The 51523-nt window shown below is 64.5% G+C and carries 39 protein-coding genes and 6 pseudogenes; 28 read left to right on the forward strand and 17 right to left on the reverse strand.

Features of this window, described 5'->3' with window-relative positions; all coding sequences use genetic code 11:
- Window positions 1-190 precede the first annotated feature (190 nt).
- The 7 genes from M1B35_RS26105 to M1B35_RS26135 all read left to right on the forward strand — a co-directional run bounded on the left by M1B35_RS26105 (window position 191) and on the right by M1B35_RS26135 (window position 6336).
- Window positions 191-622 carry a hypothetical protein gene (locus M1B35_RS26105; RefSeq protein ID WP_185039260.1) on the forward strand — a complete coding sequence of 144 codons (432 nt, stop codon included), beginning with the start codon at window positions 191-193 and terminating at the stop codon, window positions 620-622.
- 156 nt (window positions 623-778) lie between these two features.
- A complete protein-coding gene (locus tag M1B35_RS26110) occupies window positions 779-1840 on the forward strand; it encodes a glycosyltransferase family 2 protein (RefSeq protein ID WP_268263485.1) in 1062 nt (353 codons plus the stop codon).
- A gap of 55 nt (window positions 1841-1895) precedes the next feature.
- Window positions 1896-2912 carry a hypothetical protein gene (locus M1B35_RS26115; protein WP_268263486.1) on the forward strand — a complete coding sequence of 339 codons (1017 nt, stop codon included), beginning with the start codon at window positions 1896-1898 and terminating at the stop codon, window positions 2910-2912.
- Window positions 2909-3658: a hypothetical protein gene (locus M1B35_RS26120; protein ID WP_123333843.1), complete on the forward strand. Its 750-nt coding sequence runs from the start codon at window positions 2909-2911 to the stop codon at window positions 3656-3658. Before M1B35_RS26115 ends, M1B35_RS26120 begins: the two co-directional genes overlap by 4 nt.
- Complete coding sequence (locus tag M1B35_RS26125; protein ID WP_123333845.1) at window positions 3655-4749, forward strand: glycosyltransferase family protein; 1095 nt, start codon at window positions 3655-3657, stop codon at window positions 4747-4749. Before M1B35_RS26120 ends, M1B35_RS26125 begins: the two co-directional genes overlap by 4 nt.
- A gap of 17 nt (window positions 4750-4766) precedes the next feature.
- Window positions 4767-5393, forward strand: a complete 627-nt coding sequence (locus tag M1B35_RS26130) for a phosphatase PAP2 family protein (RefSeq protein WP_268263487.1) — start codon at window positions 4767-4769, stop codon at window positions 5391-5393.
- Window positions 5380-6336, forward strand: coding sequence for a fatty acid desaturase family protein (locus M1B35_RS26135; protein WP_268263488.1), 957 nt, complete (start codon window positions 5380-5382; stop codon window positions 6334-6336). The genes M1B35_RS26130 and M1B35_RS26135 overlap by 14 nt, the downstream gene beginning before the upstream one ends.
- On the opposite strand, the gene M1B35_RS26140 is transcribed toward M1B35_RS26135, so the two are convergent.
- The 3 genes and pseudogenes from M1B35_RS26140 to M1B35_RS26150 all read right to left on the reverse strand — a co-directional run bounded on the left by M1B35_RS26140 (window position 6333) and on the right by M1B35_RS26150 (window position 9839).
- The gene (locus tag M1B35_RS26140; RefSeq protein ID WP_123333851.1) at window positions 6333-7517 is read right to left on the reverse strand and encodes a sugar transporter; all 1185 of its coding nucleotides are present in this window, start codon (window positions 7515-7517) and stop codon (window positions 6333-6335) included. The two genes, M1B35_RS26135 and M1B35_RS26140, sit on opposite strands and share 4 nt — an antisense overlap.
- A 301-nt stretch (window positions 7518-7818) precedes the next feature.
- A pseudogene (locus M1B35_RS26145) lies at window positions 7819-9158 on the reverse strand (ABC transporter substrate-binding protein).
- A 210-nt stretch (window positions 9159-9368) separates the two neighbouring features.
- Window positions 9369-9839, reverse strand: a complete 471-nt coding sequence (locus tag M1B35_RS26150) for an Lrp/AsnC family transcriptional regulator (RefSeq protein WP_123333855.1) — start codon at window positions 9837-9839, stop codon at window positions 9369-9371.
- A 124-nt stretch (window positions 9840-9963) separates the two neighbouring features.
- On the opposite strand from M1B35_RS26150, the pseudogene M1B35_RS26155 reads away from it, so the two are divergent.
- The 9 genes and pseudogenes from M1B35_RS26155 to alr all read left to right on the forward strand — a co-directional run bounded on the left by M1B35_RS26155 (window position 9964) and on the right by alr (window position 22730).
- Window positions 9964-11162: pseudogene (locus M1B35_RS26155) on the forward strand (methionine gamma-lyase).
- A gap of 162 nt (window positions 11163-11324) precedes the next feature.
- Window positions 11325-12457, forward strand: a pseudogene (locus M1B35_RS26160) (branched-chain amino acid ABC transporter substrate-binding protein).
- A gap of 858 nt (window positions 12458-13315) precedes the next feature.
- Entirely contained in the window at window positions 13316-13861 is a 546-nt protein-coding gene (locus tag M1B35_RS26165) for a phage tail protein (RefSeq protein ID WP_268263489.1), read from the forward strand.
- 36 nt (window positions 13862-13897) lie between these two features.
- Window positions 13898-14470: a phage tail protein gene (locus tag M1B35_RS26170; RefSeq protein ID WP_268263490.1), complete on the forward strand. Its 573-nt coding sequence runs from the start codon at window positions 13898-13900 to the stop codon at window positions 14468-14470.
- 31 nt (window positions 14471-14501) lie between these two features.
- A complete protein-coding gene (locus M1B35_RS26175; protein WP_268263491.1) occupies window positions 14502-15053 on the forward strand; it encodes a phage tail protein in 552 nt (183 codons plus the stop codon).
- Window positions 15053-15631, forward strand: a complete 579-nt coding sequence (locus M1B35_RS26180; protein WP_268263492.1) for a GNAT family N-acetyltransferase — start codon at window positions 15053-15055, stop codon at window positions 15629-15631. Before M1B35_RS26175 ends, M1B35_RS26180 begins: the two co-directional genes overlap by 1 nt.
- A gap of 140 nt (window positions 15632-15771) precedes the next feature.
- Window positions 15772-19689, forward strand: a complete 3918-nt coding sequence (locus tag M1B35_RS26185; RefSeq protein ID WP_268263493.1) for a putative Ig domain-containing protein — start codon at window positions 15772-15774, stop codon at window positions 19687-19689.
- A gap of 281 nt (window positions 19690-19970) precedes the next feature.
- On the forward strand, window positions 19971-21185 hold the full coding sequence (locus M1B35_RS26190) for a DUF3422 domain-containing protein (RefSeq protein WP_268263494.1): 1215 nt from the start codon (window positions 19971-19973) through the stop codon (window positions 21183-21185).
- A gap of 306 nt (window positions 21186-21491) precedes the next feature.
- Window positions 21492-22730 (forward strand): alanine racemase, encoded by a 1239-nt coding sequence (alr, locus tag M1B35_RS26195; protein WP_268263495.1) that lies wholly within the window; start codon window positions 21492-21494, stop codon window positions 22728-22730.
- A 60-nt stretch (window positions 22731-22790) separates the two neighbouring features.
- Here alr and M1B35_RS32420 read toward each other — a convergent pair.
- From M1B35_RS32420 to oxdA, 8 genes and pseudogenes are all read right to left on the reverse strand, one after another.
- A pseudogene (locus M1B35_RS32420) lies at window positions 22791-23075 on the reverse strand (methyl-accepting chemotaxis protein); the annotation flags it as partial.
- Window positions 23076-24068 (reverse strand): annotated as a pseudogene (locus M1B35_RS31980) (PAS domain-containing protein); the annotation flags it as partial.
- A gap of 85 nt (window positions 24069-24153) precedes the next feature.
- The gene (locus M1B35_RS26210) at window positions 24154-25359 is read right to left on the reverse strand and encodes a GTP-binding protein (protein WP_268263496.1); all 1206 of its coding nucleotides are present in this window, start codon (window positions 25357-25359) and stop codon (window positions 24154-24156) included.
- Complete coding sequence (gene nthB / locus M1B35_RS26215) at window positions 25356-26018, reverse strand: nitrile hydratase subunit beta (RefSeq protein WP_268263497.1); 663 nt, start codon at window positions 26016-26018, stop codon at window positions 25356-25358. Before nthB ends, M1B35_RS26210 begins: the two co-directional genes overlap by 4 nt.
- A gap of 41 nt (window positions 26019-26059) precedes the next feature.
- Window positions 26060-26659, reverse strand: a complete 600-nt coding sequence (gene nthA, locus M1B35_RS26220) for a nitrile hydratase subunit alpha (RefSeq protein WP_268263498.1) — start codon at window positions 26657-26659, stop codon at window positions 26060-26062.
- 82 nt (window positions 26660-26741) lie between these two features.
- Entirely contained in the window at window positions 26742-28256 is a 1515-nt protein-coding gene (locus tag M1B35_RS26225) for an amidase (RefSeq protein ID WP_268263499.1), read from the reverse strand.
- 118 nt (window positions 28257-28374) lie between these two features.
- Complete coding sequence (locus tag M1B35_RS26230; protein WP_123333885.1) at window positions 28375-29241, reverse strand: transporter; 867 nt, start codon at window positions 29239-29241, stop codon at window positions 28375-28377.
- 106 nt (window positions 29242-29347) lie between these two features.
- Window positions 29348-30406: an aliphatic aldoxime dehydratase gene (gene oxdA, locus M1B35_RS26235; RefSeq protein WP_123333887.1), complete on the reverse strand. Its 1059-nt coding sequence runs from the start codon at window positions 30404-30406 to the stop codon at window positions 29348-29350.
- Between the two features lie 950 nt (window positions 30407-31356).
- Here oxdA and M1B35_RS26240 point away from each other — a divergent pair.
- From M1B35_RS26240 to M1B35_RS26265, 6 genes are all read left to right on the forward strand, one after another.
- On the forward strand, window positions 31357-32286 hold the full coding sequence (locus tag M1B35_RS26240) for an AraC-like ligand-binding domain-containing protein (protein WP_123333889.1): 930 nt from the start codon (window positions 31357-31359) through the stop codon (window positions 32284-32286).
- Between the two features lie 210 nt (window positions 32287-32496).
- Window positions 32497-32997 carry a sigma-70 family RNA polymerase sigma factor gene (locus M1B35_RS26245; protein ID WP_123333891.1) on the forward strand — a complete coding sequence of 167 codons (501 nt, stop codon included), beginning with the start codon at window positions 32497-32499 and terminating at the stop codon, window positions 32995-32997.
- Between the two features lie 5 nt (window positions 32998-33002).
- Window positions 33003-33950, forward strand: a complete 948-nt coding sequence (locus M1B35_RS26250) for a FecR domain-containing protein (RefSeq protein ID WP_268263500.1) — start codon at window positions 33003-33005, stop codon at window positions 33948-33950.
- A gap of 248 nt (window positions 33951-34198) precedes the next feature.
- Window positions 34199-36631: a TonB-dependent siderophore receptor gene (locus tag M1B35_RS26255; protein WP_268263501.1), complete on the forward strand. Its 2433-nt coding sequence runs from the start codon at window positions 34199-34201 to the stop codon at window positions 36629-36631.
- Between the two features lie 326 nt (window positions 36632-36957).
- Entirely contained in the window at window positions 36958-37347 is a 390-nt protein-coding gene (locus tag M1B35_RS26260) for a DUF2946 family protein (protein WP_268263502.1), read from the forward strand.
- A gap of 93 nt (window positions 37348-37440) precedes the next feature.
- Window positions 37441-39525 (forward strand): TonB-dependent receptor, encoded by a 2085-nt coding sequence (locus tag M1B35_RS26265; protein WP_425273452.1) that lies wholly within the window; start codon window positions 37441-37443, stop codon window positions 39523-39525.
- 122 nt (window positions 39526-39647) lie between these two features.
- Here the strand turns inward: M1B35_RS26265 and M1B35_RS26270 are convergent, their stop codons facing one another.
- The 3 genes from M1B35_RS26270 to M1B35_RS26280 all read right to left on the reverse strand — a co-directional run bounded on the left by M1B35_RS26270 (window position 39648) and on the right by M1B35_RS26280 (window position 41494).
- A complete protein-coding gene (locus M1B35_RS26270; RefSeq protein WP_268263503.1) occupies window positions 39648-40241 on the reverse strand; it encodes a putative natural product biosynthesis protein in 594 nt (197 codons plus the stop codon).
- A 256-nt stretch (window positions 40242-40497) separates the two neighbouring features.
- Entirely contained in the window at window positions 40498-40881 is a 384-nt protein-coding gene (locus tag M1B35_RS26275; protein WP_268263504.1) for a DUF2946 domain-containing protein, read from the reverse strand.
- Window positions 40882-40990: 109 nt separating this feature from the next.
- Window positions 40991-41494: a GNAT family N-acetyltransferase gene (locus M1B35_RS26280; RefSeq protein WP_268263505.1), complete on the reverse strand. Its 504-nt coding sequence runs from the start codon at window positions 41492-41494 to the stop codon at window positions 40991-40993.
- A 411-nt stretch (window positions 41495-41905) separates the two neighbouring features.
- Here M1B35_RS26280 and M1B35_RS26285 point away from each other — a divergent pair, with 411 nt between their 5' ends.
- Window positions 41906-43621: an amidase gene (locus M1B35_RS26285; protein WP_268263506.1), complete on the forward strand. Its 1716-nt coding sequence runs from the start codon at window positions 41906-41908 to the stop codon at window positions 43619-43621.
- Window positions 43622-43696: 75 nt separating this feature from the next.
- Here the strand turns inward: M1B35_RS26285 and M1B35_RS26290 are convergent, their stop codons facing one another.
- The 3 genes from M1B35_RS26290 to M1B35_RS26300 form a co-directional block, all read right to left on the reverse strand.
- On the reverse strand, window positions 43697-44584 hold the full coding sequence (locus tag M1B35_RS26290; RefSeq protein WP_268263507.1) for a serine hydrolase domain-containing protein: 888 nt from the start codon (window positions 44582-44584) through the stop codon (window positions 43697-43699).
- A 116-nt stretch (window positions 44585-44700) separates the two neighbouring features.
- A complete protein-coding gene (locus M1B35_RS26295; protein ID WP_268263508.1) occupies window positions 44701-44889 on the reverse strand; it encodes a hypothetical protein in 189 nt (62 codons plus the stop codon).
- A 165-nt stretch (window positions 44890-45054) separates the two neighbouring features.
- A complete protein-coding gene (locus M1B35_RS26300; protein ID WP_123333911.1) occupies window positions 45055-45894 on the reverse strand; it encodes an alpha/beta fold hydrolase in 840 nt (279 codons plus the stop codon).
- A 126-nt stretch (window positions 45895-46020) separates the two neighbouring features.
- Between M1B35_RS26300 and M1B35_RS26305 the strand changes: the two genes are divergently transcribed.
- From M1B35_RS26305 to M1B35_RS32430, 5 genes and pseudogenes are all read left to right on the forward strand, one after another.
- A complete protein-coding gene (locus M1B35_RS26305; protein ID WP_268263509.1) occupies window positions 46021-46596 on the forward strand; it encodes a TetR/AcrR family transcriptional regulator in 576 nt (191 codons plus the stop codon).
- Window positions 46597-46871: 275 nt separating this feature from the next.
- Window positions 46872-47969 (forward strand): carboxynorspermidine decarboxylase, encoded by a 1098-nt coding sequence (locus tag M1B35_RS26310; RefSeq protein ID WP_268263510.1) that lies wholly within the window; start codon window positions 46872-46874, stop codon window positions 47967-47969.
- 28 nt (window positions 47970-47997) lie between these two features.
- Entirely contained in the window at window positions 47998-49242 is a 1245-nt protein-coding gene (locus M1B35_RS26315) for a saccharopine dehydrogenase family protein (RefSeq protein ID WP_123333917.1), read from the forward strand.
- Window positions 49243-49511: 269 nt separating this feature from the next.
- Window positions 49512-50597, forward strand: a pseudogene (locus M1B35_RS32425) (cache domain-containing sensor histidine kinase); the annotation flags it as partial.
- Between the two features lie 87 nt (window positions 50598-50684).
- Window positions 50685-51452: a methyl-accepting chemotaxis protein gene (locus tag M1B35_RS32430; RefSeq protein ID WP_425273453.1), complete on the forward strand. Its 768-nt coding sequence runs from the start codon at window positions 50685-50687 to the stop codon at window positions 51450-51452.
- Window positions 51453-51523: the final 71 nt, after the last annotated feature.

The raw sequence follows: 51523 nt of genomic DNA on the forward strand, positions 1-51523 counted from the left end.
AGCGATGCGCCCCAACGACCCACGCAAATGCTCACGGCTCATCGCCGGCAAGCCGGCGCCTACAGGATTGTGGGTGCCCAAGGGTCGATAAACGTAATGCCGCTCGGGGCTGAAAAGTACCCACGGGGCAATCCGGCTGTTATTGTGCGGCCCTGCAAAAATACACCGCGAGACTCTGAGGGCATTGACGTTGAGTAATGAAGCAAAACTGACCGGGGATCTGTTCGAAGTCGATAAACGCCTGGGGCTCAAGCCTGTGGTGGACTTCAACACCTATCTACTCAAGGCCTTCGGTGACGGCCCCTGCCGCTGCAGCCGTTGTGTCGCCGGCCAGGGTGACCAAAGCGGCTACGAGTACGCACACACCTTCGATTTTGCCGGGCAAGTGGCCAACCGCCGCTTCGCCTCGACCTCCGGCAGCGATGTCCTGCAGGCGCTGAAAAAAGCCTGGCTGTCGTATACCAAGCTGGAACTGGAAACCGGCACGCCGCTGATGCTGGACACCGTCAAGGAATTCGTCGAACCGCAATGGCACAAACGCCTGCTGCCGCTGTTCCTGGCCAGCGGCCTGGTCAAAGACATCGACGGCCAACTGCAACTGCAGGCCCAGGTCGCGGCGTGACCTCAGGCAGACGGGGCGCCGCCGTCCCCGGGCAAATCAGCATTTGAATAATCCCCAGGATAATGCTGTGATTGCGCCCGCTGCCTCCCACGCGGCCCGTCGCCCTTGACCGGGCCCGCGCCAGGGAATGGCCCACACTCGACAGTCAGGATGTCAATGAACCCTCACCCAGTGGAAACAGCCCGATCTCTGGCTGACGTGGCCGCCGTCTCGGCGCTGGTCCTGGAGACCAACAATCTGCGCGGCGGCAACCAGGCCCTCGCCGCCCTGACCAGCCTCAAGCGCCTGTTGCTCAAGCTGGGGCAACAGAGCGTGGCCCCGCAGACCCTGGCGCAGTGGGTGATCACCCATGACGGCCTGGATGCCCAGGCCCGCCAGGAACTGGTGGCGCTGGCCGGACGGCCGCTGGATTTCATCGAAATCGACCCACGCACCGGCTACTACGACGCGAAGAACATTGGCTTCGAAGCGGTGGACCCCAGTCGCTGCGACTACGTGGTGTTTGCCGACGCCGATTGCATCCCGGCCGATGATTGGCTGGAGCAACTGCTGGTGCCTTTCACTCAACCGGCCACCCAGGCACCGGCAGCAGTCGCCGGCCGTACCAGTTACGCCGCCAGCGTCGCCGGCAGTGCCCTGACCGCCATCGACTTCATGTATTTCCCCAGCCCGCTGGCCGACGGCGCCACGCGCAACTTCTATGCGAACAACGTGGTGTTCCGTCACTCGGTGTTCCTGCAACATCGCTATGAGCCGCTGGAGGGCGTCTACCGCGCCCATTGCCAGGTCATGGGCCTGCGCCTGCAGGCGGCCGGTGTCGCCGTGGCCTATGCGCCCCGCGCCCACACCGAGCACCGCCTGCCCGACAGCCGTGGCGAAGTGTTCAAGCTGCGCTGGCTGAGGGGCGGCGACAGCGTCGACCTGACCCCCTACCTGGTACGTGCCTACATGCCGGGCTGGCTGCAGTGGTTGGCGCGCAGTGGCCCCATCGGCCCGTTCTGCGTCATGGCCGGGCGCCTCGGTTACAGCCTGCGCGCCTTGAACCATCAGGATTTACCGCCGCTGCAAGGCGTTCGACGCCTGGCCGGCATGGCCATGGTGGTGGCCCTGTCGCTGCTGGACACGGCAGGTGCTGTGGTCCGTGGCCTGGGCATTTCGGCCGGTCGCGGCAGTGCTCGCCACAGCGAAGCCCTGTCCTACCACCGCCCCCTGGATTGATCCCGCGCCGCACGCTTTTGTGGCCCGTACCGTTGCCTGCCGACAGGACTTACGCATGAACCTCTACGCCCTTCGCTCCCTTGCTTGCTCCATGACCTGCCTGACCCTGCTGTCTGTGAGTGCCCAGGTGCATGCCACCCCCGCCGAATTCAGCGGCCGTGGGGTGTTTCACTTCGCCTCCGGCCAAGGCTGCCCCCTGAGCAACGGCCACGACAGCCCCAACAACGACTGCAACCGCATTGCCCTGGACCTTGCCGACGCCAAGGCTAGCGTTGACCCGGAGAGCCACCAGATCCTGATTGCCAGCGGCAGCGTGGCGGACAAAAAGACCGTGATCGGCGACGTGTTGCTGCACGGCAGTGGCCTGGCCGCCGATGGCCAACGCGTGCCCTTGAGCCTGCATGTGTTGCTGCGCCGTTCGGGTGAGGTGTGGAAAACCGACACCTACGTGCACGCCCCAGTGCGTGGCACGTTCAGCGACATCCAGCTCGACCCCTACCGCATCAGCGTGCGCCAGGGCGGCAGCGAGCGCGTGCTGTTCACCCCGGAACAGGCCCGTGATGTGCTCGCCCACCCGTCCCTCGCCGCCCGCCTGGCCAGCTATTTCATTGCCGTGCGCCCCAGCGACGCCAAGCAGCCCTCGGCCGACGACATCACCATCGCCCTGGGCGTGGGTCGCGTCTCCAAGTCGCTGATGCGCGCCAGCTTCAGCTCCGACCCGGCGAGCGCCAGCGACCTCCGCCAACTGACCCGCGATGGCACCTGGACCCTGAAACTGCAAGCCTTGAGCGGTCAGATTCCGTTGTGGGTGGTGCAACGCCAACTGTTTGTGTTTGCCCTCGACAACAGCCCGCTGCTAAAGGACGTGCGCCAGCGCGGCTTTAAGAAACACGACACCCTGGAACTGGGCGCGCGCAACGGCGTGGGCTTCCTGCGCTACAACGGTGTCGAGGAAGCTTTCCCTGGCGCCGCTGAGTCCGGCTACGCCTTTATGCGCGACAGCTTCATTGGCCTGATCCTCGCCTGGCCACGCAGCGCTGATGCGCCCAGCACCGCCCAGGCCGCGCAATGAGCGTGCAGCAACACGCCGCCGACGCCGTCGATTACCCCTGCCTGCAACCGCCTAAACAACAGGGCCTGAGCGCCGTGCAAGCGCGCCTGGTGGACCGCATCAAGCGTGCCGCCCTGCGCCGCCTGCACCGTAGCCCGCGGGGTGAACGCTTGCTGCTGCGCATGTACCTGGCCGGTGAGGACGCCACCGAACGGGCGCTGCTGGAACAGTTGCTGCCCCAGTCGCCGGACTGGCTCGAACGCCAGGTCGAACGCCACCTGGACGATGAGCGCCGCCATGTGGCGCTGTTCAGCGAGGCCTTGCGTGCCCTGGGTGACGAGCGCGAAGCCCGCCTGGAGCCGGACTGGCTAAGCCGACGCAAGATCCAGCGCTGGCAACGCCTGGCCCGTGACTACGCGCCCCACTTCAGCCACGGCCTGCTGGTGCCGGCCTACGCCACCGGGTTGTGCGCCGAGCAGATGGCGGAACGGGTGCTGGGCCGCCACTGCGCGGTGATCGGCCCGCAACACGGGCTCTACCCCTTGCTCTCGCGGGTGCTGGCCGATGAGCAACAGCACGTGCGCCTGTGCCAACAAACCTTGCGCCGCATCGTGACGCCCACTGAAGCGCCGCACCTGGCTCGGTTGCTGGAGGAGATTCGGCGGATTGACGCCGGCTTCGGCGTGACCGGGGCCCTAGCGATGTATGCCGCCGGCTGGATTTACGGCTCGCGGATCGGCGCGGCAGCGGTGAGCACGGCACCATGACCCGACGTATCCTCTACCTGGCCACCGCCGATGCCCGTGGCCACCTGATGCGTGCCCAATTGCTGGTGCACGCCCTGCGAGCTGCGGGGGCCGAGGTCGAGGTACTGACCACCTCGGATGAAGGCCAACGCTTCCTGGAGCGCTTCGGCATCCAGGCCGAGCTGCTGTCACGGCACTATGCGGTGCAGTTCGATGATCAACAGAACATGCTGCGCGACGCCACCAACCGCAACGTCGCCCATTACCTGTTCCACCCTGCCCGCATGCTGCGGGACATCCTGCAACTGCGGCGTCGCCTGCGCCACGCCGATCTGCTGATCAACGACTCCTTCCACCCGGCCCTGCTGTTTATCGGCTCGATCCCCGGCTGGCGACGCAAGGTGGTGCATGTCTACGGCGCCAGCCTCAAGGTGGCGCTGCTGAACAACTTCGAAGGCATGTGGCCGCGCCAGTTCGGCCGCCTGTTCGGCTGGATCGTCGGCCAGCAGATCGACGCCGCGCGGGCCTGCATCGAACATGATTTTGCCTACGCCATTGACGACACCCGGGCGCCCCGACTGTATCGCCTGCCCACTCCGGTGGCCCTGGCCGAGCCACCAGCGCTGGCAGTCGAGGCCGAAGTGGCGGTGTACCTGAACCCGCACTTTCGCGACGTCGCGCTGGCGGACGCCTTGTCCAGCGGCCTGATCGAGGCCGGGCTGAGCGCCCATCAGGTCGGTGAAGGCTATGCCGGGCGCAGTGGCTGGCTGGCGGTCGACCCGCACTGGGCCGGGCACGCCTCCCGGGCTCAGCTGCTGGTGTCGGCCCCAGGCATGGCGGCCTTGTCCATCGCCCTGGTGTATCAACGGCCGATCATCCTGGTGCTGACCGACCAGCCCGAGCAGGCCAGCAACGCCGCCCGGGCCGAGCAGTTGGGCCTGGTGCACCGTGTGGTGACCTGGCGCGGCAACACCGATGATTTTCGGCGCCAGGTCAGCGAGGCCGCACGGCAACTGACTGCTGCCGAGGCCAATGCCCCATCGCCGAAGGTCGGCCAGGACGCGGCACAGGCGCGGATCGACGCCTGGGTCAGCCGCTTGCTGGCCTTGTAATGACAGGGGATCAGCCCATGCGCCAGCGATCGTTGACCTATCTCGGCACAGGCCCCGACTGGCGACAGGCCTTGGTCGCCCTGCTGGGCCTGCTGCTGGGGTTGACGCTGTTCATTGCCCTGGAGCGTGCCGTCACCCCGCGTTACCAACTGGCCACTGCACTGGATCAGGCCATCCCGTTTATCCCCTTGTCGTGGTGGGCCTATGTGCTGTTCTTCCCCTTTGTGGTGGTGACCGCCGCTTACGCGCCAGCCCAGGCGTTCAGCGCGTTCAAGCGGGCGACCGCCCTGGCGTTCGTGATCGCCTGCGGCTGCTTTTTGCTGTTCCCGGAGTCGGTGCCACGGCCCGATCCACTGTTGATTGACGACGCCTTTCTGCGTGAGCGGTTTATCCGCCTGTGGCTGGTGGACATGGCGGCCAATGGTTTTCCCTGCTTGCACGTCGCCGTGACCTGCCTGGCCTGGCGGATGCTGTGGGGCCAACGCCTGTCATGGCTGGCAGGCACCCTGGGCCTGCTGATTTGCCTGTCCACCCTGACGGTCAAGCAACACACACTGATCGATGTGCTGGGCGGGCTGTTGCTGGCGCTGCTGTGCAGCTACTGGGCCCGAGCGTGTGGAGGTGCCGAGCGTGCCAAAGCCTAATTCCCGTGCGGGGGAAAATCCCCGGCTCAAGCACTTCGCCCCGGCACCCGCGTTGTTTCAACTGCAACCCTGGCGCAGCCTGCTGGCGTTGTTGGCGGACTGGGGGCTGATCGCGCTGGCATTAGTGTGCGCGGTGATCTGGCCCCATCCCCTGATCTACCTGGCGGCGGCGATCATCATTGCCCGCAGCCAACTGGCGCTGGCGGTGATCACGCATGAAAGCGCCCATGGCGTGCTGCTGCGCCACCAGGGCCTGAATGACGGCATCGGCCAGGCGCTGGCGGCCGGCCCGCTGTTTATTTCCCTGGAAACCTATCGGGTCGGGCACCTCAAGCACCATGTCGCGCCGATGCGCCATGACGACCCGGTGGTGGCGGTGTTCGGCTTGGGGGACTTTCCCATGGCCCGAGGCAAGCTGGCTGGCAAACTACTGGCCGACCTCTGTGGCCTGGGCTATTTCCTCAGCGCGTGGCGGATTGTCCGCGGCGATTACCGCGAGATCATGCCCAAGGCACAGAAGTCCCCCCGCCTGAAGGCCTGGGAGGTGCTGTCGATGCTGCTGAGCAACGGCCTGTTGTTCGGCCTGCTGGCTGCTTCCGGGCACCCGTGGCTGTACCTGGGCCTATGGTTGCTGCCGGCCATCACCCTGCTGCCGTTGATGGGGCGCATCCGCGCGATCATGGAGCACGCCGGCCTGCCCGAATGTGCGGACCAGAGCCAGAATGCGCGGAGCATCGTGCGCCCGAACTGGCAGACCTTTCTGTGTGGCCCCCACGCCATTCACTACCACATCGAACACCATCTGTTTGTGCGCCTGCCCTTCTACCATCTGCGCACCGTGCATGAGCAACTGGTGGCGCAACAGCGCGTGCCCGAGGCCAACCTGTATGGCGGCTACGTCGCGATACTGAAAGACGTCAGCCGCCCCGACAAGAACGCTTAGCCCGCCGCCTCGGCGCGGGCGAGACGGGCGATCGTCAAGGCGTAGAACAGCAGCGCCAGCCCCGCCAGCGAGCCACCCACCAGGCCGATGTAGGCAAACCCCAGCTGGCCGCCGACCCAACTGCCGAGCAAGGCTCCGCCGCCGATGCCGATGTTGTAGATCCCGGAAAACAGCGCCATCGCCACGTCGGTGGCATCCGGCGCCAGCACCAGCACCCGGGATTGCAGGGCCAGGCCAAAGCCCATGATCGCCATGCCCCAGACCACGCTGAGCACGCCCAGGTACTCCACGCCCAGGCTGGCCGGCCAGAGCAGCAGCAGGCACAGGGTAAGCAGGCCGACGGCGATCAGCAGGAAGCGCGTCGGGCCGTAGCGGTGAAAACGGCTGAAACACAGCGAACCGAGGATGCCCGCACCACCGAACAGCAGCAGGATCAGGGTCACCGCCTGGCCGCTGAGGCCGGCGACGCTCTGCACAAAAGGCTCGATGTAGCTGTAGGCGGTGAACTGGGCGGTCACCACCACCGCTGTCAGCACGTAGATCGCCAGCAACGCCGGGCGTTTGAACAGCAGCGGCAGGCTGCGCAGGGAACCGGAGTTCTGGCTTGGCAACAGCGGCAGGCTCTTGGTCAGCCAGAACACCAGCACCGCCGCCAACAGGGCAATCACGATAAAGGTGGTGCGCCAGCCCATGGCCTCGCCCAGCAGCCGGCCCAGGGGAATGCCCAGCACCATCGCCAGGGACGTGCCGGTGGCCAGCAAGCCCAGGGCCTGGACCTGCTTGCCCGGCGGCGCCAGGCGCACGGCCAGGGACGCTGTGATCGACCAGAACAGCGCATGGGCCAGCGCTACCCCGATGCGGCTGAACAACAGCAAGCCGAAGCTGTTGGCCAGGCTGGACACCACGTGGCTGGCGATAAACAGGCCGAACAACACCAGCAACAGCTTGCGCCGCTCGACGTTCCGCGTCAGCAGCATCACCGGCAGCGAAGTCAGCGACACCACCCAGGCGTAAATGGTCAGCATCAAGCCGACCTGGGCCGTGGGCAGGTTGAAGCTGTTGCCGATCGAACTCAGCAGCCCGACCGGGACGAATTCCGTGGTGTTGAACACAAAAGCGGCCAGCGCCAGTGCGATGACCGGCTGCCAATGGCCGTGGGTTGTTGCCGCAGGGTTGTTCATTTAAAGGTCGTATTACTCTATCGATGATCGAACAGGCATGGCCCCGTTCCCTGCGTCCCGTGTGAACAGGTGGCGGGCACGCGGGAGCCAGGGCACGCCGGAGCCGGCACGCGGGGCGTCATTCTATAGGCTTCTGGGGCGGCTGTTGCGGATGATCGACGGCCGTTGAGGAAATTTCAGCCGCCGTGACGGCTCGATAAAGGTGCAATGAACAGGCGGGTCGGTGCCTGCAGGCACTGACAAAAAAGAGGCCGAAGCCTCTCTCTTGCCACCCCTCGGCGCTGGTCGCTCGAAGGAGCGCTTACTCTGCCGAGCAGTTACGCGGGGTGATGCCCTTCTCCTTGGCGTAGGCCGCGGACTTGGCTTCGATCAGCGGGCGCAAGGTGTCACGGTCGGCTTGTACCCAGTCGGTCACCAGCACCCACTTCTGCCCGTCCCACTGCTGAACGCGAGCCGAGCCGCCGCCTTCATGGTCCGCGCAAGACAGTTTCAACGGTGCCAGCAGGCCCTCGAAGCCGATCGCCTTGAGGCGCGCTGCGTCGATGTCCAGGTGCTCGAAGGCCCAGCGGGTTTCCTCACCGTTGAGGGGACGGTTGCCGAACTTGGCCTGACCGGTGCGCAGCGCTTCCACGGCAATGGCGGCGTTGATCAGGCCAATGTTGTAGTAGACCTTGCCGAAGTAGCTCGGGTCCTTGAGGTTGCTCTTGCCGGCATCGAGGATGGCGCGCTTGAGCCGCTGGTGGATGTCAAAGCCGTCGCCACCCGGGAATGGCGCCAGGGCCTGGTAGCCCTTGGCGGCGGTGCCGGCGGGAATCACATCGGCCTCGGAACCGGCCCAGACGTCGCCGATGATGCGGTCCACGGGAATGCCGAAACGCACGGCCGTCTTGATCCCCACTGGGGTGGACACGCCCCAGGTACGCAGGAACACCCAGTCCGGGTTGATCTGGCGCACCTGGCGCCATTGGGTGGATTGCTCGTTGCCGGGATCGGCCACCGGGATCTGGATGTTCTCGAAACCGTATTTTTCCGCCAGTAGCTTCATCGGGCCCTGGGTTTCGCGACCGTAGGCCGAGTCGTGGTAGACGGTGACGATCTTCTTGCCCTTGAGCTTGTCGAAACCGCCCTCACGCTGGGCGATGTAGTTGATGCCCACCGAGGCCTGGCCGTAGTAGTTGAGCAACAGCGGGAAGGCATAGGGGAACACGCTGCCGTCGGTGGACTCGGTGCGCCCGCCGGCGCCGTCGATCAGGGGAATGCGATCCACCGCGGCGCGCTCGATCAGCGCGTAGGATGCCGGGGTGCTGTGGGTGAAGAAGAACGCAGTCGGCGCGCGTCGAGGCCCTTCTTGTAGCGCTCATAACATTCAATGACGCGGTCGGTGTTCCACTCGGTCTCACACTCCTGCCAGACCAGCTTGACCCCATTCACCCCACCCTCGACCTCGTTGATGTAGCGGAAGTAGTCGATCTCCCCGGCCCACCAGGGAATGCCACTGGAGGCGTAGGCGCCGACGCGGTAGGTGGCCAGGGGAATGAACTGCTCATTGTCCGCCGCCTGGGCGGGGGCCGGCGGCAAGCCGGTGAAAATGCCGAGGGCCAAGAGGCTGGCCAGTAGGGTGCGTTGCAAGGTCTTGTGCATGGGGGTGGCTTCTAGTGAGGTGGAGTGGCAGTCGTTTACTGATCTGCCCACCTACAACACAATCCATGCCAAGCCTATAAGCCAATAAAATCAAAAACTTGGGAGCCAATAAAAAGCGCCCTCCTGTCCCTGGCGTGACAGTCTATTGAACCGCTGTTGCTCCACCAACAGATCGCCGGCACCAGCCTGGGCCACCCGGCAGCGCGGCGCTCAACCCAGCACCGGAATCACCCGCGACGGCTTGACCGACTTGAAGGAAAAGCTCGAGTAGATCTCTTTGACCGCCGGCAAGGTCTGCAGCACTTCACGGGCGAATTCGCCGAAGGACTCCAGGTCCTTGGCCAGCACTTCCAGGAGGAAATCGTAGCGCCCGGAGACGTTGTGGCAGGCGACGATTTCCGGAATCTCCAGCAGCCGCTGCTCAAACGCCCTGGCGGTGTCCTGGCAATGGGATTCCATCATCACGCTGACAAAGGCGGTGACCCCGTAGCCGAGGGCCTTGGGCGAAAGGATCGCCTGGTAGCCGGTGATCACCCCGCTTTCTTCAAGAATTTTCACCCGGCGCCAGCAGGGCGAGGTGGTCAGGGCGACGCTGTCGGCCAGCTCGGCGACGGTCAGGCGGGCATTGCCTTGCAGGGCGTTCAGCAGGGCTTTGTCGGTGCGATCCAGGGCATTGGGCATTTTTTGCCTCTCCATTTTATTTTTATTTGATTTTGTTCCAATCCAGCCCTGATCAAGGGGCAAATTTGGAATTTTTGTCGCCGAATTTGAGCATAGCATTGGCACAAATACGGGAGCATTGAACATGGACAATAAAAACAATGAGCTGGGTTTTTCCACCCGTGCGATCCATCACGGCTACGACCCGCAGCAGCATCATGGCGCACTTATCCCGCCGATCTACCTGACCTCGACCTTCACCTTCGCCACCGCCGAATACGGCGCCGGTTGCTTTGCCGGGGAAGAAAGCGGCTACGTCTACACGCGGATCGCCAACCCGACCCTGGCCTTGCTGGAAGCCCGCATGGCCACCCTGGAAAACGGCGAAGCAGCGGTGGCCTTCAGTTCCGGCATGGGGGCGATTGCCGCAACCTTCTGGACCTTGCTGCGCCCCGGCGACGAGGTCATCGTCAGCCAGACTCTGTATGGCTGCACCTTCGCCCTGCTGCACCACGGCATCAGCGAATTCGGGGTCAAGGTGCGGCATGTCGACCTCAGTGACCTGGGCGAACTAAGAGCCGCCATCAGCCCGGCCACCCGCATGATCTATTGCGAATCCCCGGCCAACCCTACGCTGCAACTGGTGGACATCGCCGCGGTGGCCGAGGTCGCCCGCCAGCGCCAGGACTTGATCCTGGTGGTCGACAACACCTATTGCACCCCTTACCTGCAACGGCCCCTGGATTGGGGTGCGGATGTGGTGGTGCACTCCGCCACCAAATACCTCAGCGGCATGGCGACATCACCGCCGGCATCGTGGTGACCCGCCAGGCACTGGCGGATCGAATTCGCCTGCAAGGGCTGAAGGACCTGACCGGTGCGGTGCTCTCGCCCCAGGATGCCTTTCTGCTGATGCGCGGCCTGAAGACCCTGGCCCTGCGCATGGATCGCCATTGCAGCAATGCCCTGGAGATTGCCCGCTTGCTGCAGGACCACCCGGCGGTGGAATGGGTGACCTACCCGGGCCTGCCCTCCTTTCCCCAGCACGCCCTGGCCAGCCGGCAGATGAAATTGCCCGGCGGCATGATCGCCTTTGAACTCAAGGGCGGCCTGGTCACCGGCCGGCGCTTCATGAATGCCCTGGGACTGTTCAGCCGCGCCGTCAGCCTGGGGGATGCCGAATCCCTGGCCCAGCACCCGGCGAGCATGACCCACTCCACCTACACCCCGGAAGAACGTGCACACCACGGTATTTCCGAGGGGCTGGTGCGCCTGTCGGTGGGCCTGGAAGACCTGGCCGACTTGCTGGCCGACGTCGCCCAAGCCCTGGACACCTGCGCCTGAGGGCCGTTGTAGAGCGCCCGATGCAGCACACGGCGGCAGATCCCGGCATACTGCCCGACGTGATTCGTGGCGACCTGTACCTGCCTGCCGGCAACGCGCCGCCTTATCGTCGAATCACCCGCAACACCTTTTTGAATCGTTACCCACAGGAGTGGAACCCCAATGAGTCGCATCAATAACAAAGCCACCCAACTGCTCAGCGCCATGATCCTGGCCGGCCTGGCCGGCCATTCCCTGGCCGCCGACAGCATCAAGATCGGCATCGCCGGCCCGAAAACCGGGCCGGTGGCGCAGTACGGCGACATGCAGTTCAGCGGTGCGCGCATGGCTATCGAGCAGATCAACGCCAAGGGCGGCGTCGACGGCAAGCAACTGGTGGCCGTGGAATACGATGACGCCTGCGACCCCAAGCAAGCGGTGGCCGTGGCGAACAAAGTGGTCAACGACGGGGTTAAATTCGTGGTCGGGCACCTGTGCTCCAGCTCCACCCAGCCGGCTTCGGACATCTACGAAGACGAAGGCATCATCATGATCACCCCGGCCGCCACCAGCCCTGAACTGACCGCGCGCGGCTACAAGATGATCTTCCGCACCATCGGCCTGGATAACGCCCAGGGCCCGGCTGCCGCCCGCTACATCGCCAGCCTGAAACCGGCCAACGTCGCGGTACTGCACGACAAACAGCAGTACGGCGAAGGCATTGCCAGTTCGGTGAAAGAGATCCTCGGCAAGGAGGGCGTCAAAGTCGCGATGTTCGAAGGGATCAACGTCGGCGAGCGCGACTACTCCTCGATCCTGGCCAAACTCAAACAAGCCAATGTCGACTTCGTGTACTTCGGCGGCTACCACCCAGAGATGGGCCTGCTGCTGCGCCAAGCCCGGGAAAAAGGCCTGACAGCACGCTTCATGGGCCCTGAAGGCGTAGGCAACGACTCCATCTCGCAGATCGCCAAGGACGCCTCCGAAGGCATGCTGGTGACCCTGCCCAAGGCCTTCGACCAGGACCCGGCCAACAAGGCCTGGTAGAAGCCTTCGAAGCGAAGAAGGAAAGCTCCAGCGGCGCCTTTGTGTTACCGACCTACTCGGCGGTGCAGGTACTGGCCGACGCCATCGCCAGCACCCACAGCGAGGACCCGGAAAAAGTCGCCGAGGCGATCCACGCCGGCACCTTCAAGACCCCGACCGGGGATTTGAGCTTCGATGAGAAAGGCGACCTCAAGGACTTCAAGTTCGTGGTCTACGAGTGGCACTACGGCAAGCCGAAGACCGCCGCCCAGGACAGCGCCGGCCTCTGATGCATCGGGCAACCTGGGCCCCTGCGCGGGGCGCCAGGTTGCCAGCCGCTGAACGCCAAATCGCCTGCCCAGGCCTCTACGGCCACCCAAAGGGCCGAATCCCCCGCACCAAGCCCCTCATCGAGCGTCCGGTAATACAGCTGTTAAAACTGCGCCGAATACAATACCCGAGAGCGTTAGTTGGGAATCGTTGCTTGTCACGGTAACAACTTTAACGAGGCTGGGTAACAGTCATCAAAGTGCCTGACAACTGGCGACGCTTTATTGTTTTGAGTGATAGAACTACACAACCGGCTACATCGTTAGCGTGCTTTGTTTTATCTCGTGCAAGTTACACCCATCCGGCACGGCGCAGGTTATCGGCCAAGAGCCCACAACACTTTAATTCAGAAAAAAATCAAGCTTAGGTACTTAAGTACTGATTTAAATAACGTCGATCGACAACCCGCCTGAGCCAGCTACTCGCTCGGGCGAACAGGCACCCTCCCCCAGGGCCAGCCGTCCCGCCGTCAAAAGGCCTAAAGACCGACCCCTGCCGGGCAGAGCGTTGGTTGCACAGCGCTATAATTCCCGAGTAACCGCGTCGGTCTTTCGCCAAATAAAACAGCGACACAGACTGCCTAGCCCAATAAAAACATAATATTGACGCGCAACCCGATGGACTTCAGCGCTTTAATGACACACCGCTGAAATGGCAACTTTATGAGGCCCTACAAGCACTTGATCGCACCACTTTGCGGCACGTAAAAATAATATTTGCCTAATAAATTGGCTTTTGGTTATTGTGCGAGTCGCGCACTTCATGCCGTCAGGATGAACGACTTTTTGGCGCCAATTTATTTTCATGGAGGAAAGAACATGGATCCGTTTCTGGGTGAAATCCGCTTGTTTCCCTGGGGTTGGGCACCGTCCGGTTGGTTGCCCTGCGAAGGTCAGATTCTGCCCTTCAATACCTATGTCGCTTTAGCCTCCCTCCTTGGTACCCGTTTTGGCGGCAATGGCTCCACCACCTTCGGCCTGCCCGACCTGCGTGGTCGCACTGCCATCGGACAAAATGCCGTCGCGTCGACAAACCCGGTCCTCGGCGTCCATGCCTTAGGCTCTGCCGGTGGCAGCGAGACCGTCGCCCTCGGCGTCAACACCCTGGCCACTCATACCCACGGCACTCATGTTTCCAATGCCGCCGGCACCACCGGCCCGGCAGGCGCCATACCTGCCGTCAGCTCGAACTCGTCCGGCGCGGCGTCCCGAGCGACTTACGTGACCGCCGCTGGGTCGGATTTGGTGGCATTGAACAGCGCCACCGTAGCACCCACGCCAGGTACGCCGGTCGCCAACATGCAGCCCTCGATTGTCGGGGGCTTCTTCATTGCCACGAACGGCATCTACCCGCCGCGCCCATAGCCGCACGATTACAGACCCTCGAGTAAGGAAACTGACATGTCTGAAGCTTACCTCGGAGAAATCCGCATGTTCGCCGGTAACTATGCGCCGGTGAACTGGGCAATATGCGATGGCGCGGTCCTGCCAATCAGCGGCTATGACGCCTTGTTTAGCGTGCTCGGTACTACCTATGGCGGCAACGGCATCACCACCTTCGGCCTGCCCGATTACCGCGGTCGCCTGCCCATCGGGCAAGGTACCGGCCCCGGGCTCACCCCGAGGGTGCTGGCACAGACCCTGGGCACGGAAGCCGTGACGCTGACCTCGGCGAACACGCCCGCCCACAGCCATACCTTTACCGTCAGCACCAACCCGGCTACCTCGGCGACGCCCACGCCTCCCGCTCCCGCCGCGCCTTCCAGCCAGACCTTCGGTGAGTTCGTCCCGGCCGGCGTGATCAAAGGCCTGTATAGCGCAGGCACCGGCACCACAGCCCCCGTCAGCCTGAACCCCGGTTTTCTCGACCCGGCGCTGGGCACCGGCGCGGTGGCCCCCCACAGCAACCTGATGGGGACCTTGGCGATTAACTACATCATCTGCCTGGCGGGCATCTACCCGACTCGGCCGTAACCCTACTTTTATTGTTCAGGAGCGACCGATCATGGATGCTTTCACTGGCGAAATCAGGCTGTTCCCCTTCAACTTCGCACCAATGGACTGGGCTTACTGCGACGGTTCGACTTTGTCGATTCAACAGAACACCGCGCTGTATTCGATCATCGGCAACACCTATGGCGGCACGCCGGGGCAAACCTTCCAACTGCCCAACCTCAATGGGCGTGCCGCCATGGGCGCCGGCAATGGCCCCGGGCTGACACAACGGCCACTGGGCACCGCCGTAGGTGCCGACGTGGTCACACTGCTGCCTGGCAACATCGCACCCCATACCCATGCGTTGCAGGTCAAGGACGGCATTGACTCCACCTCCAGCCTGGACGAACCCAACACCAGCGCCTACCTGGCCCAGCCGCGCAACATACGCCTGTACAACAACACCGCGCCCGTCGCGGGCAGCCCGACCCTGGCCGCCAACACCATCGGTACAACCGGGCTACTGGCGCCCGGTAGCAGCGCACCGCGCAGCACGGTGCAGCCGTTCCTGACATTGGCCTACTGCATCTGCCTCAATGGCGAATACCCATCGAGGCCTTGATGACTGCTGCCAACGCCGCCCCCCAGTCGCTGCCGCCCTCCGGCAGCGACCCCGTTCTGCGCGAGCAGAACGGCGATGACCTGGCCTTCCTGCAGGCGCTGTTCGTGACCCGTCGCTGGGCCGAAGTCAGTGCCGTGCCGGGCTGGAGCGACGACCAGCGCCGAGCCTTCCTGCACTCCCAGGCGGAGTTGCAGCGCCGCCACTATGAGCAGCATTACCCCACCGCGGATTTCCTGATCATCCAGCAGGCAGGCCGCCCGATCGGCCGCCTCTGCGTGCACCGAGAGCCCAATGAGGTACGCATTGTCGATATCGCCCTGTTGCCGCAGTGGCAAGGCCGGGGAATCGGTAGCCGCTTGCTGCACGCGGTCCTGCACCTGGCCGACAGCCAGGGCCTGGCCTGCAACCTGAGCGTCGAGCAGGGCAGCCGGGCCCGGCGGTTGTATGAGCGCCTGGGCTTTCAGGTCTGTGGCGATGCCGGGCTGTATACGCCGATGCAGCGGCCTGCAGGCACGCACGACCAGCCGCTGAAGGATGCCAGATCCGAACACCCGGGCGACATGCCAGCGCCCCCCTGACGCAGCCTGGCTCATCACCCGCGACATGACATTCAAGCCCAGGCGCTACCGGCGCTGGCCTTTTGGTTCCATCCGTGTGCGGCCCTGCAATGGAGCAGGACACGCCCACAACAACAGTAGCCGTATGGCAGGAAGCCCCAATGAGAACACTGTTCACCCCCTCCGGCAGTTGGCTGACAAAAAGACTGGTCTCGCTGTTCCTGCTGTTCTGTGCGACGACCCTGTCCAGCCAGGCAATGGCCGTAGGCCCGGTCATCGCGTCTCCGGCCACGGGCACCACCCTGCCCCCGGTGGCGGTGAACCAGTTCATGAGTGTCACCATCACCGCCACAGGAGGCGCACTGCCTCTGGACGGCTGGTACGAATGCGACATCGACGACCCGAGCTATGACGGTACGCAGATCTGCCTGCCGCCGGGACTGACCCTCAACCCTTCGCCCAACAGCGCCACCACGACCCTGTCCGGCTCACCGACCACGGCCGGCTCCTACACCTTTGCCGTTTCACTCAATGACGGCCTGAACCAGGCCGGTGTCGCCACCTACATCCTGGTGGTAGGTGCCAGCAGCACGCCAACCCTGACCTCGGCAGCGCCCAACTCCGGTAGCACGGCCGGCGCCACCTCGGTGGTACTCACCGGCACCAACCTGACCGGCGCCACTGCGGTCAGTTTCGGCGGCACGGCGGCTTCCAGCTTCATCGTCAACAGCGCCACCAGCATCACCGCCATCACCCCGGCCCATGCCGCAGGCGTCGTGAGTGTGGCGGTGACCACCCCGTCCGGTACCACGCCCCCGAACACCGCCTACACCTATGCCGTGCCAGCGCCCACCGTCGGCCCGGTCAGCGCTACGGTTGCCGCCAACAGCAGCGCCAACCCGATCACCCTGAGCCTCAGCGGCGGCGCCTCTACCAGCGTCGCTGTGACCAGCGCAGCCAGCCATGGCACCGCCACTGCCAGCGGCAACGGCATCACTTACACCCCGACCGCTGGGTATTCCGGGCAAGACACATTCACCTACACCGCCACCAACGCCAGCGGCACCTCCAGCCCGGCCACCGTGACAGTGACCGTCAACGCCCCGGCGCTGGGGATCACCCCAACAACCATACCCAACGGCACGGTGAACAGCGCCTACAACCAAACCATTAGCGCCAACAACGGTGCCGCGCCCTACACCTATGCCATCACCGCCGGCAGCCTGCCGACCGGCCTGAGCCTGAACACATCGACCGGCACCCTGAGCGGCATACCGACAGCCTCCGGCACCTTCAACTTCACCGTGAGAGCCACCGATGCCAACAGCGCGACGGGCGCACGCGCCTATAGCGTTATCATCAGCGGCATCCCGCCCGTCGCCGGTGCCGTCAGTGTCACAGTCGCCGCCAACAGCAGCGCCAACCCGATCACCTTGAACCTCAGCGGCGGCGCCGCCACCAGCGTCGCGGTCAGCAGCGCAGCCAGCCATGGCAGCGCCATCGCCAGCGGCACCAGCATCACTTACACGCCAACTGCCGGCTATTCCGGGGCGGACAGTTTTACCTACACCGCCAGCAACGGCAGCGGCACCTCCAGCCCGGCCACCATCTCCATTACCGTGTCTGCACCGACCATCAGCGTCAGCCCGAGCGTCTTGTCCGCGTTCATCGCCGGCAGCGCTTACAGCCAGACCATCAGTGCCACCGGCGGTACCGCGCCCTACACCTACGCCATCACCGCCGGCAGCCTGCCGGCCGGTTTGAGCCTTAACACCTCAACCGGTGTGATCAGCGGCACCCCCACCAACCCCGGCGCCTACAATTTCACCGTGACCGCCACCGACGACAACAGCGTGACAAGCTCGCGCAGCTACAGTGGAACCGTCGCCGCAGCAACCATCATCGTCAGCCCTACCACCCTGAGTACCCTCACGGTAGGCACGGCCTTCAGTAACACCCTCAGTGCCAGCGGCGGCACTGCGCCCTATACCTTCGCGATCACCGGCGGCACCCTGCCCGTTGGCGTGTCTCTGAGCTTAGGCGGCGTCCTCAGCGGTACACCGACCAGCGGTGGCACCTACAATTTCACTGTCACCGGCACAGACGCCAACAACACAACGGGATCTCGGGCCTATAGCGTAACCGTCAGCAGCAACCCACCCGTCGCGGGCGCCGTCAGTACTACGGTCGCCGCCAACAGCAGCGCCAACCCGATCACCCTGAACCTCAGCGGTGGCGCCGCCACCAGCGTCGCCGTCAGCAGCGCACCTAGCCATGGCAGCGCCACGGCCAGCGGCACCAGCATCATTTACACGCCAACCGCCGGTTATTCCGGGGCGGACAGCTTTACCTACACCGCCACCAATGCCAGCGGCACCTCCAGCCCGGCCACCGTCAGCCTGACCGTCAGCGCTCCAACCCTGAGCGTGGCCCCGGCCACCCTGGGCGCCGGCACCTCCGGTAGCGCTTACAGCGCCACCCTCAGTGCCACCGGTGGCAGCGCGCCTTACAGCTACGCCATCACCAGCGGCAGCCTGCCGGCCGGCCTGAGCCTCAACACCTCGACCGGTGTGATCAGCGGCACCCCGACCATCGACGGCACCAGCAACCTGACCGTGACCGTCACCGACGCCAACGGTGCGACCGGCAGCCAGCCTTACTCGATCACCATCGCCGCCGTACCGATCACCGTGCCGGCCTCCAGCCAGATCATCGTGGCCGGGCAGGCCACCACGGTTGACCTGACCCAAGGCGCCACCGGTGGTCCCTTCATCGACGCGCTGCTGGTGTCGGTGAGCCCGGCATCGGCCGGTACCGCGACCATGGTCGGGCCTTACTCACTGCGCTTTGTACCTGCGGCCGCCTTCGCCGGCACCGCGGTCGTCACCTTCACCCTGCGCAGCAACAGCGGCGCCAGCGCCAACGGCACCTTTGCCTTCACCGTGCAGACACGTCCCGACCCATCCAAGGACGCGGAAGTACTCGGCTTGCTCAACGCCCAGTCGCGAGCTGCCGAACGCTTTGCCAGCACCCAGATGGATAACTTCAACCGGCGCCTGGAGCAGTTGCACCGGATGTCCTGCGACCGCAACTCGTTCAATGCCAGCATCAGCAAGGACGGCAAAGACGTGCCGCTGCAGGAGATCGGCAAAGCCGTGAAGAACGAGCTGAACGGCTCGGCCAACAAAACCGCCGAAGAAAAACGCCAGGCGGCCGCCAGTGCCGCAGACGGTTGCCAGCAGGAAGCCGTGGCGTACTGGACCGACGGTTTCGTCAATAGTGGTTCGACCCACGCCCGCAGGGCCCAGGACAGCAGCTTCACCACCCTGGGTTTGAGCGCGGGCGTCGACTATCGCCTGTCGCCCAAGGCGATTGCCGGTGTCGGTATCGGCTACGGCAACGACCGCAGTGACATCGGCGACAACGACACCCGCAGCGAAGGCAATGCCATCGCCATCGCCACCTACCTGAGCGTGAACCTGGCGCCCCAGGTGTTCGTCGACGGTTTGTTGGGCTACAACCGCATCTCCTTCGACTCGCGCCGCTACGTCAGCGATGCCGCCGCCGGTGACCTGGCGCGGGGTTCGCGTGATGCCGACCAGTTGTTCGCCTCGCTCACCGGCAGCTATGAATACCGCCAGGGCCCGATCTCGCTGACGCCTTACGCGCGCTTCAACGCCAGCTTCACGCGCCTGGACGCCTACCGCGAAAGCGGCGGCGGGGTGTATGGCCTGTCCTATGAAGAGCAGCGCCAACAGAACTACACCTCGTTCCTCGGCGTGCGCACCGGCTACGACCTGATGACCCCGATCGGGATCGTGACACCACGGGTCGGCCTGGCCTGGGGGCACAACTTCAGCAGCAGCAGCGACTTCAAGATGCGCTACACCGACCAGGGCGATGCCGGCCAGTTGTACCGGATCAAACCCGACCCGCTGGACCGCAACTTTGCCGACCTCGACCTGGGGGTGGACTTCAACCTGGGCCCGACCTGGCAGATGGGCGTCTCCTACAAGACCGCCCTGGGCTCCGACGAGCGCAGCGACACCTTCCGCCTGGGCGTCAACGGACGCTTCTAACGCCACCGATACTGCGCCGCAGGCCCTGGGTCGGCGGCGCAGCGATCCCCCCAAGCCTCTCTCTCGCACCCCGCGAACGCCCAGCGTCCGCGGGGGTGTTTTTTTCCGCTCACCCAGGCTCACCCGGCCCTGCACCAAGGCACAGCCCGCGCCGAGCAAAATCGCCGGCTCACGGCACGTGACTTGACCGCGCATCGACCTGTCACAGCAACAACAGCCCATCACTGCCTGCAGGCAGTGATCGCAAGCGCCAACAACAAGACCAACATGGCCCAGACCGCATGCACCCGCAAAGAACCGCCCTGCACAACGAACTCCACGCCCGCCCGTCGCTGTACTTCGACGAGCCGGCCCATGTGTTTCACCTGGCCTTCCTCGGCGGCGAGCAGGCCTGCAACGCGCTGCTGCTGGCCTGCTGCGCCGCCTTCGAGCCAAACGCCGCCCAAGGCATCACCCAGCTCGACGGCCATCCGTTGAAATGGGAGCGCCATGGCGAGTTCTTCACCCTGACCCTGGTGATCACTGCCAGCGCCCAGCCCCTTGCCTGGGCCAGCCTGCCCGAGTGCCTGGCCCGCCACGTTGAGGCCCATCGGCAGCAGATCATCAACAGCGTGCAGATCGTGGTGCGCGGTGAAGCAGACTTGGACCTCGCCAGCTACGGTTTCAAGGACCCTTGCGGCTCATGCGTGGGCGGCGGTGACGCGGTGGTCTGGAGCGACTTTCGCCTGGACCAGGACGGCAGCAACCGCTTGCTGTTCGTCAATCGCCGGCTGAACGCCTATCGCCAGGGCCGGATGATCCGCCGCCTGCTGGAGATCGAGACCTATCGGATGATGGCCTCGCTGTCGTTGTCCACGGCCAAGGCGCTGAGCGCGCAATTGGAGGGTTACGAGCAGACCCTGGTGAACCTGTCGGAACGCAATGCCGACACCGCCGGTGACAACGCCAAAGGGTTGCTGGCGGACATTTCCAACCTGTCGGCGCAGGTGGTCAGCAGCGGCGCCAAGACCCGCCACCGCTTCAGCGCCACCCAGGCCTATGCGCAATTGGTGTTCGAGCGCCTGGGAGAACTGCGCGAAAGCCACGTCGGCGATTGCCAACGTCTGGGGGTGTTTATCGAGCGGCGCTTCAAGCCCACCGTCCGCTATTGCGCCGCCACCGAACAGCGCCTGGAACACCTGGCCAAAAACGTGGCCAACCTGGGCGACCTGCTGCAGGCCCGGGTACAAGTGGAAATGGAAGAACAGAACTCGGACATCCTCAACAGCCTCAACAGCCGCGCCGATGCCCAGATCAAGATCCAGCGCGCGGTGGAGGGCCTGTCGATCATCGCCATCACCTACTACCTGCTGAACCTGCTCAAGCTGGTGTACTCGGGCGTGCACCTGCTGGGCGTCGACATCGCTCCCCGCGAGGCCATGCTGGCCATGGCGCCGCTGGCCATCGCCATCTTGGTGCTGATTCTGATGCGCATCCGGCACGTCAAGGCGCACTGACGGCGCGCTCCGGCCGGCGTCGAGCGCGGCGGCCAACAGCCAGGCGGGGGCTGTCGGCAGGCTGCGCGGGGGGTGTTTCACGCCCTGTTGTTGTGCAGGCCCTGGGGATGACGGAAGCGGTTGCGCAATCGGTCGTTTGCCACCGCTGAACAACGTCATCCGCTGCCAGCGGCCGTTCGCACCACATAAACACCCCCGCGTTTTGCCAGAGACTTCCACGGCTGTTCGCTCGGTGCCCGATGGATCTGGCCGCGGCTCTGATCCCCGGCACGGGGCTTCCTCCCTCCCTAGAATGGAAGACTCGTTATGCCTCGTTTCATGCTCAGTGCGTTGACCCTTTCCCTGGCCATGACGGCCATCATGCCGGCCGCCAATGCCGCCCCCTTGCTGGACCTGGCGCCCGGGCAGACCCGCGCCGACAGCCTGCCGGAACAAAACAACACCTGGCTGGAAATCGATCAGGCGGCCTTTGAAAGCAATATCGCCACCTTGCAACAGCGCCTGGCGGGCAAGAGCCAGATCTGCGCGGTGATGAAAGCCGACGCCTACGGCAATGGCATCGGCTTGCTGATCCCTTCGGCGATCAAGATGGGCATCACTTGTGTCGGCATCACCAGCAACGAAGAAGCCCGCGTCGCTCGGGACAAAGGCTTCAAGGGCCGGCTGTTGCGCCTGCGCAGCACCACCTTGGGGGAAGTCGCCAGCGCCCTGCCCTACAACGTCGAAGAACTGGTGGGCAACCTGCAGGTGGCCCGCGAGCTTGACGCACTGGCCTCTCGCGAAGGCCGCAGCCTGACGATTCACCTAGCACTGAATTCAGCGGGCATGGGCCGCAACGGCCTGGAAATGAGCACCCCCGAGGGGCAACAACAGGCCCTGGAGCTGACCCGTCTCAAGCACCTGAACCTGGTGGGGATCATGACCCACTTCCCGGTCGAAGAACGTGAGGACGTGCTCAAGGGCCTGGCCACATTCAAGCAGCAATCGGGGTGGCTGATCGAGCACGCCAAGCTCGACCGCAGCCGCCTTACCCTGCACAGCGCCAACACCTTCACCACCCTGGAAGTGCCCGAGGGCTGGCTCGACATGGTGCGCCCGGGCGCCGCGCTGTACGGCTATCCGGTGGGCGGCCACGAGGAGTTCAAGCGAGTCATGCAGTTCAAGTCGCGGGTGGCCGCGGTGAATGCCTACCCGGCCGGTAGCACCATCAGCTATGACCGCACCTACACCCTGAGCAAGGATTCGCTGATCGCCAACGTGCCGGCCGGCTACTCCGACGGCTACCGCCGCGCCTTCTCGAACAAGGCCTCGGTGCTGATCCTCGGGCAACGGGCGCCGGTGATCGGCAAGGTCACCATGAACACCCTGATGGTCGATGTCAGCGGCATCAAAGGGGTGAAAGCCGGTGATGAGGTGGTGCTGTACGGCAAGCAGGGCCAGGAAGAAATCACCCAGGGTGAGCTGGAGACCATCAACGGCGCCCTGCTGGCCGATCTCTACACCATCTGGGGCAACTCCAACCCGAAAATCCTCAAATCCAGATAACCCTCGGTCACGCAGGCCACCCGCACCACGCCCTGGGCGCAGACATGATCAGTAGCCTTCGATCATGTCGGCCGCCTGCTGGGTGGCCTGGCTGGTGCGGGTGGCCAACTTACGCACTTCGTCAGCGACCACGGCGAACCCTCGCCCGGCCTCCCCGGCGCGAGCGGCCTCGATGGCCGCATTGAGCGCCAGCAGGTTGGTCTGGTTGGCGATGCCCTGGATGGCGGCGACGATCTGCGTCAGCTTGGTGAGGTTGCCCTGCATGGTCTGGTGCTGGCGCTCCTGGGCTTCACGCAACTGGCCCTCCTCATGGCTCGCGTGGATGTCGGTGATGGCGCCCACCACCCGCAGCGCCGAGCCATCGGCCGCGCGCCGGGTCTGGCCACGGCCGCGAAACCAGCGGTACTCGCCGTTCTTGTGGCGCAGCCGATAGTCAACGTCAAAGGGCGTCTTGCCGCTGCGGTCATCGACATGGGCGACAAAGGCGCCGATGGCCCGCTGGCGATCCTCGGGGTGCAGGCGCGAGGTCCAGGCATCCAGGGTGTTGGGGAACTCTTCAGCGGTGGCATGGCCCAGCAGGCGGCGCATCTGCGACGACCACCAGATAGCGTTCTGCGGATTGGCCGGGTCACCGGCCACCACTTCAATGTCCCAAAGCCCGTCGTGGAGCATTTCCCGGGACACCTCGAAACGGGTGGCCGCCAGGGCCAGCTCATCGTCCTGCAAGCGTCGCTCATGAATATCGCGCAAGGCCCCGGCGCTGGCCAGCGGCTGGCCCTGGGCGTCGCGACGGGTTTCGCCACTGATACTGCACCAGCGGTGGTCACCCTCGCCCAGCACCATGCGCACCTCCAGGGCAAAGGGTGTGCGGCCACTGCGGTCGGCCAGGTGCCGGACCAGGGCATCGACGAAGCACTGGCGGTCGTCGGGGTGCAGGCGCTGGCCCCAGAGGCCGAACTGCTCGGGCATCTGTGCCGGGTTCGACCACCACAGCGGGGTGGTCGCATCCGGTGCCGTGGTTGCGCCGTGCTGCCATTCCCAGAACAGCGCGCCCGCCCCTTGCGCGGCCAACTGCCAACGGGCCTCCAGGCGCTGCCACTGGGCCTCACGTTCGGCGATGCGCGGGGCGAATTGTTGCAGGTCGTGGCTCAGCTCCTGCACCTGCTTACGCAGCTCGCGACGTTCGGCGAGCAGGCGCTCGACGCTGTCGAGAATGCGTTGCAGCAGCGGCTCGGTGGGCGCCATGGGCGCCTCGGCGCTGTCGAGGGTGTCGGGGCGCTCCAGCCTGTTGGCCAAAGCAGCCAACAGCCGGCGGGGCCTTGCACTGAAAAACAACATACGGCACCTCTGAATCCATGAAGTTGTGATGGCCGGTCACAGTGACCGGTGAAGGGCCCATAGCGCCTGGGCGCAGGGCAGCCGCTCAGGGCGCTACCTGGGGCGGCTGGAAGGCGCCCGCCCCGGGCAACCCGGACCAGGCCTGTGGGCCGGCGAGGATTTCCTCGGTGCTCAACAGGCACGCGTCGAGTTCACGCTGCAGGCGCTCCAGGTCCAGGCCCTGGCCGATAAACACCAGTTCCTGGCGGCAATCGCCAACGATGTCGTGCCATTTGGCCTGGATCCCCTGCCGGCGATACCCGTCCTGGGGCCACTGCGTCTGATCGATAAAGGCCCACCAGCGGCCGACCGACTCCCAGAAAAACTGCCCGGCACTTTGTGCCAGCAAGCCAATGTGCAGATGCTGGCTGGCCACCCAGAAATAGCCTTTGCTGCGCAGCAGTCGCCCGTTGGCCCAAGGCCGCTGCAGAAAATCCAGCAGGCGCTGGGGGTGAAACGGCGCCCGCTCGCGGTAGACCCAGGAGGCGATGCCGTAGCTGTCGGCCTCGGAGGGCGGCTCATCAACCGCCTCCAGGTGGCGCATCCAGCCCGGCGATTGGGCCAGGCTCGGCAAATCGAAGCGGCGGGTGCCGAGGACCTGAGACAGGTCAACGGCGCCGTGGGCCATGGGCAGGATCTGCGCCCCCGGGTTAAGGCCCGCCAACACAGCCCGCAGCGCCAGGAAACCCTCCTCACCGATCAGGTCCAGGCGGCTGACCAGAATGGTGTTGGCGTACTCCACCTGCTCGATCAGCAAATCACACAGGGGCTTTTGCCCGTCGGCCAGGATCTCGGTGGACGCCAGCAGCGCCTGGAAGCGACTGCCGTCCACCACCGTGACCAAAGTATCGAGCCGCGCCAGTTCGCTCAGGCTGAAGCCCTGCGGGTCGAGAAAGGCAAAGGTCTCGGCCACCGGCATCGGCTCGGAAATCCCCGTCGACTCGATCAGCAGGTAATCGAAACGCTGCTCGCGCGCCAACTGGCTGATCTGCTCCAGCAGGTCGGCGCGCAGCGTGCAGCAGATGCAGCCGTTGCTCATTTCCACCAGTTGGTCGCTGCCACGGTGCAGCGCCACGCTGCGCTGCACCTCGGCGGCATCGATGTTGACCTCGCTCATGTCGTTGACGATGACCGCCACCCGCAGCCCGGCGCGGTTGCGCAGGATGTGGTTGAGCACGGTGGTCTTGCCCGCGCCGAGGAAGCCCGAGAGCACCGTCACCGGCAGGCGGATCGGCAGCGCGTGGTTGCTCATGGGACCACCGCGTGCCCGCCCTGAACCTTGTCCAGGTAGCTTTCGAACAGGTCCACCACCACCCGGCCATCGTCGGCGGCGTCACCCCACAGGTCGGTGACCTTGAACTCGACGTGGTAGGTCGGTTGCGGCACCGCGCTGAGGTCGCCATGGCCGATGGTGTCGGGGAACGGCCACTGTTCGTGGGTGCGGTGCAGGATCACCCCTTCCTTGCCCCGTACATACGCCGGCATGCGAATGTGCCCTGCCACGTATTCATCGCGGACCCGCACCCGGTCGCCGACGGCAAAGGGTGCGCGCCCGGTGATGGCCGGGCGGCCCTGGGAATGGGCCGGGTTGGCCAACTTGAACGGGCTGCCCAGGGCCTCATCGAGCTCGGCCTGGGTGATGACCCCGGTCTCCACCAGCAAGGTGGCGGTGGCAATGACGTAGCGTTCGTAATACTCGGTGCCGACGTGCTGGCGCACATCCAGGCGCTCCACGGCGTGGCGCACTTCGTCGACGCTGAATTTTTTCAACTGGTCCACGCCTATGAACATCAGGCTGTAGGCCAGGTGTTCCCAGTCCTGCTTGAACACCGGCTGGTAGCTCAGGCTGTTGATGCGATGGGGCACCGGGCCAAAGCCCTGGAAACCGCCGAGATCGTGAAAGCCGTCCATATCGAATACCTCGAAGCCAAGAAGTTTGTGGGGGGTGCGACTCAGCCTGCGCTGGGCAGGGCAACGCCAATCAGCACGTCCTTGGTGACGCATTTCTGCAGCTCTTCTTCGCTCCAGTTCTCAGTGCCGGCGGGCCTGACGGGCAACACCAGGTAGCGGGTTTCGGCGGTGGTGTCCCACACCTTGACCTGCACCTCAGCAGGCAACTCGGTGCCCAGTTCGCGCAGCACGGTGCGCCCTTCACGAACCAGTCGGGCACGGAATTCGAAGCCCTTGTACCACTCGGGCGGCAAACCCAGGACCGGCCAGTTGGTGCAGGAACACAGGCTGCAGACGATGACGTTTTTCAGGGTCGGCGTGTCTTCCAGGGCGACGATGTATTCGCCCTGCGGGCCGGTGTAGCCGAACTGCGCGCAGGCCGCCGTGCCGTCGCGGAGCAACAGCTCGCGAAACGCCGGATCAGTCCACGCCTTGGCCACCACCCGGGCGCCGTTTTGCGGGTTCCACTGGTGTTCCATCAACTGGGTCAACTGCTCGATGTAGCCATCGGGAACCAGCGCCCGGTTCTTCATCACCTGCAACAGGGCTCGCGCCCGCTCGGCAGGCGTTGAGGGGGTTGCACGGGGTGCGGAGGTGCTCATGGGTTCAATCCTCATCGGTCAATACGGTGAAAAATCCACGTGGGCGCTCGGTTTCTTGATGACCGAAGACGCCCACGGCGAATCAGAGCGTGCGCCAGTCCACGTCGGCTTCGAAGGCCGCTGCGGCCTGGTAAAGGGTGCCTTCGGCGTAGTGCTTGCCCACCAGCATCAGGCCCACGGGCAGGCCGTCCACCAGGCCGCAAGGGATCGACATGGCCGGGTGGCCGGTGATGTCCTGGGCGGCGGTATTGCCGATCATTTCCAGGGCCCGAGCCACGTATTCGCTGATCGAGCAACCGGGGGCCGGGTGGGCCTGGGCGATGATCGGCACGGTGGGCATGACCAGCAGGTCAAAGCGTTCCAGGGCCTTGTCGTACCCGGCCCGGGCAAAGCGCGCGATGTTCTGCGCCTTGGCGTAGAAGCGGCCGTTGTAGCGCTCCAGGCCAAACTGACCGACGAACATGCACAGTTTGAGTGAGGCCGACAGGCTGTCCGCCTGCTCGCGCCAACCGACCTGTTTGTCCAGCAGGCCGACGTCGTACAGGCCTTTCCAGTTAAAGCCGGCGCCGTTGCCGTGCATCATTTGCATGGTCAGGCCTTCGCAACCGATGGGGTGCCACAACGAACCGGCGAGGTTGTGCTCAGGCACCGAGACCTCCTCGACCTCGGCGCCCAGCGCCTGGAGCCGGGCGATGGCGTTGCGCACCGTGTCGGCGACACGCGGGTCCTGGTTGGCCAGTTGAAACCCCTCTTGCAGGATGCCGATGCGCAACCCACTGACGCCGCGCTCCAGGTAGTCGCTGTAGGCATCGACTTGGGGCGCCGCCTGACGCGGGTCAAGCCCGTCGGCGCCGGCCATGACTTCCAGCATCAACGCGTTGTCGCGCACGTTGCGGGTGATCGGCCCAACGTGGTCGATGGTGGCTTCGATTGCCATGATCCCGGTGTAGGGCACCAGGCCGTGGGTGGGCTTCATGCCATAGGTGCCGCAGAACGCCGACGGGATGCGGATCGAGCCGCCCTGGTCGCCACCCACGGCCATGTCCACATCACCGGCGGCCACCAGCGCGGCGCTGCCCGAGGACGAGCCGCCCGAGGCGAACCCGTGGCGATGGGGGTTGTGCACCGGTGCCGGATCGGAGGTGTGGCTGCCGCCCGAAAGGCAGTAATGCTCGCACGTGGCCTTGCCCAGCACATTGGCCCCGGCGTCCAGCAAGCGGGTGACCACGGTGGCGTCGAACGAAGGCACAAAGCCTTCCAGCGGCGCAGCGCCGTTCATCATCGGCACGCCGGCCAGGGAGATGTTGTCCTTGAGGGCCACGCTTCTGCCCGCCAGCTTGCCGCCGGCAGCGCCCTGCACGTGGGTTTTGTAGTACCAGGCGTTAAGCGGGTTTTCCGCGGGACCGGGACGGTAGCTCGGGCCGCGCTCGTAGGTCACCGCAGGGGTGAAATCCGGCAGCTCGTCGACCAGGTCGTATGCATCGAAACTCGACTGCATCAAGGCCAGGTATTCAGCGGCTTGCTCGTGGCTCAGCCGCATGTTCAGGCGGCCGGCGATGTCCAGCAGTTGATCGAGGGTGGGGCGAACGATTGCCATGGTGGGTTCCTGTCCTTATTGCGTTCAACCCTCGGAGGCCGGGGGCTTGGAAAGTGTTCGGGGTGACGGCGTGCCTGCCACTGCCAGCCCAGGCAGGCGCGCCGACGCCCGACCCGGGTTAAAACACCCGGGCGTAACGCAGGTTCATGCGGAAGTCTTCCTTGGCGCCGTTGTCCACCGACAGGTCCTTGCCCAGTTGCAACTGGATCTGGTCTTGCGCGGTGAAGAACTTGGTGGCGGTCACCCGGAAGTTAGTGGTGCCCAGTTCGTTGTCCTGGTTGACCCGCTCGACATTGGTCTCGCCGCCCCAGCTACGCCCGAAGCCGATACCAAAGGCGGTGGTTGCGTCCGGCATGTAGCGGCCCATGATTTGCGCGGCGTAGGAGACGTCTTGCTCCATGCGGTTGGCGGCCGGGCCGAAATCGTTGTTGTCGCCGTACCAGGTGGCACCGCCCACCAGGTCCATGGCCCATTTTTCCGTGAAGTGTTTGACGTAGGCGCTTTGCAGTTCGAACTTCCAGCGGTTCTCGCCGATGTTCAGCGGGTCGTTCTTGTCGTAGTCGCCGGTGGGCACGAACACGTAGGGCGCCAGGCTCAGGGTGTCGCGGGCTTCGTTGAGCCGCCACTTCAGTGGCGCGGTGAGAATCAAGTCGCCAATGCCGCTGGTGCTGCCCAGGGCCGAAGCATCGCCGCCGCTGGACACGTGGCCGAACGGCAGGAGGAACTGCGGATCGATGGTCACGGTGTCGCTCAGGGCGTAGACGTGCAGCAGACGCAAGATGCCGACATCGGACGTCAGGTTGAAGTCCGAGCTGCTCTTGTGCCCGTTGGCGTACAGCGAGTCGGTGGTGGAATGCTGGTAGTAGATAGCGCCGATGGTGGCGCCCACTGGGTATTGCTCATAGTCGCCGGGGGCCACTTCCACCGCTTGCGCCTGCAAGGCAGGCAGGACGGCACTGAGCATCAGCAGACGGGTCTTGTTCATGGTGAATTCCTTGCACAGGGGCGCCTGGCCGCCTCGGCGGCAGCCGGCTCGACATAGGGGTCAATGGGCGGGCTGAGTGCAGCCCGCGGTCTTCAAGGCGCGCGGTTCAACCTTGCGCAGGCAAGGCGTCGCGCAGCATCCCGGTCTGCGGGTGGCAATTGATGTACTCGAAGACCTGGCTCTTGGCGTCCGACACCGAGACTTCGTGGTACAGCCGCAGCTTGGCCAGGCCGGCGGCGACCCGGAAGAAGGTGACGAAGATGCGCAAATGGGTCGGATGGGACTCGGCCCAGCGCTCCAGCTTCTCCACCGAACGCCAGTGGCCGATGTTGTAGCTCAGGTCGAGGAAGTTGCCGTCCAGGTCGATGTTGCGCACAAAGCGGTTGCTGTAGCAGCCCAGGGGCTGGCCGTTGTCGCGCAGGAAATCCATGCCGGCCTGCAGGGTTGGAAGGATCTCGTCGAGGTACAGGGAACGCTCCTCGGCCTCGGCTTCGGCCCAATCCTGGCCGGAGCGAATCAAGGCAATGTTGTCATGCCCCACGACCACCACGCGCCCACCTTGGGCCGGGTCGCCCGCCACCACACGCAATTCGCCGTTGGGCTGCATCCAGTCGGTCTGGGACACCGGGAAGCGGTCACGCATCGAGCCCCAGTAGCCGTGTTCTTCGATCTCGCCGCTGGTGTTGTCCATGATGGCGCCGACCCCGGGCAACTGGTCGCGGAAGGCGTACAGCGTCTCGAACTGTTCGGCCCGTGGCGCGACGATCTCGCGGAAATAACCCAGGCCGTCGCTGAGGCGATCCGCTGATGCCCACCAGTCGTTGACCTCGGGGGAACGCAGCCAGCGGCAGTGGGCGGCCGGGTCTTTCCAGTAGCCGACGATCATCAGGTTGTCGTAGCCGCTGTTGTCGGTGTGGTGCGTCAGGTCATGGGTCAGCGGGCCATCGGCCAGGCTGAAACTGCTGACGATCTGCCGCATGGCCTGCAAGGCCGCTGCGCGCTGCTCCTCGCCCCGATACTGCACACCCAAGTAGCCCATCACCACCTGCTTCAGTTGTTCATCGGCACGCCCGACCCACATCGGAAACGGCGGCTGGTATTCATCGGGGACGCGGCGAGACAGCGTCCGGGGGCACTTGAGGTGTTTGTCGATAGCGGATTCCATGATCACTCCTGGTGTTGTGATAATTATTGTTTGCACGGTCATTCAAAGGCGGCAGAGCACACTTCGAGCATCCAGACCGGCATTGGATTCATGGGCAGAACGTCAATAAACAACTTGCATTTCTATCAAGACCCGCAACCAGGCCTTGACGTTTTTATTATCTAACTTCATTCAATACAACAGGGGGCGCACCGCCGGTGCCTGACCGCGTCCACGTCCTCACCCGGCTTCGCAAAAACCGCTCTGACCCAGCGATCTCAAGCGTATTTCCAACGATAACCGGTCGAAAACGGCGGGCCCTAACCCGGTTCAAACCAACGCACCCAGCGTTGTCGACACCCGCGTGAAAGTTGCCCCAGCCAACACTCAAAGTAAGTTTCAAGTACTTCGATCAAGAAGCTGGAAGACTCTTCCGGCGCAATGTCTCGACAATAAAGTGCGCGTATTTTTTCAGACAACAGTTGCCGATCCGTTAAGTTCATAACCGTTCCCCACGGTGGGATAGTTGATACTTATGCCGACGTAGAGAAGTTATGCCGGGCGCGCCCCCGGTGCTTGGCTGAAAAAGACAACCTGTTGGTTGAGACGGACATCCCTTGAGCCAGCCCCCAACCCGCCGTACACGGGCGCAGGCACTGTTCCGATTTGGCACATTGACCCCGTTCCCGGGCCGCTATTGCCTCATTAAGTAGCACCGCAGCCCTGACCAAGGCGCGGATCGGCGGGGCAGCGGCTCGAACCGCACTCGGGCAACGGCGCTCCGGCACTGCGACAAGGGTCAGCCACGCGTCTGCCACGGCGTTGTGCAAGCGCAGGCGCGACGCCCCCGTCCGCGAGCGCCCGAATGGCCCGGGTTTTGCTTTTTGTTGGCGATCGACCGCCAAGGCCCAGCCATCACAGCACCCGTAACGCCATACGATCAGTAAGCGAATCTTTTAGAGGTACTCCCCATGACGACTGATTACTCAACCGAGACCGTCGCCAAACCGCACCGTTTTGAGTACTGGAAGGAAGTGGTATGCCGGCACTGCATACCGGCGGCAAGCCAGCCGATGGATGAACGGAATTTCGATGGCCAGCTGCACGTCCGCGGCCTGGGAGCCCTGGACATCTGTACCATCTCGTCGTCCCTGCACCACTGGGAACGCACCCCCCAGCACCTCAAGACCGGCCCGGACGACGACCTCTGGCTAGGCTTTCTGCAACGCGGCTATGGGCAGATGGAACAAGGTGGGCGCAAAGCCGTGCTGGGTGCCGACAACCTGATGCTCTATGACGCCGCCCAGGCGTTCCGCTTCAGCCTCGGCGGGACGGACAACCACCTGGTGCGCATTCCGCGCCACTTGCTCAGCAGCCGCTTGCCCGGCGTGGAAAACCTCACCGCCGAAGTGCTCGATGACCAACGCCCCGGGGTCACGCCATTGCGCGAGATGCTGCGCCAGGCCGTCACCGCGCCGCCCAGCCTGAACAACAGCGACTTTTCCAATCGCTTCGCCATGACCCTGCTGGACCTGGTCGCCCTGAGCCTGGAAGTGCCGCAACTGGAAACCCTCAGCGACGAGCGTGACCTGTATGGCCGGGTGATGAACTACATGCACAAGCACCTGACCGACCAGGAACTGTCCATCGAACAGATCGCCAAGGCCCATCACGTGTCCACGCGCACCGTCACCCGGGCCTTCGCCCGGCATCAGAAGACGCCCATGTCCGAGTTGTGGCAGGCGCGCCTGCAAGCCAGCCGCACCGCCATCGAGCGCGGTCAGGCGCGGAGCATTTCCCAGGTCGCCCTGGACTGCGGCTTCTCCGACCTGTCCCATTTCAGCCATGCCTTTCGCAAGGCCTTCGGCGTCGCCCCGCAGACCCTGATGCGCCGCAACTGACCCCCTCCCGGTCGCCGGCCTGGCGTACCCCACTGGCACAGGAACGTGCCGCCCTGCCCTCTGCCCCGCCCCCTCAAAATGGCACCTGCGCCACCGCCCTTGCCGCTTCACAGTCGCGCCTTGAACAGCACGGGTTTCAGCCCAGGCTTGTCAGCGGGCGCTATTTCCGTAAACAATAATAAATAATCATTCTCAATTGCGATCACTCCCATGTCCGGCTCCAACTCCCCTGTGCTGCACCGGCTCTACAGCGAACACAACGGCTGGCTCAATGGCTGGCTGCGCGCACGGCTGGGTAATTCGAGCGATGCCGCGGACCTGGCCCAGGACACGTTCGTGCGGGTGTTGATGGCGCGCAATGTCGAGGCCATCCGTGAACCGCGCACGTACCTCAGCGCCATCGCCCGGGCGCTGATGATCGACAAGTTCCGCCGCCGTTCGGTGGAACAGGCCTACCTGGAAGTCCTGATGCTGCGCCCGGAGCCGCTGGACATTTCCCCGGAAACCCGCCTGCTGATCCTGGAAACCCTGACCGCCGTGGACGCCATGCTCGACGACCTGGGCGAGCGCACCCGCACCATCTTCCTCACCTTGCAACTCGAAGGCTTGAGCTATGTCGCCACCGCCGAGCGCCTGGGCGTGTCGGTGACCACGGTGAAGAAGCACATGATCCGCGCCATGACCCATTGCCTGATGCTGGTGGACGATTGAAACCGATGCCCGCCGCCCTCGACCGCCAGGTCTTGGAAGCCGCCGCCACCTGGTATGTGCAACTCAATGCCACGCCGCCCAGCGACAGCGAGCGCCAGGCCTGGCGCGCCTGGCTGGAAGAAAGCGCGGCCCATGCCCAAGCCTGGGCCCGGGTCGAGAAACTGCAGCGGCAGCTGGGCGTGCTGCCTCACGCCGTGGCCTTGCCAACCCTGGCCGGCGTGCGCGCTCGGCGTCGAGCGGTGCTCAAGACCCTGGGCCTGCTGCTGGCGGCCGGCGCCACCGGTTGGGGCGCACTGGAACTCGAACCGCTGGCGGCCAGGATGGCCCAATACCGCACCGCCAAAGGCCAGCGGCGGCGCCTGCAACTGGCCGACGGCAGCCAACTGGACCTGAACACCGACAGCGCCGTGGACCTGCGCTACAGCGAGCGCGTGCGCGAGATCCAACTGCACCACGGCGAAGTGCTGATCCAGACCGCCGTCGACCCCGCTGGCCGGCCCTTTATCGTGCACACCCCGGAAGGCAGCGTGCGCGCCCTGGGCACGCGCTTCGCCGTGCGCAGTGACTCCGGGCATACCCAGGTGCAGGTGCTGGAGCACGCGGTAGAACTGCGGCCTCTGCAGGAAACGAATCGGGTGCTGCGCCTGGAATCCGGCCAGCAGGCCGGCTTCGACCGCCATCAACTGGACGCGCCGAGTGCCCTGCCCGCCGGCTCCGACGCCTGGGCCCAGGGCATGCTGATGGCCGTCGACTGGCGCCTGGATGACCTGCTCAAGGAAATCGCCCGCTACCGCAGCGGTGTCCTGCAGTGCAGCCCGGCCGTGGCCACCTTGCGCCTGTCCGGGGCCTTTCGCCTGGACGACAGCGACACCCTGCTGGAAAACCTCGGCACCTCGCTACCGGTGCGCGTGCGCTACCTGACACGGTATTGGGTGCGCGTTGAAGCGGCGTGAAATGTGGGTATGGGCGTACGGGTGCTGGATCTGTGTTGGCTGGACATAAGTCATCGCTGGCAAGCCAGCTCCTACAAGGGTGTGGGGTGTCGCGTTTTCTGTAGGAGCCGGCTTGCCGGCGATGGCGGCGATGACGGGTGTGGTGCAAAAAATCATGCTGGGGGTTGCCGATTTTCATTCTCATCCGGCCAAGCACTGAAGCGGCGATAACTGCCGCACCTTTGCCACGCCAACCGAAGGATGTGTTCATGCCCCGTTTTTCCCTGCGAGCGGCCCGGCCCCTCGCCAGTGCTGTGCACCTGGCCCTGTTGGGCCTGACCGTCACGCCACTCGCGGTGGTGCCCGGCCACGCCAGTGCCCAGGCCGAGATGCTCAGCTACAGCATCGCCGCCGGCCCCCTGGCCAGCGCCCTGAGCCAGTTTGCCGCCACCTCGCGCGTGACCCTGTCATTTGCCAGTGAACAGACCCGTGGCCTGGAGTCCCCCGGCCTGCAAGGTGTGCATTCGGTCGAGGAAGGCCTGCGCCAACTGTTGGCGAACAGCGGCCTGCAGGCCCAGCGCCAGAGCAACGGCGGCTATGTGCTGGTGCCGGTCAAGGCGCTCGGCGACACGGCCCTGGAACTGACGGCCCTGAGCATCTCCGGCAAGGCCCCGGGCTCGACCACCGAAGGCACCGGGTCCTACACCACCGACTCGTCCAGCAGTTCGACGCGGCTCAACCTGTCCATCAAGGAAACCCCGCAGTCAGTGACGGTACTGACCCGCCAGCGCCTGGAAGACCAGAAGCTCGACAACCTCACCGACGCCCTGGACGCCACCACCGGCATCACGGTGATTCGCGAAAGCCTGGGGGCCGACAGCACCAGCTACCTGTCCCGCGGTTTCCCCATCGGCAACTTCGAGATCGATGGCGTACCGACCTCCTCGCGCATGGACAACTACACCCAGAACACCGCGATGTACGACCGCGTGGAAGTGGTGCGCGGCGCCACCGGGCTGATCAGCGGCCTGGGCAACCCATCGGCGACCATCAACCTGATCCGCAAGCGGCCCACCAGCGAACCCCAGGTGATTCTCAGCGCCGAAGCCGGTAGCTGGGACCGCTATGGCCTGGGGGTGGACGTCGGCGGCGCGCTGAACGACAGCGGCACCGTGCGTGCGCGCCTGGTGGCCGACAGCAAGGACCAGCACGCCTGGATCGATCGCTTCAGCCAGGAATTGTCCACGGTCTACGGCATCACCGAATTCGACGTCACTGACTCGACCCTGCTGACCCTGGGCCTGAGCCACCAGACCACCCACAGCAACGCGCCGATGCGCACCGGCTTCCCGCTGTTCACCACCGACGGCGGCAAGACTGACATCAAGCGATCGTTCAACACCTCGCCGGACTGGAGCTACTACGATCGCCAGCAGAGCACGGTGTTCGCCTCCGTCGAACAGCACTTCGACAACGGCTGGAGCGGCAAGCTGGAGTACAGCCACACCCGCAACGACTACGACACCGTGGTCGCCTATATGGCCGGCGAGATCGACACCCAGACCGGCGCCGGCGCGGTGATCATGCCGACCCGCTGGCAGGCCACGCCCCAACAGGACAACCTGGACGCCTACCTGACGGGCTCGTTCCCACTGCTGGGCCGGGAGCACGAGCTGATTGGCGGCGTCACCCTGTCGCGCCTCGAAGAACGCGGCACCCCCAACTACGGTGGCTGGCAACGGCCCGGCTCGGGCTACAACGGGGTGATCGGCAACATCTACGACTGGGACGGCAGCGCACCCAAGCCGACCTTCAACAAAGTCGGCGACAGCGACCTGACCGAAACCCAATACGCCGCCTACCTGACCTCGCGCTGGCACCTGACGGACGCCGCCAGCCTGATCCTTGGCAGCCGCGTGGTGGACTGGCAGCGCGACAGCACCAGCCGGCTGTACGGCGGGGCGACCACCAAGACCGACCGCACCGAGACCGGGATCTTCATTCCCTACGCCGGCTTCGTCTACGACCTGAACGACACCTGGACCGCCTACGCCAGCTACACCCAGATCTTCAACCCGCAGTCGGCCACGGTCCGCGACGTCAAGGGCACGCCCCTCGACCCGCAGGAAGGCACCGGCTACGAAGTGGGCCTCAAGGCCGGGTTCTACGAGGGCCGCCTCAACACCAGCCTGGCACTGTTTCGCGTCGAGCAAGACAACCTGGCCGTCGCCGATGGCAGCAACCTGGCGCCCAACGGCTTCCAGGCCTACCGGGCCGAGAACGGCACCACCAGCGAAGGGGTGGAACTGGAGGTGAATGGTGAAATCAGCGAGGGCTGGCAGTTCACCGGCGGCTACTCCTACAGCGTCAGCTTCAATGATGACGACCGGCGCATCGTCACCGAGATCCCGCGCAACAGCGTCAAGCTGTTCACCACCTACCGCCTGCCCGGGGCCCTGGACAAACTCACCGTGGGCGGCGGCCTGAACTGGCAGAGCGAGGCCGGTTACGACCTGAGCTACGCCACCACCCAGAGCAGCTACGCCCTGGCCAGCATGATGGCCAAGTACCAGATCAGCCCGGCGCTGACGGCCTCGGTCCACGTCAACAACCTGTTCGACAAGGAGTACTACACCACCACCGCGGCCGGGCTTTACGGCGCACCGCGCAACTTCATGACCACCCTGCGCTACGCCTACTGAGGCCGTGCAGCCCGCCGCTGTGCCAGGCGGCGGGCTGCAAGGGCAGCAGCGGTTTGCCACGCCTCCCTGCGACAGACCGCCGCAGCCCTTTCCCTTCCTGCTTCCAACACGCCCTCCAACAGCTCGCCACCCGGCGCGGCCTTGGGCACAGGGCACCCGCGCCCGGCAGAAGGTGCGTCATCCTGTCGCGCCCCCACTGCCCCCGTAGAGGCGGGCTTTTTCGCCCTCAAGCCCGGACGATTAAGGCAAAATGCCTGCACCCGAAACGGGGCGCGCGAAGGGTCGAATTCGAACCACTGCGCTCACCCTCCTCGCTGGACTCGTCGATGGTTTCACTCAAGCGCATCAGCCCCTGGATCGCCTGCCTGGCCTTGCTGCTCAACCTGCTGGCCATGCCCATGAGCCGAGCCACGCAAACCCCGGACGCACAACTGATGCTGTGGGGTGGCTTCTGCTCGGCCAACGCTGCCCAGGCGCTGCCAGCCGACTTCGACACCCTGCTCGATGTGCTGCCCACCCGCCCCGATAACCGCCCGATGCAGCATGGCGAATGCTGCTGCGGCCATGGCGGTCTGGCGGCCGTACCGGGCAATTACTATCGCCACCCTTTGCCGCGCTACAGCGCCGACATCGCCCTCGACCACCCCACCCTGCCGACCCTGCACCCCCGGGTGCGCTGGCCCAGCCTGACGCCTCGCGCCTCCCCCAGCGCCTGATTGCCACCCCGCCTTTATCCCCGGGTATCGGGCGCGCCTGCGTGCGCGTGTCACCGCCCCGGCAACGTCCTTGGTTATCAGGAAATCTGCGTCATGCCTGTGTTTACCCCCTTGCCCCGCCCAAAGGTTACTCCCCTGCCTGCCCGCACATGGTCGCTGCTGACCTGCGGCCTGTTTGCCCTGACGCCGCTGTCCAGCGCCCTGGCTGAAACCGCCCGGGTCGACGACTCGGCCCTGACCCTGGGCACCGTGACCGTGCAGGGCGCCAGCCACAACGGCCCCCTGAGCAGCAGCCGGGTGTTGAGTTCGGTGGACATTCTGGGAGCCGACCTCCTGGAAAAAATGCCGGTCGACTACAGCTGGGAACTGTTCAGCCGCGCCCCGGGTGTCATGCTCACCGAGTTCAACCAGGGCACCACCTCCGGCAAAATTTCCTTTCGCGGCTTTAACGGCGAAGGCGAGGTCAACGCGGTCAAGCTGCTGATCGACGGCATCCCGAGCAACAGCAACGACGGCAACATGCCGTACATGGACATGATTTTCCCCTTGGAGCTGGACAGCATCGAGGTGGTGCGCGGCACCAGCGATGCCCGCTATGGCCTGAACAACATCGCCGGCAACGTCAACATGCTGACCCGCACCGGCGGCGACTACAGCAAGGCACGGGTCCGCTACGGCAGCTTCAATACCCGGGAAACCCAACTGGCCAAAGGCATCGAAAGCAGCAATTGGACCCAGAACTATTTCTTCGCCTACCAGAAGGCCGACGGTTACCGCGATCACGCCGAGGCGGACAAGTTTTCCATGTCCGGCAAATGGTTCTACACCCCGGACGACGACAGTTACCGCATCGGCCTGATCGCCCGTCACTACGAAACCGAGGCTCAGGAACCCGGCTACTTGAGTGAGGAGGACGCTCGCCGGCACCCCACCATGACCAACAGTTACAACGCCACCGACAAAGGCACGCGGCGGATGAACCAGGTCAGCCTGCACTTCGATACCGACCTGGCCGAGAACCTGGCGTGGTCGGCGAAAACCTACGTCAACACCTTCGACGACCGGCGCTGGACCCAGTACTGGCGCACCAGCTCGCAACAGGAACGCGACACTTACGAAACCCAGTACGGTGCCCTCACCGCCCTGACCTGGCGCCCTGAAGTCAGCTGGCTCTACGACTTCGCCCTGGAAGGCGGCGCGGATGTGCAACAGCAACAGAACAAGAGCGAGCGCTACCGCACCCGGGACCGAGCGCGACTGGCACAAACCCGCGACCAGCAGTTCGATTTCGACACCTACGGCGCCTACGTGCAGGCCGAGATCAAACCGTTCGAATCATTGAAAATCGTCCCGGCCTATCGGGTCGACAAGATCCAGGGCGACTTCACCAATGAAATGACCGGCCTGGACTACGACATCAACGACTACGGGCTGATCAAGCAACCCAAGCTCAGCGTGGTCTACTCACCCTGGGACGTGGCGAGCCTGTACGCCAACTGGGGGCGCACCTTTCAGGTCGGCACCGGGGCGGCGGCCTACAAGATCCCGCCGCGGGACACGGACCTGGCGCCGTCCATCAACGAAGGCTGGGAAACCGGGGTCAAGTTCACCCCGGCCGACTGGGTCGATGGGCGCGTCGCCTATTGGCGCCAGGAGGCCAGCGGCGAAGTCAGCCGGCGGCTCAATGACCCCAGCGGCGAATCGGACAACGTCGGTGAAACTCGGCGCTGGGGTTACGACCTGCAGATGAACCTGCACCCCACCGAGCGCACGGACCTGTGGCTGTCCTACTCTTGGCAGTACTCGAAAATCCTCAAGCCCAGCGCCACCCTGCCCAACAGCCAGGGCCAGGAAATCGACCACATCCCCCACCACCTGTACAGCGCCGGTGCCAGCTACTACGCCACCCCGGCCCTGCAGTTGACGGCCTGGATGAACGGCCAGACGAACTATTACCTGGAGCGCGAAAACACCCAGGGCACCTACGGCGGTTATGTGCTGATGAACCTGAGTGCGGCCTACCAGGTGAGCGAGTCCCTGAGTGTGGATGTGCAGCTGAAAAACCTGACCAATCGCTACTACGAATACGTCTGGTACGACCCGGACGGCGCCAAGGCTTCGCTGCATTCGCCCGGGGATGGTCGGGCACTGTACGCCGGCGTCACCCTGGACTTCTGACGCTGGCTTCGGCCCCGGCATTCGGTCACGCCAGCCTCCCTCTGGGGGCTGGCGGCTTCACCCCAAGCGCTGACGGCGAGCTATCGTCAGCGCCCAGCCATCCCCTGAACCTGCGCCCGCCTTCAGGGGATCGGTAGCCAGCGGCGAAATCCACCAGCGCCCTTGCCAGTCAACGGGCACCAGGCAAAGTCCCAGGGCACGGGCGGCAACGCCTCCTCATGCTCGGCCCCCACAGCCAGACGCGGCGCCACCTTCCAGTCAAACACCGTGCAGTCGAACACCGGCTCCGGCGAGCCTCGCCAGGCCAGCACTAAGCCCTGGGCCTGGCTGTCATCGGTGGTGATCCAGCGCGCCGCAGCGGCGCTCATGAACGCCTCAATGTGCTCCGGGTGGATCCGTGTCTTGTAGGCAGAACCCAGCAACCAGCGGCACAGGCTCAGGTAGTACGTCCAGTTCAACGGCGGGTGGTTGCGGTAGGCCCAGGTCATGAAGCCGCGAAAAATATTCAGGCCATCGGGCGGGTCGAGTTTGAGCAAGCCGGGGCAAACGTCGAACAAGGTGTGCCAGTACGGCAGCAGTCGGGTGTCCAGGTGCACGAAGCTGCGCGCATTGCCCGGGTAATCCGGAAACGGCAGAAGAAAATCCGCCCGGCCTGCCCGCGAGGCTTGACGCCCCCGACGCGCGGCACTGGCCGCTTGGGCCGTTGAATCCCGCATCCCCTCTTTCGCGCCCTGCGGCGCAGTTTGCCTCGGCATCGATCGCCGGTTCAAACCTTGAAAACCATCAGCCATCTGCTGTTCCTTCGCGTGTCAGCGTTAACCGTGAGCACCGACGGGGCCGGGCGAATAAGGATCGCCAGGGCACCGCGGGTCATGAACGACGTGCGCCGGCTCGCGCATCAGCGGCGAGGGCGAACGACGAACCAGGGGGCGCTCGTGCGCATTGGCCATTGGGGCCAGGCGCTGAGCCAGGTCAGATCAGAGGGGATGCGCGGGGATTGGCCGAAGGCCAGGAATATCGAGGGGGCGCCTTGCAGCGCCGTTCACGGGTGGGCCAGCGTGTTGGCCCAAGCCGCAGCCAGCCGCCCAGCACCAATAGCAAGGCAATGCCCAGGGTCACCGCCGAGCAGATCGGGCAGGCAAAACTGCCGGCCCAGCCGCTGGCCGACGGGTCACTGAAATCACTCTTGGACGCTGGCGCCGAATTGCCCAGGGACGAGCAGAACGCGGAGCCTGCGCCATTGAGTTGCAGGCCGCTCATCTGGCCATGGGCCAAACCGCAGGCGAACAGATTGAACAGGACGCAAAAATACAGGGTCCAGGCAATCAGCGAGCGGTCGGAACGGGCCAGTTTCATGGCGGCGACTTTACACCCAGGCAGCCGCAGGTTGAAGCGCCCATTGAACCGTGCCAACGGGCGGTGCAGAGCGGCGCGCCAGGAGTCGGCTGGCATCGCGCGTCGGCCATCAATGCACGGCCCGGGTCACCAGGAAGCTCAGCAACTCCGGCTCGTCATCCAGCTGGATGGCCTGCACCGGTCGCGGCAAGCCGTCCAGTACGGTGCGCCAGAATGCCTGGGAAACTTCATCCTGATCGTAGAAGCGCACCAGCCAGTCACTGTCACCGCTGCTCAGCACCTGGGTTGCCAGGGCCCGGCCGATGCCCTGGCGACGGTAGCGTTTCAAGATAAACAAGTCCGCCAGTTCCAGGGCGTGCAGCCCCGGCAACTCGCTGCGCTCGATCAACATGAAACCGGCGATAAAGCCATTGACCAGCAGCAGGTTCGCGCTCCATTGCGGATCCTGCCAGTAGCGCGCCAGGTGTTTCTCGTGGATGTAAAAACGTCCGTCCACCTCCACGTCTTCCTGCTCCCAGTCCGAGGACTCGTAGGCATAAAACTGATAGAGGTTACGGATCAGTTCGGCCTGCTCCGGGCCGGTCTGCACCAACTCAAGGGTGGTCTCACTCATGGCCGTTGCTCGCACGGGAGCGAACGAGGCTGGCAGGAATCGTGGATCGAAGGCATTGGCATCTCGGTCAAAAACAAATAACGAAGGCGCCACCCTTGGGGGCACCCTGGCAAGGGCCGCTATTGTTTACAAAAGCGCTCGCCAATGCCATCACCCCTCAACCACTGGAAGACCCCGACAGGGCTGGGCGATCCACCCATCGGCGCAAAACAGGTCGGGCGTGAATCCGCGCGTAGCCGCATAAAGTCCGATACAACGCCTTGCGTTCAGGATAAATTCGCGGGGAAAAGCCCGCCCCGAAAGGCTGCGCTGCATCGAATGTTTTCTGTGAGAAGCGATTTTGAATACCCTGATGCCCTTCAGCGTGATCCCCACTGTTCTCCCTCACCCTCAGTCGTCGGCGGTAACCCCATGATTGAAGTCACCGAGCTTTCCATTGCCGAGCTGCGTGCCGCGCTCGAATCCGGCCAGACCACTGCGGTGGAACTGGTGCAGGCCTACCTCGCCAGGATCGACGCCTACGACGGCGCCGACACGCCCACCGCGCTGAATGCCGTGGTGGTGCGCAACCCCGCCGCGCTCGACGAAGCCAAGGCATCCGATGCCCGTCGCGCCAAGGGCGAACTGCTGGGGCCGCTGGACGGCATTCCCTACACGGCCAAGGACAGCTACCTGGTCAAGGGCCTCACCGCTGCCTCGGGCAGCCCGGCCTTCGCTGAGCTGATGGCCTGTCGCGATGCGTTCACCATCGAGCGCTTGCGCGCCACCGGAGCCATCTGCCTGGGCAAGACCAATATGCCGCCCATGGCCAACGGCGGCATGCAACGCGGGGTCTACGGCCGTGCGGAAAGCCCGTACAACGCCGACTACCTGACCGCGCCCTTCGCGTCCGGCTCCTCCAATGGCGCCGGGACTGCAACCGCCGCCAGCTTCGCGGCTTTCGGTCTGGCGGAAGAAACCTGGTCGAGCGGCCGGGGGCCGGCCTCGAACAACGGCCTGTGCGCCTACACGCCCTCACGCGGGGTGATTTCGGTACGCGGCAACTGGCCGCTGACACCGACCATGGACGTGGTGGTGCCCTACGCCAGGACCATGGCCGACCTGCTGGAAGTGCTGGACGTGGTGGTAGCGGAAGACCCAGACACGCGGGGCGACCTGTGGCGGCTGCAACCTTGGGTGCCGATCCCCAGCGTGGCCTCGATCCGGCCTGCGTCCTACCCTGCGCTGGCCGGCAACGGCAGCGCCCTGGCCGGCAAACGCTTCGGCGTGCCGCGCATGTACATCAACGCCGACCCAGAAGCCGGCACTGCGCCGTCCCCAGGCATCGGCGGCCCCACTGGTCAGCAGATCCATACCCGCCCGTCGGTGATCGAGCTGTGGAAGCAGGCGCGCCAGGCCCTGGAAAGCCTGGGTGCCGAAGTACTCGAAGTGGACTTCCCGCTGGTGTCCAATTGCGAAGGCGATCGTCCCGGGGCACCCACGGTGTTTACCCGGGGCCTGGTGAGCAAAGCGTTTCTTCACCATGAACTGTGGGACCTGAGCGCCTGGGCCTTCGATGATTTTCTCCAGGCCAACGGCGACCCGAAACTGCATCGGCTGGTGGACGTCGACGGGCCGTTGATTTTCCCCCACGACCCGGGAACCCTGCCCAACCGCGAAGACGACCTGGCGGCGGGCATGGACGAGTACGTGCGGATGGCCGAGCGCGGCATCACGCCCTGGAACGAAATCCCGACCTTGCCGGACGGCCTGCGCGGACTTGAAGAAACACGCCGCATCGACCTGGAACAGTGGATGGACCGACTGGGGCTGGATGCGGTGATCTTCCCGACGGTCGCCGACGTCGGGCCGGCGAACGCCGATGTCGACCCGCAGTCCGCGGACATTGCCTGGAGCAACGGGGTCTGGGTGGCCAACGGCAACCTCGCCATCCGCCACCTGGGCGTGCCCACGGTCACCGTGCCCATGGGCGTCATGCCGGACATCGGCATGCCGGTCGGGTTGACCTTCGCCGGTCGCGCCTATGACGACTCCAGCCTGCTGCGCCTGGCCTCGGCCTTCGAGTCCCTGGGCAGCAAACGCCAGGTCCCGCCTCGCACCCCGCCCCTGTCGGTCGGCCAACCCTGAGCCCCATGGGGTGTCGGCCGCAACGGCCGCCACCCCGTTTCATCAAGGCCTACAGACAAATACCGGTCCTGGTGGCTAAGCCCCTTGGCGCAAGGCCGCCATCAGTTGCTGCACCACCTGGGCCTCCACCGCACCTTGATCGTGGCCCTCCTGGAACACCGCACAACAAGCAGACGCCTGCCCCTCACTGGCGCGGTAAACCGCCAGGGTGCTGCCCGGCCCGCCGCCGGTGTGCCCGCACAGCATCAACCCACCCTCGACGGGCCCCTGCATCACGCCCAGGCCATAACCCGGTGCCTGCCAAGGGCGACCGGGAATGGGGCCGCCCAGGACGCGCGCACGCTGCAGGTCCTCAAGCAAGGCCGGCGGCAACAGATGACCGGCCAGCAGGCGATCAAGAAACTGAGTCGCCTGGGACAGCGGCCCAATCAGCAAGCCGTGGTACACCCAGGCCGGGTCGTAGCCCGCTGGGATGCCCAGGCTGAGGGTATGCAAATCAGCCTGCCGGGTGGCGAGGCGAACCGTCGACACACCCAAGGGGTGCAAGGCGCGCTGGTTCACCGCGTCTTCAAGCCCCAGGTCGGTCAGCCGCTGAATCAATCGGGCGACCAACAGGTAGCCCACATTCGAATAGCGCCAACCGGCCCCGGGCGGATAGCGCAAGGTCGAGGCATCAAGGCGTTGCAGCATCTCATCGGCTGGCCAGGCGGCCTCACCTGCGGCGACCGCCGCGTGGTAGTCGGCCAACTCGCCGTAATCCGCCAGCCCGGCTTCATGCCGCAGCAACTGGCGCAAGGTGAACGGCCCTTCCTGCAACCTGTCGTCCAGGCCGACCCGGCCATCACGCACCAGCGACAGCGCGGTCGCGGCAAGCACGGTCTTGCTGAAGCTCCACCAAGGCAGCACGGTGCCCAGGTTGTCGGGCGTCAGAGGGTGGCCGTTGGCGATCGATGAAAAAAGCATGGGAGGGCGAGCCTGCTGGTTGGAAGGAAAAACGCACCCGCCCTGAGGCCAGTGCCGGTGCAAAGTAGCGTTTCCCTGCGGCCTGGGGCAACTGCCGGGCCTCTATTGCCAAGGCGCTACTGTTCCAGCATCAAGCCTCGCCACTTGATCGGGGGATGGTCCGCCGCAGGAATCAATAGCGGGTGGGTCGGGGACTGTGGGTCGCGGTTGTCGACCACGGCGTTCTGCCCCTCGGCGACCCCGGCCTGCGCTTCGCCCTCCGGCACCGGAGCCGGGGGCTGTTCTGGCGTTGCTGGTTCAATCACGGTTCTGACTCTTTATCGATGCCCTGGGGCTGCGATGGCCAAGGCCAATAAGTGCCTGGCCAACGGAATAACGAAGGGGTTGGCGACCTGGCTCATGGGTTGCCTTCAGGAGTCCTGCGTTGGGGGTACGGCGAGCGCGGGTAGCGCTCTGCCGCGTGCGCCCTCTCACTCGTCGAGGAACTGGATCGCGTGCTGGAGGAAACGCTCGGGGTACTGGTACTGCGCGCCGTGGCCGGCATCGGGGTAGATCAGCAACTGGGCGTTGGGCAGGTTCTGCACCAGGTGCCAGGAATTGATCGAGGCAATCATCACGTCGTGGGTGCCGTTGAGGACCAGGGTCGGTTGCTGGATCGCCTTGAGGTAGGCGTAAGGGTTCTCCCCCGCCAGCGGCACCAGGTAGGCACCGTGGGCCTCAGCCTGGGCCTGGGCAACGGCGGCCGAGCTGGGCGGGTCCTGATCGAGGCGCTGATGGCGACGCTGCCAGAAGGCCAGGCCCGCTTGCTTGGCCGCTTCAGAACGGCCGAAGAACAGGTAGAGAAAATCTTCCACGGTCGGCACCGGTGTCGGCGCCACCTCCAGCACCTTGGGCTCCATGGTCGGGTCACCGCCACGCAGGCCGGTGCCGAGCAGCAACAGTTTGCGCACCCGCTGCGGATGACGCAGCGCCACTTCCTGCACCTGCAGGCCGCCTATGGAGAAACCCAGCAAGTCGACCTGTTCCAGGCCCAACGCCTCGATCACGGCGGCGATGTCGTCGGCCATGTCCTCGATGCGGTTGCGCGGCGTGCCGGTGGACGAGGCGACGCCGCGACCGTTGAACAAAATGACTTCCCGACCGGCGGCCAGGCCGTCGGTCAGCAGCGGGTCCCAGTGGTCCAGGCCACCACGAAAGTGCTGCACGAAGAACAGCGGCACGCCTGAGGGCTGGCCCCAGCGACGGTAGGCAAAACGCTCACCGTCTACGTCGATGAAACGGGTCGGTGCGTTCAGATGGGTATCGCTCATGGCGGAAGTCCTCAGGGTGAGTGGCGAGCCGTTATGATGTCGATCATAATCTAAACCGTCAACAGCTTTGATGACGTTCGACATCAATGTATATTCAGCGCCTTCACCCACAGGAGGCATCGAGGGATGAGGGTCACCAAGGCACAGGCACAAGCCAATCGGGCACACATCGTCGAGACCGCTTCCGAGTTGTTTCGCGAACGGGGTTACGACGGCGTGGGGGTGGCAGACCTGATGGCCGCTGCAGGCTTTACCCACGGCGGGTTCTACAAACACTTCCGCTCCAAGGCCGACCTGATGGCCGAAGCGGCGGCCTGCGGCTTTGCCCAGAGCCAGAGCAATGGCGCGGGCATGGACCTGGCCACCTTCTTCACCCTCTACCTGTCACGGGAACACCGGGACGCACGGAGCCAGGGCTGCACCATGGCCGCCCTGAGCGGTGATGCGGCGCGTCAATCGGACGAGGTCAAGGCGACCTTTGCCGAAGGCATCGAAGGCCTGCTCAAGGCCCTTGAACAAGGGGCCAAGCCGTCGAGTGACGCGGATCGGCAAGCCACGCGCACGTCGATGATCGACCTGCTGGCCCACGCCATCGGCACCATCGTGTTGTCCCGGGCCTGCCCGGATGACTCGCCGCTGGCCGATGAAATCCTCGAGGCCGGCCGCCGCAACCTACTCCCCTCCCTGCCAGCCGCGGAGTGAACTGCCCGCAACGCCGCAGGCCCGCGCGCGGACCTTGATTCACCCTGTGCCACGCCATCGTTGCGCACGACTAACGTCAACAAATCTGCGTCATCATTCGCCACTGCAAGCCACAGCACGCCCACTCGGCGCGCTGGCGGATGACCGCGCACGGCCCGTGGCGCCTGCCTGCGCCGGCTGTGACTCGTCGAAAATACATTTCCGACCTTTCGGTCTGAGTTAACTGCGGGCACAATGCCTGCCCTTTTTTGGCTAGCCTGGCCGGAGGCCTCGAAATGATCAAAACGCCGTACTACCTCATCGACAAACAAAAGCTGCTGAGCAACATGCAGAAGATCGCCTACGTGCGCGAACAGTCGGGGGCCAAAGCCCTGCTGGCACTCAAGTGCTTCGCCACCTGGTCGGTGTTCGACCTGATGCAGCAATACATGGACGGCACCACCTCGTCCTCGCTGTACGAGCTCAAGCTCGGCCGGCAGAAGTTCGAAGGTGAAGCCCACGCCTACAGCGTGGCCTGGGCCGACGATGAAATCGAAGAGATGCTGGATAACTGCGACAAGATCATCTTCAACTCCATCGGCCAGTTGCAGCGCTTCGCCGAACGCTCCGAGGGCAAGATCCGCGGCCTGCGCGTGAACCCGCAAGTGAGCAGCTCCGACTACCTGCTGGCCGACCCGGCGCGTCCGTTCAGCCGTCTGGGCGAGTGGGACCCGGTGAAGATCGAAGGCGTGATCGAGCAGATCTCCGGCTTCATGTTCCACAACAACTGCGAGAACGGTGACTTCGGCCTGTTCGACCAAATGCTCTGCACCATCGAAGAACGCTTCGGCGCGCTGCTGCACAAGGTCGAGTGGGTCAGCCTCGGCGGCGGCATCCACTTCACCGGTGAAGACTATGCGGTGGACGCTTTCTGCGCGCGCTTGAAGGCCTTCTCCGAGAAGTACGGCGTACAGGTCTACCTGGAACCCGGCGAAGCGGCGATCACCAACAGCGCCTCCCTGGAAGTCACCGTGCTCGACACCCTCTACAACGGCAAACACCTCGCCGTGGTAGACAGCTCCATCGAAGCCCACCTGCTGGACCTGCTGATCTACCGCCTCAACGCCAAGCTGGCGCCGAGCGACGGTGAATACACCTACATGGTGTGCGGCAAATCCTGCCTGGCCGGGGACATCTTCGGCGAATACCCATTTGATCGTCCGCTGGCCATCGGCGATCGGCTGTCGTTCATCGACACCGCGGGTTACACCATGGTCAAGAAAAACTGGTTCAACGGCCTGAAAATGCCGTCCATCGTAGTGAAACAACTCGACGGTACAGTCGAAGTGGTTCGTGAATTTGGTTACGACGACTACCTGTCCAGCCTTTCGTAAGCTGGCGGATAAAGGAGAGATAAAGCAATTGAAAAAGAACGTTCTTATCATTGGTGCAGGAGGTGTCGCCAAGGTGGTGGCCCACAAGTGCGCGCAGCACAACGACGAACTCGGTCGTATTGCTATCGCGTCGCGCAACATCTCCAAATGCCAGGCCATCATCGACAGCGTCAAGGCCAAGGGTAGCCTCAAGGTTCCCGCCGACATCCAAGCCTTCGCGCTGAACGCCCTGGACGTGGAAGCGACCAAGGCCCTGATCCGCGAGACCGACTCGCAGATCGTCATCAACGTCGGTTCCGCGTTCCTCAACATGTCGGTGCTGCGCGCCTGCATCGATACCGGCGTGGCTTACCTCGACACCGCCATCCACGAAGAGCCGGGCAAGGTCTGCGAGACCCCGCCGTGGTACGGCAACTACGAGTGGAACCACCTGGAAGAGTGCAAACAGAAGAACATCACCGCCATTCTCGGCGTGGGCTTCGACCCGGGTGTGGTCAACGCCTATGCGGCGCTGGCACAGCAACAGCATTTCGACCGCATTGATTCGATCGACATTCTCGACGTCAATGCCGGCTCCCACGGCAAATACTTCGCCACCAATTTCGACCCGGAAATCAACTTCCGCGAGTTCACCGGACAGGTGTGGAGCTGGCAGAACAGCCAGTGGACCAGCAACACCATGTTCGAAGTCAAACGCACCGACGACCTGCCGGTTGTCGGTTCGCAGAACCTCTACCTGACCGGCCACGATGAAGTGCACTCGCTGTCGAAAAACCTCGACGTGCCCAACGTGCGCTTCTGGATGAGCTTCGGCGAACACTACATCAACGTGTTCACTGTGCTGAAAAACCTTGGCCTGCTCTCCGAGCAACCGGTGAAGACCGCCGAAGGCCTGGAAGTCATCCCGTTGAAAGTGGTCAAGGCCGTACTGCCCGACCCGTCTTCGCTGGCCCCGGGCTACACCGGCAAGACCTGCATCGGCGACCTGGTCAAAGGCACCAAGAACGGCCAGCCACACGAGCTGTTCATCTACAACGTGGCCTGCCACGAAGAAGCCTTTGCCGAGACGGACAGCCAGGGCATCTCCTACACCGCCGGCGTTCCTCCAGTGGCTGCGGCCCTGTTGGTGGCCCGTGGCGAATGGGATGTGCAACGCATGGCCAACGTCGAAGAGCTGCCAGCCGAGCCGTTCCTCAAGGCCCTGGATGTGATGGGCCTGCCCACCCGCATCAAGGACGCCGCGGGCGACCGCCCTTGGGACGCTATCGCCTGATAGCCCCTGAACAGGCAGGGGGGCCCCTCACGGCGCCCCTTGCCTGCTCCCCTCCTCCCGCCCCTGCGGGGTTGCACCGATACCCTGCCATTGGCCCAGGCCGCCGCCGAACATCCTCCCCCCACCACGCAAAAACGCCCCCTGCCGTTGTACACAAAATACTTGTTAAAGATTTACACCTGTCGAGCCGAAACAAGGTTGATAGCAAATAGCCTTTTTCCGTCAGGCACCGGCCATTTGCCCCGCTCTCTCCGCTGATGGTCGTCACCATGAAAATAAAAACTAAGCTCGTGCTTGCGTTCGTATTGGTCGCCTTTATCCCGGTCAGCCTGGTTGCCGTGATCTCAGTGCTTAACACCCGCACCCAGGCGGTGGATCAGTTCATTGATGGCAGTACCCGGGAAATCCGCCAGATTGACGGCAATATCCGGCAGTTTTTCGACGGCACCCAGCAGAACGTCGATCAAATGGCCACCGATCCTGTATACACCTCGGTCGCCACGCTGAAGGATTACCAGGGCGCCGACGCCGCCAGCCAGCCCATGCCTGCGGCGGCGCAGAAGGTGATCGAGCAGTTCGCGCGCCATGGCACGACCCACCCGGCGGCAGCGATTCTGTCCATCGGCCTGGAAGACGGCACCTACGCCAAATGGCCGGATGACCCGCAACTGGCCAAGTACGATCCGCGTGCCCGCCCCTGGTACAAGGCCGCCATGGCCAGCCCGGGCAAGACCGTGCGCACCCCGGCGTACTACTACGACAAAGACGATGTGGCCCTGGTGGGTACTGCCCGGGCGATGCTCGACAACGCCGGCAAGGCCAAGGGCGTGTTTGTCGTCAGTGTTTCCCTGAAGAACCTCACGGAGCTGGTCAAGAGCATCAAGTTGGGTGAAAGCGGTTACGTAATGCTGATCGAGGACGGCACCGTGCTGGTCGACCCTCGCGACGCCAAGCACAGCTTCAAGCAGCTCAAGGACCTGGGCGCGCCCTATGCCCACCTGGCTGCCACGCCACAAGGCCCCACCGAAGTGGAGATCGACGGCGTGCGCTACATGGCCAATATCTGGACCTCCCCCGGCCTGGGCTGGCGCTACGTCGGTTTGATCGAGTACAGCGAAGTCATGGCGGCGGCGACCCGCATGACCTACCTGACCGCAATCATCGTGGTGGTGCTGGCGCTGATCTTTGCCCTGATGGCCGCAGCGTTTTCCCAAGTCATCGTCAAACCCATCGGCCAGGTCAGCACCGGCCTGCAGTCGATCGCCCAGGGCGAAGGCGACCTGCGCCGTGACCTGGAAGTCCAGGGCAAGGACGAAACTGCGGAACTGGCCGGCTGGTTCAACAAGTTCCTGGCCGCCATACGCCAGTTGATCCAACGCATCGGCGCGGCCTCGACCAACCTGCAGGACGCCTCGCGGGTCAACAGCGAAGTGGCCAACAACATGAACGAAGCCGCCGGGCGTCAGCGCGAAGCGGTGGAACTGGTCTCCACGGCGTTCAACGAGATGGTGGCGACCGCCAACGAGGTGGCCCGTTCGTGCAGCCATGCCGCGGACTCCGCCGAGAGCGGGCACCGTCGGGTGGCCGAGGGCAAGCAACAGATCGAGTTGACCACCGACAACGTCAACCGCCTGGGCAGCCGCCTGACGGAATCGTCCCAGGCCATGGTGGAACTGGAAGCCGGCAGCCGCAGCATCAACCAGATCCTCGGCACCATCCGCGCCATCGCCGAACAAACCAACCTGCTGGCCCTGAACGCGGCCATCGAAGCGGCCCGGGCCGGTGATCAAGGTCGGGGCTTTGCCGTGGTGGCGGATGAGGTACGGGCCCTGGCCAAGCGCACCTCCGACTCCACCGGTGAAATCGACCAACTGCTCAGCACCTTGGGCAACAAGACCCAGGAAGTGTCGCAGAAGATGGAAAGCTGCCTGGACCTGTCCCGCGCCAGCGTGTCGTCGATCGAGAGCGCACGGGACAGCTTCGAGGGCATCCAGTTGTCGGTGAATGAAATCCGCGACCAGAACCTGCAAATCTCGGCAGCCGCCGAGGAACAGCACAGCGTGGCCGAAGAGATCAACCGGCATATCCAGCAGATCTACGACGAGGCGCGCCTGGTGGAAAGCCTGGCCAGCTCGGCGCAAGAAGACTCCGGACGACTGTCGAACCTGTCGAATGAACTGAACGGTTTGGTGGGACGCTTCAAGTCTTGAAACCAGGGGCCTGCAACGGGCCCCGATCAATGCGCACCCATAAAAACGCTGCTCGAATGAGCAGCGTTTTT

Origin of the sequence: Pseudomonas morbosilactucae (assembly GCF_023241665.1) — a bacterium.
Taxonomy (GTDB): domain Bacteria; phylum Pseudomonadota; class Gammaproteobacteria; order Pseudomonadales; family Pseudomonadaceae; genus Aquipseudomonas; species Aquipseudomonas morbosilactucae.

Excerpts from the sequence above, each read along its gene's own strand:
- M1B35_RS26110 (WP_268263485.1), top strand. The coding sequence starts at position 779 with ATGAACCCTCACCCAGTGGAAACAGCCCGATCTCTGGCTGACGTGGCC.
- M1B35_RS26115 (WP_268263486.1), top strand. The coding sequence starts at position 1,896 with ATGAACCTCTACGCCCTTCGCTCCCTTGCTTGCTCCATGACCTGCCTG.
- M1B35_RS26120 (WP_123333843.1), top strand. The coding sequence starts at position 2,909 with ATGAGCGTGCAGCAACACGCCGCCGACGCCGTCGATTACCCCTGCCTG.
- M1B35_RS26125 (WP_123333845.1), top strand. The coding sequence starts at position 3,655 with ATGACCCGACGTATCCTCTACCTGGCCACCGCCGATGCCCGTGGCCAC.
- M1B35_RS26130 (WP_268263487.1), top strand. The coding sequence starts at position 4,767 with ATGCGCCAGCGATCGTTGACCTATCTCGGCACAGGCCCCGACTGGCGA.
- M1B35_RS26140 (WP_123333851.1), bottom strand. The coding sequence starts at position 7,517 with ATGAACAACCCTGCGGCAACAACCCACGGCCATTGGCAGCCGGTCATC.
- M1B35_RS26150 (WP_123333855.1), bottom strand. The coding sequence starts at position 9,839 with ATGCCCAATGCCCTGGATCGCACCGACAAAGCCCTGCTGAACGCCCTG.
- M1B35_RS26165 (WP_268263489.1), top strand. The coding sequence starts at position 13,316 with ATGGATCCGTTTCTGGGTGAAATCCGCTTGTTTCCCTGGGGTTGGGCA.
- M1B35_RS26170 (WP_268263490.1), top strand. The coding sequence starts at position 13,898 with ATGTCTGAAGCTTACCTCGGAGAAATCCGCATGTTCGCCGGTAACTAT.
- M1B35_RS26175 (WP_268263491.1), top strand. The coding sequence starts at position 14,502 with ATGGATGCTTTCACTGGCGAAATCAGGCTGTTCCCCTTCAACTTCGCA.
- M1B35_RS26180 (WP_268263492.1), top strand. The coding sequence starts at position 15,053 with ATGACTGCTGCCAACGCCGCCCCCCAGTCGCTGCCGCCCTCCGGCAGC.
- M1B35_RS26185 (WP_268263493.1), top strand. The coding sequence starts at position 15,772 with ATGAGAACACTGTTCACCCCCTCCGGCAGTTGGCTGACAAAAAGACTG.
- M1B35_RS26190 (WP_268263494.1), top strand. The coding sequence starts at position 19,971 with ATGCACCCGCAAAGAACCGCCCTGCACAACGAACTCCACGCCCGCCCG.
- alr (WP_268263495.1), top strand. The coding sequence starts at position 21,492 with ATGCCTCGTTTCATGCTCAGTGCGTTGACCCTTTCCCTGGCCATGACG.
- M1B35_RS26210 (WP_268263496.1), bottom strand. The coding sequence starts at position 25,359 with ATGAGCAACCACGCGCTGCCGATCCGCCTGCCGGTGACGGTGCTCTCG.
- nthB (WP_268263497.1), bottom strand. The coding sequence starts at position 26,018 with ATGGACGGCTTTCACGATCTCGGCGGTTTCCAGGGCTTTGGCCCGGTG.
- nthA (WP_268263498.1), bottom strand. The coding sequence starts at position 26,659 with ATGAGCACCTCCGCACCCCGTGCAACCCCCTCAACGCCTGCCGAGCGG.
- M1B35_RS26225 (WP_268263499.1), bottom strand. The coding sequence starts at position 28,256 with ATGGCAATCGTTCGCCCCACCCTCGATCAACTGCTGGACATCGCCGGC.
- M1B35_RS26230 (WP_123333885.1), bottom strand. The coding sequence starts at position 29,241 with ATGAACAAGACCCGTCTGCTGATGCTCAGTGCCGTCCTGCCTGCCTTG.
- oxdA (WP_123333887.1), bottom strand. The coding sequence starts at position 30,406 with ATGGAATCCGCTATCGACAAACACCTCAAGTGCCCCCGGACGCTGTCT.
- M1B35_RS26240 (WP_123333889.1), top strand. The coding sequence starts at position 31,357 with ATGACGACTGATTACTCAACCGAGACCGTCGCCAAACCGCACCGTTTT.
- M1B35_RS26245 (WP_123333891.1), top strand. The coding sequence starts at position 32,497 with ATGTCCGGCTCCAACTCCCCTGTGCTGCACCGGCTCTACAGCGAACAC.
- M1B35_RS26250 (WP_268263500.1), top strand. The coding sequence starts at position 33,003 with ATGCCCGCCGCCCTCGACCGCCAGGTCTTGGAAGCCGCCGCCACCTGG.
- M1B35_RS26255 (WP_268263501.1), top strand. The coding sequence starts at position 34,199 with ATGCCCCGTTTTTCCCTGCGAGCGGCCCGGCCCCTCGCCAGTGCTGTG.
- M1B35_RS26260 (WP_268263502.1), top strand. The coding sequence starts at position 36,958 with ATGGTTTCACTCAAGCGCATCAGCCCCTGGATCGCCTGCCTGGCCTTG.
- M1B35_RS26265 (WP_425273452.1), top strand. The coding sequence starts at position 37,441 with ATGCCTGTGTTTACCCCCTTGCCCCGCCCAAAGGTTACTCCCCTGCCT.
- M1B35_RS26270 (WP_268263503.1), bottom strand. The coding sequence starts at position 40,241 with ATGCGGGATTCAACGGCCCAAGCGGCCAGTGCCGCGCGTCGGGGGCGT.
- M1B35_RS26275 (WP_268263504.1), bottom strand. The coding sequence starts at position 40,881 with ATGAAACTGGCCCGTTCCGACCGCTCGCTGATTGCCTGGACCCTGTAT.
- M1B35_RS26280 (WP_268263505.1), bottom strand. The coding sequence starts at position 41,494 with ATGAGTGAGACCACCCTTGAGTTGGTGCAGACCGGCCCGGAGCAGGCC.
- M1B35_RS26285 (WP_268263506.1), top strand. The coding sequence starts at position 41,906 with ATGATTGAAGTCACCGAGCTTTCCATTGCCGAGCTGCGTGCCGCGCTC.
- M1B35_RS26290 (WP_268263507.1), bottom strand. The coding sequence starts at position 44,584 with ATGCTTTTTTCATCGATCGCCAACGGCCACCCTCTGACGCCCGACAAC.
- M1B35_RS26300 (WP_123333911.1), bottom strand. The coding sequence starts at position 45,894 with ATGAGCGATACCCATCTGAACGCACCGACCCGTTTCATCGACGTAGAC.
- M1B35_RS26305 (WP_268263509.1), top strand. The coding sequence starts at position 46,021 with ATGAGGGTCACCAAGGCACAGGCACAAGCCAATCGGGCACACATCGTC.
- M1B35_RS26310 (WP_268263510.1), top strand. The coding sequence starts at position 46,872 with ATGATCAAAACGCCGTACTACCTCATCGACAAACAAAAGCTGCTGAGC.
- M1B35_RS32430 (WP_425273453.1), top strand. The coding sequence starts at position 50,685 with ATGAACGAAGCCGCCGGGCGTCAGCGCGAAGCGGTGGAACTGGTCTCC.